This window comes from Variovorax sp. GW460-12-1-14-LB1 (genome assembly GCF_059423605.1).
In genome coordinates this window covers 1-41,759 of record NZ_JBWKYF010000062.1, presented here as the reverse complement: position 1 = coordinate 41,759, position 41,759 = coordinate 1, and the positions used below count along the sequence as shown (strand labels likewise).

At 70.9% G+C, this 41,759-nt stretch carries 31 protein-coding genes; 17 read left to right on the top strand and 14 right to left on the bottom strand.

Annotated elements, in window-relative coordinates; genetic code table 11:
* Positions 1-210: 210 nt before the first annotated feature.
* Entirely contained in the window at positions 211-1,671 is a 1,461-nt protein-coding gene (locus AC07Y4_RS25100) for an MFS transporter (RefSeq protein ID WP_495275266.1), read from the top strand.
* On the opposite strand, the gene AC07Y4_RS25095 is transcribed toward AC07Y4_RS25100, so the two are convergent.
* Together AC07Y4_RS25095 and AC07Y4_RS25090 are read right to left on the bottom strand one after the other, a co-directional pair.
* On the bottom strand, positions 1,668-3,380 hold the full coding sequence (locus AC07Y4_RS25095) for an FAD-dependent oxidoreductase (RefSeq protein WP_495275265.1): 1,713 nt from the start codon (positions 3,378-3,380) through the stop codon (positions 1,668-1,670). The genes AC07Y4_RS25100 and AC07Y4_RS25095 overlap by 4 nt on opposite strands.
* Positions 3,381-3,399: 19 nt before the next feature.
* On the bottom strand, positions 3,400-4,416 hold the full coding sequence (locus AC07Y4_RS25090) for a Bug family tripartite tricarboxylate transporter substrate binding protein (protein ID WP_495275264.1): 1,017 nt from the start codon (positions 4,414-4,416) through the stop codon (positions 3,400-3,402).
* Between the two features lie 99 nt (positions 4,417-4,515).
* Between AC07Y4_RS25090 and AC07Y4_RS25085 the strand changes: the two genes are divergently transcribed.
* Together AC07Y4_RS25085 and AC07Y4_RS25080 are read left to right on the top strand one after the other, a co-directional pair.
* The gene (locus AC07Y4_RS25085) at positions 4,516-5,415 is read left to right on the top strand and encodes a LysR family transcriptional regulator (RefSeq protein ID WP_095743373.1); all 900 of its coding nucleotides are present in this window, start codon (positions 4,516-4,518) and stop codon (positions 5,413-5,415) included.
* A gap of 123 nt (positions 5,416-5,538) precedes the next feature.
* Positions 5,539-6,204, top strand: a complete 666-nt coding sequence (locus tag AC07Y4_RS25080; protein ID WP_495275269.1) for a DUF3053 family protein — start codon at positions 5,539-5,541, stop codon at positions 6,202-6,204.
* Between the two features lie 9 nt (positions 6,205-6,213).
* Here the strand turns inward: AC07Y4_RS25080 and thiL are convergent, their stop codons facing one another.
* Entirely contained in the window at positions 6,214-7,170 is a 957-nt protein-coding gene (thiL, locus tag AC07Y4_RS25075; protein WP_495275263.1) for a thiamine-phosphate kinase, read from the bottom strand.
* A gap of 136 nt (positions 7,171-7,306) precedes the next feature.
* On the opposite strand from thiL, the gene AC07Y4_RS25070 reads away from it, so the two are divergent.
* Together AC07Y4_RS25070 and AC07Y4_RS25065 are read left to right on the top strand one after the other, a co-directional pair.
* Complete coding sequence (locus AC07Y4_RS25070; protein ID WP_495275262.1) at positions 7,307-8,446, top strand: helix-turn-helix transcriptional regulator; 1,140 nt, start codon at positions 7,307-7,309, stop codon at positions 8,444-8,446.
* Between the two features lie 82 nt (positions 8,447-8,528).
* The gene (locus AC07Y4_RS25065) at positions 8,529-9,314 is read left to right on the top strand and encodes an SGNH/GDSL hydrolase family protein (protein WP_062483039.1); all 786 of its coding nucleotides are present in this window, start codon (positions 8,529-8,531) and stop codon (positions 9,312-9,314) included.
* Positions 9,315-9,327: 13 nt separating this feature from the next.
* Here the strand turns inward: AC07Y4_RS25065 and AC07Y4_RS25060 are convergent, their stop codons facing one another.
* The gene (locus tag AC07Y4_RS25060; protein WP_495275261.1) at positions 9,328-9,957 is read right to left on the bottom strand and encodes an isochorismatase family protein; all 630 of its coding nucleotides are present in this window, start codon (positions 9,955-9,957) and stop codon (positions 9,328-9,330) included.
* A 101-nt stretch (positions 9,958-10,058) separates the two neighbouring features.
* On the opposite strand from AC07Y4_RS25060, the gene AC07Y4_RS25055 reads away from it, so the two are divergent.
* Positions 10,059-11,048 (top strand): GlxA family transcriptional regulator, encoded by a 990-nt coding sequence (locus AC07Y4_RS25055; protein ID WP_495275260.1) that lies wholly within the window; start codon positions 10,059-10,061, stop codon positions 11,046-11,048.
* A gap of 9 nt (positions 11,049-11,057) precedes the next feature.
* Here AC07Y4_RS25055 and AC07Y4_RS25050 read toward each other — a convergent pair whose 3' ends face one another.
* From AC07Y4_RS25050 to apaG, 4 genes are read right to left on the bottom strand one after another with little or no spacing between them, the layout of a single operon-like run.
* Positions 11,058-12,278 carry a YbdK family carboxylate-amine ligase gene (locus AC07Y4_RS25050; RefSeq protein ID WP_062480995.1) on the bottom strand — a complete coding sequence of 407 codons (1,221 nt, stop codon included), beginning with the start codon at positions 12,276-12,278 and terminating at the stop codon, positions 11,058-11,060.
* On the bottom strand, positions 12,275-13,546 hold the full coding sequence (locus AC07Y4_RS25045; protein ID WP_062480997.1) for a cation:proton antiporter: 1,272 nt from the start codon (positions 13,544-13,546) through the stop codon (positions 12,275-12,277). Before AC07Y4_RS25045 ends, AC07Y4_RS25050 begins: the two co-directional genes overlap by 4 nt.
* Positions 13,543-15,516 carry a transporter-like protein TlpB gene (gene tlpB, locus AC07Y4_RS25040; protein ID WP_354347960.1) on the bottom strand — a complete coding sequence of 658 codons (1,974 nt, stop codon included), beginning with the start codon at positions 15,514-15,516 and terminating at the stop codon, positions 13,543-13,545. The genes AC07Y4_RS25045 and tlpB overlap by 4 nt, the downstream gene beginning before the upstream one ends.
* Positions 15,517-15,560: 44 nt before the next feature.
* The gene (apaG, locus tag AC07Y4_RS25035; RefSeq protein WP_495262737.1) at positions 15,561-15,956 is read right to left on the bottom strand and encodes a Co2+/Mg2+ efflux facilitator ApaG/CorD; all 396 of its coding nucleotides are present in this window, start codon (positions 15,954-15,956) and stop codon (positions 15,561-15,563) included.
* Between the two features lie 60 nt (positions 15,957-16,016).
* Between apaG and rpe the strand changes: the two genes are divergently transcribed.
* Entirely contained in the window at positions 16,017-16,712 is a 696-nt protein-coding gene (gene rpe / locus AC07Y4_RS25030) for a ribulose-phosphate 3-epimerase (RefSeq protein ID WP_062480999.1), read from the top strand.
* Here rpe and AC07Y4_RS25025 read toward each other — a convergent pair.
* A complete protein-coding gene (locus AC07Y4_RS25025; protein ID WP_062481001.1) occupies positions 16,702-16,935 on the bottom strand; it encodes a hypothetical protein in 234 nt (77 codons plus the stop codon). The two genes, rpe and AC07Y4_RS25025, sit on opposite strands and share 11 nt — an antisense overlap.
* 163 nt (positions 16,936-17,098) lie before the next feature.
* Between AC07Y4_RS25025 and AC07Y4_RS25020 the strand changes: the two genes are divergently transcribed.
* From AC07Y4_RS25020 to AC07Y4_RS24995, 6 genes are all read left to right on the top strand, one after another.
* On the top strand, positions 17,099-18,091 hold the full coding sequence (locus AC07Y4_RS25020) for a succinylglutamate desuccinylase/aspartoacylase family protein (RefSeq protein WP_495275259.1): 993 nt from the start codon (positions 17,099-17,101) through the stop codon (positions 18,089-18,091).
* 157 nt (positions 18,092-18,248) lie between these two features.
* Complete coding sequence (locus AC07Y4_RS25015) at positions 18,249-18,407, top strand: hypothetical protein (protein ID WP_167394958.1); 159 nt, start codon at positions 18,249-18,251, stop codon at positions 18,405-18,407.
* A gap of 29 nt (positions 18,408-18,436) precedes the next feature.
* Complete coding sequence (locus AC07Y4_RS25010) at positions 18,437-20,626, top strand: catalase (protein ID WP_495275258.1); 2,190 nt, start codon at positions 18,437-18,439, stop codon at positions 20,624-20,626.
* A 226-nt stretch (positions 20,627-20,852) separates the two neighbouring features.
* On the top strand, positions 20,853-22,964 hold the full coding sequence (locus AC07Y4_RS25005) for a CHAT domain-containing protein (protein WP_495275257.1): 2,112 nt from the start codon (positions 20,853-20,855) through the stop codon (positions 22,962-22,964).
* 41 nt (positions 22,965-23,005) lie between these two features.
* The gene (locus AC07Y4_RS25000; RefSeq protein WP_495275256.1) at positions 23,006-24,727 is read left to right on the top strand and encodes a ShlB/FhaC/HecB family hemolysin secretion/activation protein; all 1,722 of its coding nucleotides are present in this window, start codon (positions 23,006-23,008) and stop codon (positions 24,725-24,727) included.
* Between the two features lie 2 nt (positions 24,728-24,729).
* Entirely contained in the window at positions 24,730-30,207 is a 5,478-nt protein-coding gene (locus tag AC07Y4_RS24995; RefSeq protein ID WP_495275255.1) for a two-partner secretion domain-containing protein, read from the top strand.
* Positions 30,208-30,217: 10 nt separating this feature from the next.
* Here AC07Y4_RS24995 and AC07Y4_RS24990 read toward each other — a convergent pair whose 3' ends face one another.
* Positions 30,218-31,084 carry a glycosyltransferase family 25 protein gene (locus AC07Y4_RS24990; RefSeq protein ID WP_495275254.1) on the bottom strand — a complete coding sequence of 289 codons (867 nt, stop codon included), beginning with the start codon at positions 31,082-31,084 and terminating at the stop codon, positions 30,218-30,220.
* Positions 31,085-31,131: 47 nt separating this feature from the next.
* On the opposite strand from AC07Y4_RS24990, the gene AC07Y4_RS24985 reads away from it, so the two are divergent.
* Positions 31,132-32,877, top strand: a complete 1,746-nt coding sequence (locus tag AC07Y4_RS24985) for a glycosyltransferase (RefSeq protein ID WP_495275268.1) — start codon at positions 31,132-31,134, stop codon at positions 32,875-32,877.
* Here AC07Y4_RS24985 and AC07Y4_RS24980 read toward each other — a convergent pair.
* The 4 genes from AC07Y4_RS24980 to AC07Y4_RS24965 all read right to left on the bottom strand — a co-directional run bounded on the left by AC07Y4_RS24980 (position 32,835) and on the right by AC07Y4_RS24965 (position 38,747).
* A complete protein-coding gene (locus AC07Y4_RS24980) occupies positions 32,835-33,614 on the bottom strand; it encodes a hypothetical protein (RefSeq protein ID WP_495275253.1) in 780 nt (259 codons plus the stop codon). The two genes, AC07Y4_RS24985 and AC07Y4_RS24980, sit on opposite strands and share 43 nt — an antisense overlap.
* Before the next feature lie 6 nt (positions 33,615-33,620).
* Positions 33,621-35,609: a hybrid sensor histidine kinase/response regulator gene (locus AC07Y4_RS24975; protein WP_495275252.1), complete on the bottom strand. Its 1,989-nt coding sequence runs from the start codon at positions 35,607-35,609 to the stop codon at positions 33,621-33,623.
* Positions 35,606-36,613, bottom strand: coding sequence for an ABC transporter substrate binding protein (locus tag AC07Y4_RS24970; RefSeq protein ID WP_495275251.1), 1,008 nt, complete (start codon positions 36,611-36,613; stop codon positions 35,606-35,608). Before AC07Y4_RS24970 ends, AC07Y4_RS24975 begins: the two co-directional genes overlap by 4 nt.
* Before the next feature lie 226 nt (positions 36,614-36,839).
* The gene (locus AC07Y4_RS24965) at positions 36,840-38,747 is read right to left on the bottom strand and encodes an ATP-binding response regulator (RefSeq protein WP_390346972.1); all 1,908 of its coding nucleotides are present in this window, start codon (positions 38,745-38,747) and stop codon (positions 36,840-36,842) included.
* A gap of 164 nt (positions 38,748-38,911) precedes the next feature.
* Between AC07Y4_RS24965 and phnD (AC07Y4_RS24960) the strand changes: the two genes are divergently transcribed.
* The 3 genes from phnD (AC07Y4_RS24960) to AC07Y4_RS24950 all read left to right on the top strand — a co-directional run bounded on the left by phnD (AC07Y4_RS24960) (position 38,912) and on the right by AC07Y4_RS24950 (position 41,639).
* Positions 38,912-39,961: a phosphate/phosphite/phosphonate ABC transporter substrate-binding protein gene (gene phnD, locus AC07Y4_RS24960; RefSeq protein ID WP_369631059.1), complete on the top strand. Its 1,050-nt coding sequence runs from the start codon at positions 38,912-38,914 to the stop codon at positions 39,959-39,961.
* Between the two features lie 11 nt (positions 39,962-39,972).
* Entirely contained in the window at positions 39,973-40,992 is a 1,020-nt protein-coding gene (phnD, locus tag AC07Y4_RS24955) for a phosphate/phosphite/phosphonate ABC transporter substrate-binding protein (RefSeq protein ID WP_495275267.1), read from the top strand.
* Between the two features lie 263 nt (positions 40,993-41,255).
* Entirely contained in the window at positions 41,256-41,639 is a 384-nt protein-coding gene (locus tag AC07Y4_RS24950; protein ID WP_495275250.1) for a DUF2628 domain-containing protein, read from the top strand.
* The last annotated feature ends 120 nt before the right edge of the window (positions 41,640-41,759 follow it).

Sequence of the window (41,759 nt, the reverse complement as noted above, 5' to 3'; positions counted from 1 at the left end):
CATCGGGGGACGGGGCAGGACGCCGGTGGTGGCGGAAGAGGAATCCATCGAGGAAGAAGGGGAAGAAGAAACGGCGTGCATCGGTTTCGAAGTGTCGCGCATCCTGTGCGACGGCTGCGCGCCGAAGTTTCTATTTATCAAAGCAATGACTTGTTTAATTGAGGGGCGCCGCCTAGTATCCAGGCTCCTTTGGTGTTCCCCTTCGTTCTCATGTCGTCCTCCTCCTCTTCCCTCGATGCCGCCGCCGTTGGCGCGCCGCCGCCCACCGCCGCGTGGCGCGAGCTGTTCAGCGGGCGCAACGGCTGGCGCGCGCTGGCGCTGACCGGCGGCGTCGCGTTGCACGCGGTCAACGTCCACATCGTGACCACCGTGCTGCCCTCGGTGGTGCGCGAGATCGGCGGGCTCGACTGGTACGCCTGGAGCACGACCTTGTTCGTGGTCGGCTCGATCCTCGGCGCCACGCTCTCGGTGCGGCTCTTGGCCGCGCGCGGGCCGCGCGGCGCCTGCCTCACGGCGCTGGCCGTGTTCACGGCCGGCTCGGTGGGCTGCGCGCTGGCGCCGGCCATGCCGTGGCTGCTCACGGGGCGCACGGTGCAGGGGCTGGGCGGCGGGTTGCTGGCGGCGCTGAGCTACGGGCTGATCCAGCGCGTGTTCGAACCCCGGCTGTGGCCGCGCGCGGTGGCGCTGGTGTCGGGCATGTGGGGCGTGGCCACGCTGTGCGGGCCGGCCGTGGGCGGGCTGTTCGCGCAGGCCGGCCACTGGCGCTGGGCCTTCTGGGCGCTGCTGCCGGTGGCGGCGGCGCAGGCCCTGCTGGTGGCGGTGCAGCTGCGGCCCGCGGCCGGCATCCGGCATGACCGCCCGGCGCAGATGCCGCGCGTGCCGGCGCCGCAGATCGCGCTGCTGGCGCTGTCGGTGCTGGTGATCGCGGCCAGCGGCTTCTGGCCCGGCCTCGCGGGGCAGGCCGTGGGCGTGGCGCTGGGCCTGGCCATCGGCTTCGCCGCCACCCGCATCGACCGCCGCGCCGGCGCCGTGCGCCTGCTGCCGACCGGCGCCTATGCACTCGGCACGCCGCTGGGCGCCATTTATGCAAGCGTGGCGCTGCTGCTGATCGGCACCACCACCGAGATCTTCGTGCCCTACTTCCTGCAGCTGCTGCACGGCCACACGCCGCTCGCGGCGGGCTACCTCACGGCGGCGATGGCGGGCGGCTGGAGCATCGGCTCGCTGACCTCGTCGGGCCGCACTGGCGCAGGCGCCGACCGCATGCTGCGCGCCGGGCCGGTGGTCTGCACCGCGGGCCTGCTGGCGCTTGCGTGGCTGCTGCCGACGCCGGGGGCGCTCGGGGCTAACGTCGAGACCACGTTCGTGGCCGTGGCGCTGGCGGCCGTCGGCTTCGGCGTGGGCATCGGCTGGCCGCACTTGCTGACGCGCGTGATGGCGCTCGCGCCGCGCGGCGAAGAAGGTTTGGCGTCCGCGTCGATCACGACCGTGCAGCTGTACGGCATGGCCGTCGGTGCGGCCGTGGCCGGGTTGGTGGCGAATGCGGCGGGGCTCACGGTGCCCGGTGGTGTGGACGGTGCGCGCTCGGCCGCGATCTGGCTGTTCACGGTCTTCGCGCTGGCGCCTGCCATCGCCGCGTGGCTGGCGTGGCGCGCGGTGGCGCGGCGCTAGGCCAGTACGCCTTCCCAGGCGAGGGCGCGCCGGCGTCCACGTTCGCGGCGCGTTTCGCCGCGCAAGGTGGCGACGAGGCCGTACACATCCGCCGGCAGGTGCGCGCCGCGCCATGCGATGTGCTGGTCGGCGCGGCACATCACGAGGCGGTGCGCATAGGCCTTGGGCAGGCTCGCGGTCTCGATGTCGAGCACCGTGAGCGGCATGCGGTACGCGGCGGCCGCGCGCTCCAGCGGCCGCACGTCCACGCTGCGGTCGAAGCGCAGCAGCGTGTAGCCCGGGCCGAAGGCGTCGTACAGCGAGCGCCCGTCGGCCAGCCAGAAGTGCGGCGCGCGGCAGCCGGGCACGGTGGAGGGCGTGAACTCGCCCATCGAGTACGGCGGCGCGCGGTGCTCGCCGTCGGGCACGATGATCGGCGAGCCGGTGTAGAAGTAGCCGAAGTTGAGCCCGCCACAGCAGAACTGCTGCACGTTGAGCGCATAGGCCTCGCGGCCGATCTCGGCGCGCTGCGCGTCGCCCGCGGGGCCGGGCGCCTCGATGTCGGGCGGCACGGCGCGGCGCGCGCGGATCATCTTCTGCGCATGGTCCATTGCGAACTGCGACACCTGCTCGGTGATCGGCAGCCGCTCGGCTTCGTAGGCGTCGAGGATGGCCTCGTCGGCCCAGCCCTGCACGCAGGCGCCCAGCAGCCACGAGAGGTTGAGCGCGTCGGCGATGCCGGCGTTCATGCCGTAGCCCGCGTAGGGCACCCACAGGTGCGCGGCGTCGCCCGCGAGGAACACGCGGCCGTCACGGAAGCGCGTGGCCACGAGACGCCGGCCGATCCAGTCTTCCTTGCTGATGATGTCGTAGTGGAAGTCGGACCCCACGCCCAGGATCTCGCGGATCGAGGTGTCGCGGTCGACCGAGTCGAACTCGGGCTCTTCGGCGTTCAGGTGGTTGTGCACCAGCCAGGTCTCGTGGCCGTCGATGGCGAACATCGTGCCGCAGCGGCGCGGGTTCATCGCGTAGTACGACCACGCGGGCTTGCCCGGAATCATGTCGCGCAGCTGCGGCGCGCGGATGAAGGTCGACTGCACGCGCTGGATCACGGCCGTGCCTTCGAGCTTCGCGCCGATCTGCTTGCGCACCGGCGAGCTGCCGCCGTCGCAGCCGACCATGTAGCGGCAGCGGATGCTGCGCGTGGCGCCGCTGTCCATGTCGGTGGCGATGGCGCTCACGCCGTCGGCATCCTGCGTGAAGCGCTCGAAGCGCGTGCGGTTGAGCAGCGTCACGCCCGGCAGCGCGGCCGTGTGCTTCAGCAGAATCGGCTCGAGGTAGATCTGGTTGATGCGGTGCGGCGGCTCCGGCGTGGGCCACCATGCGTCGGGGCCCTCGGTCTCGGTGTAGCGGTCGCGCCGGCACGGAATGGGGATGCGCGTGAGCTCGGTGCCCGTCACCGTGGTGCGGAACACCACGTCGTTCGGGTGGTCGGCCGGCAGCCCGGCATCGCGCAGTTGCTGCGCCACGCCCAGGCGGCGGAACTGCTCCATGGTGCGCGAGGCCACGTGGTTGCACTTCACGTTCGGCGGCTCGGCGAAGCGGCGCGTCTCGCACAGGATCACCGAGACGCCGCGCGAGGCCAGGTCCATCGCCAGCGTGAGGCCCACGGGGCCAGCGCCGACGATCAGCACGTCGGCTTGCATCGGGGTGTCGGCGGTCTTCGTCATGTCTCTATCGGCTTGTCGTTCAGTCGAGCTTGATGTGGGCGTCCTGGATCACCTGGGCCCACTTCTTCGTCTCGGCGCGGATGTAGCTGTCGAAGGATTCGACCGAGCCCGGCGCCGGCTCCACGCCGAGCGCGCGCATCGCGGTCTTCACCTGCTCGTCGCCGAGCGCGGCGTTGAGCTCGGCATTGAGCCGCGCCACCACGGGCGCCGGCGTGCCGGCCGGCGCGACCACGCCGAACCAGCCCGTCGAGTCGTAGCCCGGCAGGCCGGCCTCGGCCACCGTCGGCACCTCGGGCAGCATCGGCAGGCGCTGCGGGCTGGTCACGGCAAAGGCGATCAGCTTGCCGGCGCGGATCTGCTGCAGCGACGAGGGCAGGTCGACCACCGCCAGCGGAATCTGCCCGCCCAGCACGTCGAGCGCCGCCGGGCCCGAGCCGCGGTAGGGCACCTCGACCAGCCGCGTGCCCGCCATCTGGTTGAACAGCGCCGCTGACAGGTGCATGGCCGTGCCGTTGCCGCCGTGGCCGATCGACAGCGTGGCCGGCTTCGCCTTGGCCAGCGCGATGAGTTCGCGCTGCGTCTTCGCGGCCACCGACGGGTGGCCCACCAGCACGAAGGGAATGGCCGCCAGCATGCCCACCGGCTTGAGGTCTTTCTGCGGATCGAAGGGCATCTGCGGGTACAGGCTCACGTTGGCCGCCAGCGCGCCCGCCGCGCCCACGCCCAGCGTGTAGCCGTCGCCCGGCGCCTTGGCCACCAGCGTCAGCCCCACGTTGCCGCCTGCGCCGGGGCGGTTGTCGACCACCACCTGCTGGCCCAGCTTCTCGTTCAGGCGCGGCACCAGCATGCGCACCACGCCGTCGGCGCTGCCGCCAGGCGGGAAGGTCACGACCATGCGGATCGGCTTGGTGGGGAAATCGCCCGCCGGGGCTTGTGCCAGGGCGGTGCCGGCCACCAGCGCACCGGCCACGGCCCACAGCAGTTGCCTGCGTCGCCCACGAAATGCGTGCATGCCGCGGGCGATGGGTGCTGTCATTCGGGCCTCTCCTTGAATTCGGTGCTTTGATCGGAGATTGAACGATGGCAGCATTCATTCGTAAATCAAGAAATTCCGAATGATTTTTCAAATTTTCTGATGAATACGAACTTCAGTCCTACGATCCGCCAGCTGCGTGCGTTCCTCGCGGTCTACCAGCTGCGCAAGCTGGGCGCCGCGGCCACGCGGCTGTTCGTCACGCAGTCGGCCGTGAGCATGCTGATCCGCCAGCTCGAAGAGGGCCTGGGCACGCGCCTGTTCGACCGCACCACGCGCGCGCTCAAGCCCACGGCCGCAGCCGAACAGATGATTTCCACCGTCGAGCGCGTGCTGCGCGACGTCGATTCGCTCTCGGCCGATTTCCGCGAACTCGCCACGCTGGAACGCGGTCGCGTGACGCTGGCCATCACGCCCACGCTGGCCGGGTTTTTATTGCCCGATGCGCTGCGCGCCTTCGGTGAGCAGCACCCGAAAGTTCGCGTGCTGGTGAACGACTGCGCGCCCGACCAGTTCCTGTCACGCATCCTCGGCGAGCACGTCGACTTCGGCATCGGCACGCCCGAGCGGCCCGGTCCCGAGGTCGAGGTGCAGCGCCTCATGCGCGACCACCTCGCCGTGGTGTGCCGCACCGACCACCCGCTGGCCAAGGCGCGCGTGGTGCGCTGGTCGGACCTGGGCCGCCACCCGGTCATCACCGTGCGCCCCGGCTACGGCGTGCGCCCGCTGATCGACGGCACGGCGGCGGAGGCGGGCGTGACGCTCGACGTGGTGAACGAGGTGTCCTTCCTGTCCACCGCGCTGTGGATGACGGCGGCGGGCATGGGCGCGTCGATCATGCCGTCGGCCTTCGCGCGCGCCGAGAAGAACCCGGTGCTCGTGGTGAAGGTGCTCAGCGCGCCGCGCGTGGTGCGCGACATCTCCATCGTCACCAAGCGCGGCCATTCGCTGTCGGCGGCGGCGCGGGCGTTCATCGAGGCCTTGAAGCAGAGCCTGCAGTAGCCGCGGGGGCGGGCCGGTCGTATGCTGGCCGGTCTTTTTTCTTTGCGCGAAAGCAGGTGCCCCATGACAACAACCACACGGTCCCGTTTCTCTTCCGCATGGCTGGGCCTGGCATTCGGCCTGATGCTGTCGATGCTGCTCGTGGCCTGCGGCAACAAGGAGGCCGAGCAGCGCAGCGCCTTCATCGCCTACCTGCAGACCCGCGTGCTCGACAAGCCCGGCTTGCGCGTGCCCACGCCCACCGCCGAAGAAAAAGCCTCGTTCGGCGACTACGCGCAGCACTACGCGGTGATCACCGATTTCAACGAAGGCATGAACAAGTCGGTGAGCCAGCCGATGACGCAGGTCATGGCCAAGGGCGCGCTGCGCTCGCTGGCCGACCTGCCGGCGCGCCGTGACGATCTCAAGGCCGCCAAGGAAGGCCTGGGCGGCTTGCGCAGCGCGCTCGACCAGCAGCTGGCCAAGGCCGACGCGGCGCGCGCGCAACTCAAGCAGCCCGACGACCTGAAGCAGGTCTATGGCAAGGCCTACGAGAAGACGGTGACGACGCCCGCCGCCACCTTCAAGGAGGTGTTCCCCGCGCTCGACGCCGTGTTCGACAGTGCGCTGGCCATCGGCGATTTCATGGAGAAGAACAAGTCGAAGCTCCAGGTCTCGGGCGCTTCGCTCACCGTGACCGACCCCGCGGTGAGGGCCGAGCTCGACAAGATGGTGCAGCAGCTGGGCCGCCAGTCGGCCGCCATCAACACCGCGCAGGACAAGATGCGCGCGATGCTGCGCGGCTCTTGAACAGAGGCCCTAGACGAAGTGGTCGAACGAGCCGAAGCGCTGTGACACCGGCGCGCCGCTCGCATCGACGATGCGCAGGCCCGCGTCGGCCTCGATGCGGCCGATGCGCGTCACGCGCGTGGCGCTCGCTTGCCCGGCCTGCGCGACCGCCGCGCGTGCCGAGGCTGGCGCGGTGAACACCAGCTCGTAGTCGTCGCCGCCCGAGAGCGCGCAGGTGCGCAGCGCCTCGGTGGGCAGGCCGGCCGTGTCGACCGCGATCAGCGCGGAGGTGGCATCGGCATCGAGCGTGGCGCCCACGCCGCTGGCCGCGAGGATGTGGCCCAGGTCGCCGATCAGGCCGTCGCTCACGTCCACCGCCGACGTGGCGATGCCGCGCAGCGCCTGGCCCAGCGCCACGCGCGGCGTGGGTTGTTCCATGCGCGTGCGCGCTTGCGCGAAGGCGTCGGCGGGTAGGCTCAGCGTGCCGCGAAACACCTCGAGCGCCAGCCGCGCATCGCCGAGCGAGCCGCTCACCCACAGGTCGTCGCTCGCGCGCGCGCCCGAGCGCAGCAGCGCGGCACCGGCCGGCACTTCGCCGAACACGGTGATGCAGATATTGAGCGGGCCGCGCGTGGTGTCGCCGCCCACCAGCTCGCAGCCGTGGGTGTCGGCCAACGCGAACAGGCCGCGCGAAAAACCTTCGAGCCAGGGCTCGTCCACGCCGGGCAATGCCAGCGCGAGCGTGAAGGCCAGCGGCTTCGCGCCGCAGGCGGCCAGGTCGCTGAGGTTCACGGCCAGCGCCTTGTGGCCGAGCCGGGCCGGCTCCACGGTCGAGAGAAAGTGCCGCCCCTCCACCAGCATGTCGGAGGACACGGCGAGCTGCATGCCCGCGGCCGGCGCGAGCAAGGCGCAGTCGTCGCCCACGCCCAGCGGCGAGCGCGTGGCGGGACGTTTGAAATAGCGTGTGATCAGGTCGAATTCACCCATGGGTGCGAGAGCATAACGACCTGGCGCGGGGCCGCTCGCCGCGGCGCCCACGGGAAATGGGGGCTGACACTGGAAGCATTTTGTAATACCGTCATGCAAGCGGATACACCGAAAGTCCAAACAGGAGGAGGCCGCCATGACAGCCATCGTGCAGGGAGGCGTGTCCGCCGAGGCAGACACCGACCGGATCGTTGCCTTGCTGTACGACGGGATCACCTGTCCCGGCGACTGGTACGACGCGCTCGATGCTATGCGCGAGGTGCTCGGCGCCGCCTGCTTTCACACGCTCACGGTGCGCCGCACCGACTGCTCGGTGGTGGGCGCGGGGCTCGCCAACCTGGAGAGCCCGCCCGACAAGGTGCGCGAGTACGAGCAGCACCTGGCGCGCGACGACATCCGCATGCAGATGCCGGTGAACGCCCCGCTGGGCACGCCGGTGACCGACCACGCCTACTTCGGCGCGCGCACGCTGTCGCGCAGCGCGATCTACGTCGACTGGCTGGCGCCGCTCGGCCTGCGCCATACGCTGGCCATGGGGCTGCGCGCCGACGACGACACGCGCGAAGTGCTCGGCTTCATCCGCCCCCGGGCCGAAGCGCCCTATGGTCCTGAGAGCGAGGCCTTCTGCCGGCGCCTGTCGCCGCACCTGGTGCGCGCCAGCGAGCTGCGCGCCCGCATGATGCAGCTGGGCGAGCACGCGGCCACCGGGCTGTCGGCGCTCGACGCGCTGCCGCAGGGCATCGCCGTGGTCGACGAGGCCTGCCGCCTCGACCACCTGAACGCGCGCGCGGCGGCGTGCGCGGGCCGCGGCGGCCTGTTCGACAGCGCGCAGGGGCGATTGCGGCTCGCGTCGTCCGCGCTGCAGTCGGCCTTCGAGCAGCGGGTGCGCGAGGCCTGCGCCCCGGCCGGTGGCGCGCGGGCCGGCGTGCTGCACCTGCCCGTGGCCGGCAGCGTGGTCCGCATCACGGTGCTGCCGCTCAAGCCCTCGCACCCGCTGGCCGTGCTGCGCCAGCGCCACCGCGCGCTCGTGGTCTTCGCCCATCCGGCCGAGGCGGCGCCCGTGGAGCCGCGGCAGCTGGAAAGCCTGCTCGGCCTGAGCCCGACCGAAGCGCGGCTCGCGCTGCTCCTGGCGAGCGGCAAGACAGTGAAGGACTTCGCCGCCGCGCAGCACTGCTCCGAACACACGGCGCGCAGCCACCTGCGCAACGTGATGCGCAAGACCGACTGCCACCGGCAGGCGGAACTGGTGCTGCTGGTGCAGTCGCTGCGGGACTGAGCAGCAGGTTCTACTGCGAACGGGGGATGGCGCCGCGCGGCGGTTGCGAGAACCATGGCGCCCTCTACACGAGGAGTTCGCCATGGCTGTCTACTGGGACGAGACCAAGATGCAGATGGGCCCGCACGGCACCGCGACCATCCTCGCCTTCGGCGATTCGTGGTTCTGGTATCCGCTGCCGGGCGGCAGCCTGCTGAACTTCCTGGGCGACGTGGTCGGCGCGCGCGGCCACGTGATCCTGGCCAAGGGCATGAACGGCGCGGAAGCCCAGGACTATGTGGAGGGCAAGTACCGCAACGCCGTGCGCGAGTCGCTGCGCCTGTACGGGCCGACGCTGTCGGCGGTGTTCATCAGCGGCGGCGGTAACGACTTCGCGGGCTTCAACGACCTGCGCCCGCTGCTCAAGTCCGATTGCACGGGCGAGACGCAGGCCGCGCAGTGCTTTCGCAACGGCAAGGGCGGCTTCGACCAGTTCCTCGTCGACATGGACGAGCAGTACCGCGCGCTCATCGGTCTCATCTACACCCGCACCAGCGTGGACTGCCACATCGTCATGCACAGCTACGACTACGCGCCGCCCACGGGCAAGGCGCTGTTCGGGCGCGAAGGCTGGCTGCGCCCGGCGCTGGTCGACGCGGGCGTGGCGCCCGAGCTGTTCAAGCCCTGCGTCGACCACCTGATCGACGGCTTCCACGGCATGCTGCAGAACATCGCCGCGGGCGACCCGCAGCACCTGCACGTGGTGGACAGCCGGGGCACGCTGGGCCCGACCGACTGGGCCAACGAGCTGCATCCCAACGGCCGCGGCTTCAAGAAGATCGCGGTTCAGCGCTGGCAGCCTGTGCTGCAGCCGCTGAACCTGGCCTGAACTCTTGTGAAGTTCAGACGCCGCGCGCGCGGCGGTTGGACATGACCACGTTGTCCTTTTCGATCGCTGTACCGCTCTTCAGTGCAGCGACCCACACGTCGGTCGTCGCCACGGCCGCGAAGTTGCTGTGGAATACGACGCTGAAGACGCGGTGGATTTCCTCGGCGCTCACGCGGCCGGCCGCGTTCTCGTAAGGCAATGCGCCGGTCGCGTCCGACAGGAACTCCACGTTCAGCCCGCGGTGCATGGCTTCGAACACGGTGGAGGCGTCGCAGTTCTGCGTCATGTAGCCGGTCACGCTCAGCGTGTCGATCTCGTGGCGCGCGAGCCAGTCGGCGAAGTCGGTGCCGGTGAAGACGCTCGGGAAGGCCTTGGTGATGAGGTGGTCGCGCGGGCGCTTCGCAATCTCGGGGTGCAGCTGGCCGTAAAAGTTGTCGGCCTGGAAGACCGGCGCGCCCTTCGGCGCGTGGTGCTGCACCACCACCACCGGCACGCCGGCCGCGCGGGCCGCGTCCATGGCCTGCGCGATCTTCGGCAGCGAGCTCTCGACCGGCGGGTATTCGATGGGCAGGCCGCCGCCTTCGAAGTATTCGTTCTGCACGTCGATGACGACGAGGGCGCGGCGTGGTGCGGATTGGCTCATGGGGTATCTCCTTCGGTGGTGTGTTTGGAATGGCTCGATTCTTCGCGCACCACGGGTTTTGCGACAGTGGCCCGAAAGCCATTCATCGATAAGATCGGGCCATGCGCTCCTCTGCCGCCAAAACCATCGCCGAGACCATTGCCGTGGTCGCCTTCGATGGCATCAGCCCCTTCCACCTTTCCGTGCCCTGCATGGTGTTCGGCGAAGACCGCACCGACACTGGCGCGCCGCGCTTTCGCGTGCAGGTCTGTGCGCCCGAGCCCGGGCCGCTCGCCACCAACGCGGGCTTCACGCTCGTGGTGCCGCACGGCCTGGAGGCGATCCGCCGTGCACAGATCGTGGTGGTGCCGTCCTGGCGCGACGACGGCCGGCCCGCGCCGCCCGCGCTCATCCGTGCGCTGCAGGCGGCGCACCGGCGCGGTGCCACCGTGGTCGGGCTGTGCCTGGGCGCCTTCGTGCTGGCCGAGGCCGGCATGCTCGACGGGCGGCCGGCCACCACGCACTGGCACCTGGCCGCGGCCTTTGCCAAACAGTATCCGCAGGTCGTGCTGCAGCCCGAGGTGCTGTACGTGGACGACGGTGACGTGCTCACGTCGGCGGGAACGGCCGCCGGCATCGACTGCTGCCTGCACCTGCTGCGCGTGCGCTACGGCGCCGACACCGCGAACCGCGCCGCGCGGCGCATGGTCGTTGCGCCGCACCGGCAGGGCGGGCAGGCGCAGTACATCCAGCAGCCCGTGCCGGCGGCGGCCGAGCGCGACCGGCTCACGCCGCTGCTCGAATGGCTGGGGCGGCATCTGCAGACGCCGCATGAACTCGACGAACTCGCGCAGCGCGCGCTCATGAGCCGGCGCACCTTCACGCGGCGCTTTCGCGAATCGACGGGCACGACGGTCGGCCAGTGGTTGCAGAACCAGCGCCTGGCGCTGGCGCAGCGGCTGCTCGAAACGACCGATCGCTCGGTGGAGCGCGTGGCGGCCGATGCGGGCTTCGGCTCGGCGGTGCTGCTGCGCAAGCACTTCGCCACGGCGTTCAAGGTGTCGCCGACGGTGTACCGCCGGCAGTTCTCGCAGGAGGCCGTGGCGGCCTGACCCGCGAACTCAGGCCGCGCCGCGAAAACGCAGCGAGGCCTGGCGCACCACTTCCGCCAGCAGCCGTTCCTTGCCCTGCTTCTCGCGCAGCCAGCGCGCGTCGTTGCGGTTGGCCTCGACGCTGGTGCGCAGCTCGCCCAGCGCCTGCGTGGCGTTGAGCGCCTCGCTGTGCCATTCGAGCTGGGTCATGGTCATCAGGATGTGGTCGCGCAGCGGCATGTGCTGGCCGCTGGCCGGGTCGACGTACACCGCGTCCAGGCCGAAGCGGCAGGCCTGGAAGCGGTTGTAGGTGTAGACGAGGTAGTCGTCCTCGCTCGGCTCGAAGGGTTGCTCCTGCAGGAACCACGCGGCCAGCGACTGCACATAACCCGCGAGCGCGGCGGCGCGCTCGATGGTGAGCGGCGTGTCGAACACGCGGATCTCGATGGTGCCGAACTCGGGTTTGGGACGGATGTCCCAGTAGAAGTCTTTCATGCTGCGCACGACGCCGGTGCGGGTCATGCGCTCGAAGTAGGCCTCGAATTCCTTCCAGCTCGTGGTGAAGGGCGCGCGGCCCGAGAGCGGGAACGCGAACACGGAATTCAGCCGCGCTGAGTCGAACTGCGTGTCCTGCCCCTGCACGAACGGCGACGAGGCCGACAGCGCAATGAAGTGCGGGATGTAGCGCGACATGCGGTGCAGCATGAGCAGCGCCGAATCGGCGTCGGGGCAGCCGATGTGCACGTGCTGGCCGAAGATGGTGAACTGCTTGCTCAGGTAGCCGTACAGCTCCGACAGCTCGCGAAAGCGCGGCTTGTCGTAGATGCGCCGCTCGTGCCACTGCTGGAACGCATGCGTGCCGCCGCCGACCACCGCGATGTTGAGCTTGTCGGCGTTCTTGATCAGCGCCTCGCGGATCGGCGACAGCTGCGTGATCACGTCCTGCGCCGAGTGGCAGATGTCGGTCGAGATCTCGATCATGCTCGAGGTCATCTCGGGCACCACGCTGCCGGGCAGCGGCGTCTGCGCCATCAGGCGCAGCATGTCTTCGGCATACGGCGCGAGGTCGTAGTCGTGCGTGTTCACGAGCTGCAGCTCGAGCTCCACGCCGAGCGACAGCGCCTCCGACTTGTTGAAAGGCTCGAGCTTGACGGCGCGGCTCGCCGGATCGGCGGGCAGCGGCGCAGAGCGGACGTCGTCGCTGTCCGGATCGATCGGGAGGACGGAGGTGGGGTTGCTGTTGCTGCTCATCGCTGCGTGTCTTCCGTGGTGCTGAAGGCCTGCGGCGTCCAGGGGACCGAACTCTCGCCCACCGCGTGGATCGCCACGGTGGCGAGCACGGCGCCCATCACTTCCATCAGCAGGATCGAGGGCAGGGCGACCTGCGTGATCATGGTGCCCAGAAGCGGCGAGGCCGAGGCGAAATTGGAGGCGATCAGCAGGGCGATGGACGACAGCGGCGTCATCGCGCAGCCGACCCAGAAGGCCTGCTTCCAGCTGGCGCCGCTGCCCGGGTTGGCAATGGCCACGCCCGAGATCTTGGTGACCAGGCGCACGCCGATCACGGCCAGTACCACGCTGGCCACGGGCAGGGTCCAGTCGGCCTGCGCCGCCACCATCGACACCAGCACGAACATCAGCATGGTCAGCAGCGACGAGGCGGTGCCGAGTTGGCGCTGCCAGGCCCAGGGCTTGGGGTTGAGCGTCTTGAGCAGCACGCCGCCGATCAGCGCCGCCAGCGGTGCCGAGCCGCCGATGTGGGCCGTGAGCGCCGCGCCCGCCGCGATGATCGCCAGCAGCAGGATCGAGGTGTTCTCGCTGTTCGGGCTCATCACGCGCAGCGCCGAGCGCAGCGCCAGCGCCATGATCGCGCCGACCACGAACGACATGCCGAGCACCACCGCCACCGGGTAGAGCTTGAGCATCAGCGACTGCGGCGCGCGCTCGATCAGGCCGGCCTGCGCATAGCCCAGCGTGAGGGCGTAGAAGGTGTTGAGCGTGGCCAGCGTCATGGCGCGCTCGGTCACCGGGCCGGCGGCGCGGGTGTCCATGATCACGCGGCTGAGCACGGCCGGCGAGGCGACGATCGCCATCAGCGCGATGGGGTTGGCCACCGGCTCGGGCAGGCCCAGAAGAATCAATATCCAGTACACGCCGAAGTAGGTCAGCCCCGCCTCCAGCAGGCTCTGCACCAGCACCATCGGGTTGTGGCGGAACCAGCGCAGCGGCAGCCGCCCGCCCGCCTCGAACAGCACCACGGCCGCGCCCAGTTCCAGCAGGAACAGGCTGATGCCGCGCAGCGGCCAGATCGCGCCCTCGAAGCCCGCAAAGCCCACCACCGCGCCCACCACCGAATAGCCGATGACCTTCGGCATTCCCAGGTAGCGCTGCACCAGGTGGCCGGAGGCCGCGGCGGCGGCCACCAGCAGGGCCCAGAGCACGGTGGGCAGGCCGGCCGAGGGGCGCGCCCATTCGGCCCAGAAGCCCTGGAGTTCGGCGAGGAGTGCGGTCAGGTTCATGTAGGCAGGAAGAAGCTCACCGGCCGGCTGCGCCAGCGGGCCCAGATCGCGCTGCGGATGCGGGCGCGGTCACCGAGGCTCACGCTGTGCGCGCGCAGCGCCAGCCGGAAAGCGAAGTAGAAACTCACGCTCACATTGAGCGCGCCGATCACCGGGATCGCCGCAACCGCCCACCACAGGGCCGGCTGGTGCAGCGCCGGCAGCCCGATGGATGCCGCCGCGGCCGCGATCTGGCCGGCCGACAGCGTGACATGGCGCACATCCAGCCCGAGCCCGAAGAAGCCCGCGAACGCGGGCAGCAGTCCGAGCATGAGTCCCAGCGAGATGTTGGAGGCGAAGCCTGAGATGTGTGTGCGCATGAAGGCGGCCCAGCGACGGGCCCGGGCGGCACCGAGAAAGGCGCCGATGCGAGGGTTGTAACGCATGGCGGAGTCCAGGCGATGCAGGACAAAGGCGTTTTCTGTCCATCCGGCGATGATGCTGGACGAAAACAGCAGGATGCCGGTGATTGCCGCGAAAAGCACGGTCGGTCCGAGCAGCGACAGCGAATGCAGCGTCGAAGCCGCATGCGCCGCGTCCAGCAGCGGCCGGCCCAGCGCGGCCTGCCAGCCCAGCACCAGCAGGCCCACCGCCGGCACCACCAGGAGCACGTTGCCCAGCACGGCCGCCACCTGCGAGCGCACGAGGTTGGCCACCTCGTCGACGAACTGGTCCACGGCGTCGTCCGACTTGATGTCGCGCAGCCGCGCCGCCATCGCGGGCGCGGTCATGGCCGGCTGCTTGGTGGCCAGCGTGAGGTGCAGCAGCTGGATCGCCACGAAGCTGGCCGCGTACATGAGGCCCGCGGCCAGCCCGCTCCAGAAGGCCGACAGGGCCAGCGCGTAGATGCCGAACTTGGCCAGCACCGTCAGCGCCGTGAAGGCGCCGCCGCCGGCGGCCTTCTTCACCATCTGCAGGTAGCTGCGGCGGTCGCGGGTGATGTAGTGCTCGCCCGTCTCGGCGCTGCGCTCGGTCACCTTGGCCGCGAGCATCGACGAGTTGGAGGCGATCAGCGCGCGGATGCTGTTGCGCTCGCCGCCCGCCAGCACCAGCTTGCCGACCAGCCGCGCCATGCTGGGCCCCGGCACGGGCGACATCAGGCAGTCGAGCAGCTCGCGGATGCGCAGCACGCGCTCGCGCAGCTGGCGCAGCCGGAACACCAGGCCGACCGAGATGCCGTTGTCTTCCAGGTGCGTGTAGACCGACGAGGCGCTGGAGCGGCAGGCGTCGAGCCGGTCGCGGAAGGCCACGAAGGCGGCCTGCAGCGATTCTTCGTCGCGCGGCAGGGCGAACATCTGCTCGCGCAGCGCGTCCAGGTCGGCCATGAGGGCGTGGAAAGGGCGCGCCTCGCCCGCTTCGGGGCTGATGCGCAGCCGCAGCTCGGGCGAAAAGCCCGTCGCCACCACCTGGCTGCAGCAGTAGGTGACGGCGTCCATCACCGTGTGGCGCCAGCGCGCCGAGCCGTCGGGCATGGGCGCGGCGTCGGCCAGCAGCGCGCCGATGCGCGCGAGCTGGGTGTCGTCGAGCAGCGCGATCCAGCCGGCGTCGAACACGCCGGGCAGCACCAGCCGGAACAGGTCCGAGGCGTCGGTGGTCTCGGGCGTGCCCGGCAATATCTTGCGGCGCATGCGTTCGCCGAACTCGCTCAGGAAGGCGGTGCGCGGCGCAAAGCCGTAGTCGGCCAGCAGCGCCGTGAGGTCGACCGACTGCGTGAAGGCGCGCCACCAGGCGCGCAGCCGCTCGCACAGCTCGGGCCGTGCCTCGACGGCGTCGAGCAGCAACTGCACGCGGCCGATGGCGGCCTGCGGCGAGGCGCGGTCGCCGCGCAGCCAGTCGAAGAGGTTGATGAGCCAGATGTGGCGCTGCGCCACATCGGCCGTGGGGTCGAGGCCGGCAAGCAGCCCCTGCAGATCGCGCGATGCGGCAGCCATGGGGGAGCGGAAGAGAAAAGAAAGAAAAAGAGCGCGTCGCGCGCTCAGTGCAGCACCCGGGAGACCGGGGTTCCGCCTATGTCGGCTTCGAGCACGAACATGGGAACCGGCACGTCGAAACGCTCGCCTTCTTCGGTCACCACGAAGAAGCTGCCGTGCATGGTGCCGCTGGCCGCCTGCAGGCGGCAGCCGCTGGTGTAGCGGAACGATTCGCCGGGCGCCAGCAGCGGCTGCTGGCCGATCACGCCGAGGCCCTTGACCTCCTGCGCATGGCCCGAGGCGTCGTTGATGAGCCAGTGGCGCGCGATCAATTGCGCGCCCACCGTGCCCACGTTGGTGACGGTGATCGTGTAGGAGAAGGTGTAGACGTTGTCCTTGGGCGAGGACTGGTCGGCCAGGTAACGCGGTTCGACCTGTACGCTGAAGGGGCTGTGTGACATGGGGCGCATGGTAACGGAGGCCTTTCCTCGGATTTCCGTCGGCTGCGAGAATCCGGGGTTATGAGCAGCACCCCGTTTCGCATTGCGCCCTCCATTCTTTCCGCCGACTTCGCGCACCTCGGCCAGGAACTGACCGACGTGATCGCGGCCGGCGCCGACTGGATCCACTTCGACGTGATGGACAACCATTACGTGCCGAACCTGACCTTCGGCCCCATGATCTGCCAGGCCCTCAAGCCCTACGCCAAGACCGCCGACGGCACGCCCGTGCCCATCGACGTGCACCTGATGATCCAGCCGGTCGACGCGCTGGCCGCATCTTTTGCGCAAGCGGGCGCTGACTACATCAGCTTCCACCCCGACGCCTCGACCCATGTGCACCGCAGCATCCAGGCCATCAAGGCCGCCGGCTGCAAGCCCGGCCTGGTGTTCAACCCGGGCGCCGGCCTCGAGGCGCTGGACTGGGCCATCGACGACATCGACCTCATCCTCATCATGAGCGTCAACCCCGGCTTCGGCGGCCAGAGCTTCATCGACTCGGCGCTGCGCAAGATCGAGCAGGCGCGCAAGCGCATCGAGCAGAGCGGGCGCGACATCCGCCTCGAGGTGGACGGCGGCATCAAGGCCGACAACATCGCCCGCGTGGCCTCGGCCGGCGCCGACACCTTCGTGGCGGGCAGCGCGATCTTCAACGCCAAGGACTACGGCGCGGTGATCGGCGACATGCGCCAGCAGCTGGCCACCGTCAAGGCCTGACCTTGCCGTCGGCGGTGCGCTCGGGCGTGAGCCCGCGGTCGGTGTCGACCACGCCGCGCTCCACGTCCTCGTAGCCGCGCCGGCCCTTCTCAGGCGGCTGGCCGTCCTGCATCACCTGGCTGTCCGACGACTGGTCGCGCTCGTGCGGCAGGCGCGGCGCCGATTCGCCGTCCTTTTCGACGCGGGTGGTGTCCTTCTTGTCCTTGCGCGGCTGCTGGGCCATCGTGTGCTCCTTCAAAGTCCGGGTCTGGCGCCAGCTTGCGCGGCGCCCCGCCACGGGGCGGTAGGACAGGCGGGGGCGCGGCTGTAGGTTCGCGCTGCGCGCCCGCCAAGCCACAGGGTCTTGCCTTTTGCGTGGCCACAGTCGCCTCCGCATAATCGCCCGCATGTCCACCCCGCTTTTCGACGACGCTGCGACCGCCACCGACAGCCTGCGCCTGCACGCATTCGCGTCGCTGAACCCCGGCCCGCGCCTGCTCGTGATCGGCGGGGTGCATGGCGACGAGACCTGCGGCACCGAGGGCATCCAGCGCGTGCTGGCTGAGTTCGATGCCGGCGACTTGCGCCTGCTGCGCGGCGAACTCACGCTCGTGCCCGTGGCCAACCCGCTCGCGCGGCGCCGCCTGCAGCGCGAGGGCCAGCGCAACCTCAACCGCCTGTTCCGCCCGAGCGAGACGCCGGCCGACTACGAGGCCCGCATCACCAACCGGCTGGCGCCCGTCATCGCGCGCCACGACGTGCTGCTCGACCTGCATTCCTTCCAGAGCGAGGGCGAGGCCTTCGCCATGATCGGCCCGCGCGACAACAGCGGCAGCCTCGAACCCTTTGCGCGCGCGCAGGAAGAAGGCCGGCTCGCGCTGCACATCGGCACGCCCATCGTCGTCGAGGGCTGGCTCGACATCTACGCCGCCGGCCTCGCGCAGCGCGGCGCGGCGGTCGACGAGGCCTCCATCGACTTCGGCCGCGGCACCAACGAATACATCCGCAGCTGCGGCGGCTATGGCGTCACGCTCGAATGCGGTCAGCACCAGGACCCGCAGGCGCCGCAGGTGGCGTGGGCGGCCATCCGCCGCACGCTCGCGCTGCTGGGCATGGCGGCGCTGCCGCCGGGCCTGTCGGCCGCGCCCCCGCAGCCGCCCCAGCTGCTGCGCCTGGCGAGCGTGACCGACCGCCTGCACGAGGACGACAGCTTCGTGCGCGACTGGGCCACCTTCGACCCCGTGCAGCGCGGCGAACCCGTGGGCATGCGGCACGACGGCACGCTGGTCAGCGCGCCCGACGACGGCTTCATCGTGTTCCCGAACGCGATGGCGTTGCCGGGCGCCGAGTGGTTCTACTTCGCGCGGCCCAGCGAGCGCGTGCTCGACCCGGGCGCCTGAGGCTCGCGCCTGTCGGCGCCCTCCTACCGGTGACGCCCACCTTCTCCCACAGACGGGGAGGGGCGGCCACTACGGCCCGCGCACCGGGCCCCACCTAAGCTTCCTCTTTGCGGATTTGCCGGCTTGCGGCCCCGCTTCTCTCGGAGGGAAAAACATCATGGAAATCTCGGCACTGTTCGATTCGCTCATGGGCACCTGGGGCGACGACATCCTGATCTGGGCGGTGGCTGCCGTGACCGCCTGCATCGGCCTGATCGCCGTGGTGAACGTGCTCGACATCTTCATCGGCAGCGGCAACAGCAACGAGGCCGGCTGAGCCGACCCGCATCGATGCCCAGAACCCCGATGTCCCCCCAGAACAAGGCCGCCGCAGGCCGCCGCGCCAGCACCGCCAAGACCGGTGACGGCGCCAACGCCAAGCAGCTGCAGCTCGAGGGTTTCACCACCGAGCACCCCACGCACCTGACGACCAACCAGGGCCTGCAGGTTCCCGACAACCACAACTCGCTCAAGGCGGGCGTGCGCGGGCCGACGCTGCTCGAAGACTTCATCCTGCGCGAGAAGATCACGCACTTCGACCACGAGCGCATTCCCGAGCGCGCCGTGCACGCGCGCGGCTCGGCGGCGCATGGCTACTTCCAGGTCTACCAGTCGATGTCGCAGTACACCTGTGCCGACTTCCTGCAGGACCCCGATGCGAAGACGCCCGTGTTCGTGCGCTTTTCGACCGTGGCCGGCTCGCGCGGCTCGGCCGACACCGTGCGCGACGTGCGCGGCTTCGCCGTCAAGTTCTACACGCGCGAGGGCAACTACGACCTCGTGGGCAACAACATCCCCGTGTTCTTCATCCAGGACGCGATGAAGTTCCCCGACCTCATCCACGCCGTCAAACCCGAGCCGCACCACGAGATGCCGCAGGCCGCGAGCGCGCACGACACCTTCTGGGACTTCGCCTCGCTCATGCCCGAGAGCACCCACATGCTGATGTGGGCCATGAGCGACCGCGCCATTCCGCGCAGCCTTCGCATGATGGAAGGCTTCGGCGTTCACACCTTCCGCTTCGTCAATGCGCGCGGCGAGAGCCACTTCGTGAAGTTCCACTGGAAGCCCAAGCTCGGCGTGCACGGCCTCGTGTGGGACGAGGCACAGAAGATCGCCGGCAAGGACCCCGACTTCCACCGCCGCGACCTCTGGGAGGCCATCGAGCAGGGCCACTTTCCCGAGTGGGAACTGGGCGTGCAGCTCATCGCGCCCGACAAGGCCGAGTCGCTGGGCTTCGACCTGCTCGACCCGACCAAGCTGATCCCCGAAGAGATGGTGCCCGTGCAGCGCATCGGCAAGCTGGTGCTCAACCGCAACCCCGACAACTTCTTCGCAGAGACCGAGCAGGTGGCCTTCCACCCGGGCCACGTCGTGCCGGGCATCGACTTCAGCAACGACCCGCTGCTGCAGGGGCGCCTGTTCAGCTACACCGACACGCAGATCTCGCGGCTGGGCGGTGCCAACTTCCACGAGCTGCCGATCAACAAGGCCGTGTGCCCGTTCCACAACATGCAGCGCGACGGCATGCACCGCCAGACCATCGCGCGCGGCCAGGTCGCCTACGAGCCCAACACGCTGGGCAGCGGCACCGAGTTCCGCGTGGACGGCGGCAGCCACGGCTTCCAGTCATTCCCCGAAGAGATCGAGTCGCCGAAGGTGCGACGCCGCAGCCCGTCGTTCGACGACCACTTCACGCAGGCGCGCCTGTTCTTCAACAGCCAGAGCATGGCCGAGAAGGAGCACATCGTCGCGGCCTTTCGCTTCGAACTCTCGAAGCTCGAAGTGCCCGCGATCCGCCAGCGCATGGTCGACAACCTTGCGCACGTGGACGAGAAACTCGCGCGCCGCGTGGCCGAGCCGCTGGGCATCGGCGAGCCCGACGCGAAAGCGGCCGCAGGGTACTCGGGCTTCCGCGAGCATCGCATCGAGTTGCCCATCGACGAATCGCCCGCGCTTCGCATGAGCGACGGCAGCGCCGACGGCGTGGTGCGCACGCGCAAGGTCGCGATCCTCGTGGCCGACGGCGTCGACTCGGCCTCGCTCAAGCCGATCCGCGATGCACTCGAACAGGTGGGCGTGCTGTGCAAGGTGGTGGGCCCGAAGCTCGGCACCGTGGCCAGCGCGTCGAAGCGCCAGATCGACGTCGACATGACCTTCACCAACACCGCCTCGGTGCTGTTCGACGCCGTGCTCGTGCCCGCGGGTGCCGAGGGCGCCGCCGTGCTCGCGGCGCAAGGCGATGCCGTGCATTTCGTGCTCGAGGCCTATAAGCACTGCAAGGCGATCTGTGCGGTGGGCGAGGGCGTGCAACTGCTGGCCACGCTGGGCGTCACGCCCGAGGGCGAGGCACCGGCCGGCGTGGTGGTGGCCGAAACGCCGGTCACGAACCTGGGCGACGCCACGGCGGCGACGCAGATCGCGCACGACTTCATTGCGGCGATTGCGAAGCACCGGCATTGGGACCGACTCAACATCGACAGCGTGCCCGCCTAGCGTGAACCGGCTCTACGCCATTTGCGCTAGACCGTATTGCGAATAGGCGAGGTGAACACCCGCTCCTAGACTTTCCCACGAGGCCTGAACGGCGCGCACTCCCGCGGCGTCGAGCGTTCGCGGCAGCGAGTGCATGGGTCGAGGGGGTTCAATGGCGTGGTTTTCGAGATGGGGATGTGCGCATCCGGCGCGTCGCCGTGCCGGTCTTGCCGGTGCGGTCGGCCTGGTGGGTGTGCTGCTTCTGGGCCCCGGCGGCCCTTCGGCGCAGGCACAACGTCCGGCGCCACCACCTGCAACTCCCGCCGCTGCGGCGGGCGGCCCGAATGCCGAGGCCGCGGCCGACCGGATGGCGCAGGCGCGGCTGGCCGACACCGACACGCTGCTGGCCCTGACCAGCGAAGGCGCGGTGCTCTACGGGCAGGACGCGGTCAAGCTCTCGGGCTATCAGTACTGCAGCCAGGCGGTCGCATTGGCCGAGGCGGGCGAGTTCCGCCAGAGCGTGCGCGCCGCGAGCAAGGCGCTGCACCTGGCCAACGCCACCAGCGATCCGAACCTGCGCGCCGTGGCCAACCGCGACCTGGCGATCGTCTACAGCTACTCGGGCCAGCTCGAAAAAGCCGAGGAGTTCGCGCGCGAAGCGCTGCGCCATCCCGCGCGCGACCCGAAGCTGGTGGTCGGCCCGGTGCAGAAAGTGATCGGCGACGTGCGCACGCGGCGCGGCGATTTCGCCGGTGCGGTGCTCAGCTACGACGAGGCACTGGCCAACAGCTCGCCGCGCTACGCACCGTTGGTGCAGGCCTCGCTGGTCAACGCGCTCATCGAATCGGGTGACGCGGCACGCGCGCGCCAGGTGCTCGGCGAGATGGCCGAGCCGCGCGAGGCGCCCCTGGCCGCGCAGCTCGAACGCACGCGCGCCCGCCTGCTGCTCGCCGAGAACAAGCCGGCCGAGGCGCGCGACAAGTACCGCGCGCTCACCACGCGCCAGGTCGGCACCGACACCGCCTACTACCGGCTCTGGGCCTGGGACGGCGTGGCGCGCAGCGAACTCGCGCTGGGCCAGAAGCAGGCCGCGGCCGAGGCCGCGGGCCGCGCGCTGGCCGACGTCGACCAGGTGCGCGCGCGCTTTCGCAGCGAAGAAGTGAAGATGGGCCTGTTCTCCGACCTGCAGTCGGTGTTCGAGCGCGGCGTGGCGGTGTACAGCGAAGCGGGCGATCCGCAGCGCGCCTTCGAGGTCAGCGAGCACAGCCGCTCGCGCGCGCTGCTCGATGCGGTGCGCGGCCGCGCCAAGCTCAGCGAATCGTCGGCCGGCACGGTCGGCGTGGCGGCGCTGCAGCGCACGCTGGCGGCCGACGAGCGTGTGGTGCAGTACCACGCGCTGCCCGACCGCCTGATGGTCTGGGTCGTCGGCCCGGACAGCATTGTCGAAAAGCGCATCGCGGTGAAGCGCGAAGAACTCACCGAACTGGTCGAGACCTTCCGCAACTCGATCGTGCGCGGTCGCCGCGCCGCCATCACCAACGCCGACAAGCTCGGCGCCGCGCTGCTCGGCCCGCTGGGCCTGGCGCCGGGCCAGCGCGTGGTGGTGGTGCCGCACGGGCCGCTGCACTACCTGCCGTTCCAGGCGCTGCGCCTGGACGGGCGCTACCTCATCGAGACGCACCCGGTGTCGGTGGCGCCGTCGATCAGCATCGCGGTGCAGCTGGCGCAGCGCACGCCGCGCGTGAACGCGTCGCTCACGGCCTTCGGCAATCCGCGCATCGAGGACAAGTACGACCTGCCGGGCGCCGAGACAGAAGTGAAGCAGCTCGCGCAGCTGTTCCCGCGCAACACGGTGTACATGGGCGCGGCCGCCACCAAGACGCAGTTCCGCGACGTGGCCTCGCGCTCGCCGCTGATGCACGTGGCGGCGCACGCGGAGGCCGACGAGGTCGATCCGCTGTACTCGCGCATCCTGCTGGCCAACGAGGGCGGCAAGCAGAACTTTCTCGAGGCGCACGAGATCCTCGCGCTGCCGATGGACGGCACGGCGCTGGTCACGCTGTCGGCCTGCGAGTCGGGCCTGGGGCGCATCGCGCAGGGCGACGAGGTGCTGGGCTTCACGCGCTCGTTCCTCTCGGCCGGCAGCTCCAGCCTCATCGCCTCGCTGTGGCCCGTGTCGGACGACGCCACCGCCGTGCTCATGGGCACGCTCTATGGCGAGCTCGCCAAGGGGCGCGACATCCAGAAGGCCATGCAGGCCGGGCAGCTGGCCGTGCTGAAGGACCCCAAGATGTCTCACCCCTTCTTCTGGGCGCCGTTCAACCTGATCGGCAACTGGCGCCTCACCGTGGGAAGCTGACCATGTCTTCGCCACGCTCCCTCCTGCAAAGAAGCACTGCCATGGCCCCTGCGATCCGCCTTCGTCCACGGCCCACGCCGGTCGCTCTCGCCGCCATGGCACTCGTCGGCGCCACGCTGTGGGTCGCCATGCCCCGCGCCCATGCGCAGGAAGCCACAACGTTGCTCCCCACCAAGGACCCGTGCGGCAGCTGCGACCGCCCCGTGGCGCAGGCCACCGGCGCCGTCGCGCCGCAAACCCTGCCCGCGCCGCCCCGGCCTGCAGCAGGCGCGGGCAGCTTCAAGCTCACCGACCTGCGCCTGAACGGCGTGAAGGCGCTGAGCAACGAAGAGCTGCAGACCATCACCGCGCCCTACATCGGCCGCGACGTCACGCTCGGCGACCTCGAAGGCCTCGCGCAGGCCATCACCACGCGCTACAAGGAACGCGGCTACTTCCTCGCGCAGGCGGTGGTGCCGGTGCAGACCGTGCGTGACGGCATCGTCGAGATCAGCATCATCGAAGGCCGGCTCGGCAAGGTCGACGTGCTGGTCGCGCCCGAGGCGCCGATCAGCGAGGCGCGCGTGCGCGGCTTCCTGTCGGCGCTGCAGCCGGGCGAGGCGGTGAACGCGCCGGCCTACGAGCGCGCGATGCTGCTGCTGTCGGACCAACCGGGCCTCAAGGTGTCGTCCAGCCTGCAGGAAGGCGCGCAGGCCGGCACCACCGACCTGTCGGTCGAGGTCGAGGCCGGCGCGCGCTGGGCCTTCTCGGCCGAGGCCGACAACCACGGCACCAAGGAGGCGGGGCGCTACCGCGTGGGCGGCACGGCGCGCTGGCTCAGCCCCTTCGGCATCGGCGACAACCTCGATGCGCGCCTGCTGCTGTCCAACAGCAACGCGCTGCAGTACGGCCGCGTGGCCTATGAGGCGCCGCTGGGCACCAGCGGCCTGCGCGCGGGCATCGGCATCTCGCGCGTGAGCTACGACCTGGGCGGAAAGTTCGTCGACCTCGACGCGCGCGGGCGCGCCGACGTGCTCGACGTGTCGCTCAACTACCCGCTGATCCGCCAGCGCCAGCAGAACCTGTTCCTGCGCCTCACGGCCGACGTGAAGGACCTCACCGACGAACTGCGCGGCGTCGACTTCACGGCCAAGAAGCGCGTGCAGGGCTTCGGCATCGGCTGGGCCTGGGAGCGGCGCGACGAGGTGCTGGGCGGCGGCTACTGGGCCAGCTCGGGCACGCTGTACCACGGCGACCTGTCGATCCGCGACGCGCAGAGCTTCCAGTCCGACCAGCAGTTCGGCGGGCGCCACACCGAAGGCGGCTTCACCAAGCTGAGCTTCCAGGTGTCGCGGCTGCAGGCCATCGTGCCGCGCCACTCGCTGTACTTCTCGGTCGGCGGCCAGTGGGCCAGCAAGAACCTCGACGCCTCCGAAAAGCTCGCGCTCGGCGGCGCGCGCGCGGTGCGCGCCTACCCCTCGGGCGAACTGCTGGTGGACCAGGGCCTGATCGGCACCTTCGAATACCGCTGGGCCGCCACCGACGAGATCACGCCCTACCTGTTCTACGACGCGGCACGCGGAAAGATCGCGCGCCATCCCTCGCCCTTCGACGGCGAGAACACCCACAGCCTGCGCGGCTACGGCATCGGCCTGAGCTGGTCGCGCCCGGGCAACTTCTCGATCAACGCCACGCTCGCCTGGCGCGCCGGCACACCGCCCGCGCAGACCGACGGCGGCGGGCGCAACCCGCGGCTGTACGTGCAGCTGCAGAAGGCGTTCTGACCATGAAGCCCCGCACCACCTTCCAACCCCGGCATCCGCTGCGTCCGCTGGCGCTTTCGATTGCCTGCATGGGCCTGGCCCCGGCGCTGGCACAAACCATCCTGCCGAGCTTCGGCCCGAACGGCTACACCGCGCTGGGCGGCGTGACCGTGGGCACCACCACGTCGGCCACCAGTGTGGGCGGACAGGCGCTGGGCATCTCGCAGTCGTCGCTGCGCGCGATCATCAACTGGAACAGCTTCTCCATCGGTGCCAAGGACGCGGTCAACATCAGTCAGTCGATGGGCGCGTCCAGCATCCTGCTCAACCGCGTGACGGGCGGCGAGCTCTCGACCATCGCCGGCCAGCTCACGGCCAACGGGCGCGTGTTCCTCATCAACCCGAGCGGCGTGGTGTTCAGCCAGGGCGCGACGGTCAACGTGGGCGGTCTCGTGGCGTCCACGCTGGCACTGAACACCACCGACAACGACTTCCTCACTGCTGCCAGCACCAAGCTCGATTTCCTGCGCGACGACGCCAACGCCAAGGTGGTGAGCAACGCCGGTGTGCTCACCGCCGTGGGCGGCCCCGTGGTGCTGATGGGCGCCGAGGTGACCAACACCGGCAGCATCACCGCCAACCGTGGCACTGTCGCGCTGGCCTCGGGCCGCAGGATCAGCTTCGACCTGGGCAACGACGGACTCACCAACCTCGTGGTCGCGGCCGATGCCATGGCCACCAGCGCCAAGGTGGTCAATGCCGCGGGCGCCACCTTGCAGGCCGATGGCGGGCGCGTGATGCTCATCGGCAGTTCCACCACGGCGGGCGAGCTGGTGGTGAACCAGTCGGGCACGGTGCGCGCGCGCACGCTGGAGAACGTCAACGGCGAGATCGTGCTCGGCGCCGGCAGCAACAACCGCATCGAGATGAACGGCGGCACGCTCGACGCCACCGGCATGGGCGCGGGGCAGCACGGCGGCACCATCCGCATCGCGGCCGGGCAGGTGCGCATCGAAGGCACCGGCGCCGGCGACCAGCGCGCGGTGATCGACGCCAGCGGCCAGGCCGGCGGCGGCAGCGTGTCGGTGCATGGCTACGACGTGGCGCTGTCGTCCACCGCGGTGCTGCGCGCCGACGCCACCACGGGCGGCGCGGGCGGCACGATCACGACGGCCAGTGCCCAGGGCCATGCCCTGGTGGGCGAGGCCGACCCGGCACCCGAGCGCGAGTCGCGGCTGCAGGCCTACGGCGAGATGACCGCGCGCGGCGCGGGTGCCGGCAAGGGCGGTGCGATCTCCAACGAAGCCGATGCGGTGCGTGTACAGGCCGTGCGTGTGGACGCAGGCGGTGGCGCGCAGGGCGGCGCCAACGGCAGCTGGACGGTGACCGCGAAACAGTCGGACCTGGGCATCGTCGAGGCCGGCAACGTGCCGGTGTATGACAGCAAATTGCCGGCCTTCACCGGCGGCTCCGTGAGCGCCGGCAGTGTCGGCGACACGCTGGGCCGCGGCACCGACGTGACGCTGGCGAGCGGGCGCACCGGCCTCGGCGCGGGCGTGACCTTTGCGCCCGGCGTGCAGGTCGTCAAGAGCGAGGGCGGCACGGCGCGGCTGCGCGTCGATTCGGCCGGCAGCATCGTGATGAACGAGGGCTCGGCCATCACATCGCAGCAAGGCGCGCTGCACGTCGACTTCAACGCCGACGCGACCGGGCGCGTCGCCACCAACGCGAAGAACATCAACAACAGCAGCGGCAACCCTTCTGCGGAGACCGACTATGCCGGTGCCATCGTGCTGACCGGCGCGACCATCGCGGCCAACGGCGGCGACGTGCGCTTCTTCGGCCAGGGCGACGCGCAGAACGGCCGGGCCATCGGTGGCATCGTCCCGCTCGGTGGCGACACCGGCGATTTCGTGTGGCGCGACGGCGTGACGCTCGCCGGCAGCCAGGTCACCACCGGCGGCGAAGGCCGCATCGCGATGCGCGGCCAGGGCCGCACCTGGATCGACGACCAGAACAACAGCGACTTCATCTTCCGCGGCAGCAACGGCGTGTCGATCACGGGCGGGACGGTCGAAGCGGGCACCGGCGGCTTGCAGCTCGACGGCCTCGCGGGCTACGGGCGCAGCGGCGTGGCCATCGGCGGCGGCGCGGTGCTGAAGTCGGTGGGCGACATCGGCATCAAGGGCCAGGGCCCGACCTGGACTTCCAACATCGGCGGCGCCGCGGTGGGCGCCAGCACCGCGGTCGTCATCGACGACGCCACCGTGGCCGGCGAGCGCGACGTGCGCATCGAAGGCCAGGGCGCGAACCTCGACGGCCTGCGCACCGACACGGGCTTTGCGGCGGGGAACATGTCGGCCGGCGGCGGCAACGGCGTGGCCATCCGCGGCGCGGTCTCGGCCGGCGCGGGCCGGCGCATCGACGTGATCGGCCACGCGGGCAGCGAAGGCTTCAGCGCCACGCTCGGCAGCCCCGACATCATCATCACGCCGTCCACCACGCCCACCTACGGCGTGGCCGTCACGGCCGACGCCGACCATCCGACGGCGCTGCGCACCGACGGCGGCACCATCGCCATCGACGCCCAGGGCACCGACATCTCGATGCGCATGGTCACCTTCATCTCCGGCGTGGGCACCAGCGTCGGCACGCTGGCTTCGGTGGCCAGCGACAGCGGCAAGGGCGGCAGCATCTCGGTGCAGGGGCGCAACGTGCTCATCGACGGCGCCACGAACTCCGACGGCTCGCCGGCGGTGGCGCGCCTGGACGCCACCGGCGCGACCGGCGGCGGCAGCATCGACATCGCGGCCACCAACGCCATCGCCGTCGGCGGCAACACGCGCCTGGAAGCCAACGCGGGCACGGGCGTGGGCAACGGCGGCAGCATCAAGGTGGTGGCGACAGAGTCGCTGCGCGCGCACGGCCAGCTCTCGGCGCGCGGCGGCGCGGCCGGCGGCGACGGCGGGCGCATCGAGACCTCGGCCGGGCGCTTCGACCTGCGCGGCGCGCGCGTCGACGCGTCGGCACCGGTGGGCGCGGCGGGGCAGTGGTTCATCGACCCCTTCGACCTCACCATCGCCCACGGCACGGCCGCGGGCACGCTGCCGACCAACCCCTACGACGCGGTCGCCAACTCGACCATCCAGGACGGCGACATCAACACCGCGCTCAACGGCGGCACCAGCGTGAAGATCACGACGGGCACCGGCACGGGCGGTGGCGGCGTCATCACGCTCGATGCCGACGTCGACATCAACTACACCGGCTCCAAGGGCCCGCTCACGCTGCAGCTGGACGCCGCCAGCGGCATCCAGACGCGCACGCCCGGGACCACCATCCGCGCGACCGGCGGCGACGACCTGAACGTGGTGATGAACGCGGGCGTCAACCCCGACGGCACGCCCTCGGGCAACAGCGGCTTCATCGACTTCGGGGGCAACATCCTCACGCAGGGCGGCAGCGTGACGATGAACGCGCTGGGCACGGGCACGCCCGGCAGCGGCTTCATCCGCCTGAACGGCGGGCAGGTCATCACCGACGGCGGCAACGTGTCGCTGCTCAGCGGCCAGCCCGGCGCGCCCACCGGCACCGTGATCCTCACGCAGGACGTGCAGATCGACACGCGCGTCGGCCAGAGCAACGCGGGCGCGGGCGGCAACGTGCGCATCGAAGGCGGCGACGTGCTGCTGCAGGGCGCGCGCATCGCCAGCGCCACCGGCAACGTGGACATCCGCGGCACCTCGACCACGTGGGACAGCGGCGTGGTCATCACCAGCGGCCAGCTCGGGCCGAGCACCATCAGCACCACCAGTGGCAACGTCACGGTGCAGGGCGTGGCGCGGCGCCAGGCCTCGTCCACTTTCGCGGCGGCGCACGGCGTGCTCATCAACGGCGGCAGCTCCATCACCACCGGCAGCGGCAACATCGCGGTGCGCGGCTACAACTTCAACAACGACCCCTCGGCGCCGGGCGTGACCGAAGACAGCGGCGTGCGGCTGGAGAACGGCGCGCAGCTCGTCACCACGGGCGGCGGCAACATCGAGGTCACGGGCCGTTCGCAGAACGGCGGGCGCGGTGTCGTGCTGCAGGCCGGCGGCGCGCCGACCGCGCCGGGCGCGCTGCCCGGCATCCGCAGCAGCGGCAACGTGCTGCTGCGCGCCAGCAACGACGGCAGCGGCGATTCGATCGTGATCGAGGCGCCGGTGGTCGCGGCCGGCACCATCGACCTGCGCCCGGGCGGGGTCGATGCCAACATGGTCGCGTCGGACGACACGGCCACGCCCATCGTGCTGGGCGGCCCGACGGTCAACGGCTTCTCGGTGTCGGGCGCGGAGTTCGCGCAGCTGTCGGCGCCGACCATCGTCGCGGGCAGCACCACGCACGCGGGCGCCATCACGGTGGCCGGCGCGCTCACGACCTCGGGCGCGCTCACGCTGCAGAACGAAGGCGGTGGCGGCGGCATCGCGCTCAACGCGCCGGTCTCGGCCGCGACGCTGGGGCTGCTGTCGGGCGGCAACGTGAGCCAGTCGGGCGCGGGCACGATCACGGCGGGCACGCTGCTCGCGCGCTCGCGCAACGGCAGCGTAGACCTGCGCAACCCGGGCAACGACGTGGCCACGGTCGGCGGCGGCGCGGCGGGCGGCTTTGCCTACGTGGATGCGAACGCGGTCACCATCGGGCCGGTGTCGGTCACGGGCTTCGATGCGGCCGGCAACCTGTCGCAGGTCACGTCGGCCGATTCGATGGCCGCCAACACCGTGTTCGTGCGCACGCTGAGCGGCGACCTCACGCTGGGCGCGCCGGTCAGCAGCACCAGCGGCACCGACCTCGTGGCGGCAGCGCGCTTCCAGAACCCGGGCGGCCATGGCATCTCGGGTGCGCTGTGGCGCGTGTGGGCCGACACCTGGGTGGGCGAAACGCGCGGCGGCCTGGCCGGCTCGGGCCCGCTGCCGAACTTCTATCACTGCGCCTACCTGGGCCTGTGCACCGTGACCGTGACGCCGGGCGACAACCACTTCATCTACGCGCAGCAACCGACCGCGACCATCGTGATCGCCGACGCGTCGCGCACCGTGGGCGCGCCCAACCCCTTCTTCATCTACAGCCTCACGGGGCTGATCCTGGGCGACACCGGGGCGGGCTTCAGCGGCTCGATGTTCTCGCCGGCGCTGCCGGGCAGCCCGACGGGCCTGTACCCGATCAACGGCACCTTCACCTCGGCCGAGGGCTACGCCGTGCGCGTGGTGCCGGGCCAGCTGCGCGTGAGCGGCCTGCCGCTCTTGCCTTCGGTGGACGTGGTGCGCGAGCCGCTGACCTCGTACCTGTACGACCGGAACATCGGCCAGGCGCCGATCTGCCTGGCCACGGGTCCGCTGGACGGCGACCGCGCGCAGCAGGGCGCCGACGTGCTGGCGCGCGAATGGTCGCGCGTGCGCTCGCGGCCCAACCTGCTGAGCTGCGTGAACACCGAGCGGCGCAACGGCTGTTCGGATTTCTGAGAAAGAAGTGTCAGCGCGGCGTGTGATCGCGGGCCGTGAGCACGAAGAGCTGTGCCATCAGGTCCGCGAGCAGGCGCAACTGCGGGTCGTCGGTGAGCGGGGCGTGGCGCCACGGCGCGACATGGGCCTCGAGGCCTTCGAGCGGGCCGGCGAAGAACAGGCGCCGCAACGCACCGCCGAGCACATCGTGCGCCGCCGATTCCGCAGGGCTGCCGAGGGTGCTGTCGGCATGGCTGCCGGATGCGGGCGTGGCGAGGAAGGGCGAGAGCACCACGCCTTGCAGGCGGCCGTCGCGCAGGAAGCTGCCCAGCGTCAGGTCGTAGGGTTGCAGTGGGCCGCTCGCGAGCGCCTCCTGCAGCAGTACGGGCAGCACGCGCAGGCCCTTCGGCGTGACGACGTAGGCGACCGCGCCCCAGTTGTAGAGCGTGCGTGCGTCGAGGAAGTCGATGCCCGACAGCGCGTGACGCGGCGCGCTACTTCCTTGCGGCGGCAGGCGCCGTTGCAGGCTGTGCCAGAGCGCGAGCAGGTGCTGTGTCGAAGTCACGGGCTGGCATTCGAGGAACGCGATGTCGCAGCCTTCGGCTTCCAGTTGCGCGAGCGCGCCGCTGCGCAGCACGGCCGGCAGGGCCTCGCTGAGTTGCGCGTCGTCTTCGAGCACCAGCAGCGACTCGTCGGGGTTCGCGCGGGTGAGGGCTTCGGCGTGCGAGAGGAAGCAGGCGCGCTCGCCCGGCGTGATCGCCGTGTTGCCTGGCGCGAGCGTCTGCGCTTCGATGGCGGCCAGGCGGTGCACCTGCGTCAGCCCGAGCCGCTGCAGCTGCGCGTCCATCGCGGCGCGGCGCTCGGTGCTTCGCTCGAGATTGATGTAGCAGCCTTGCATGGGCATCTCCGGTGCGTCATCGCTGAAGGAGCGATGCAGTGAACATCATGGCGTCGGACGGTCGAGAGGCTGACACGAACCGTCCGTGGCTCAGCGTCGTGCTGCCTTTCTACCGCAAGCTCGCCGAGTTCGAGCGCGTGCTGCCGATGAATGCGGGGTATTGGGCACGACCCGGCATCGAGGTCGTGCTCGCGCTCGACGAGCCCGGCGAGGAGGCGGGCGTGCTGGCGCTGGTCGAACGCTTTCCGCAGATCCGCTGGAAGGTGCTCGTCAACGACGTCGCGCATGCATGGCGCCCGCCGTGCAAGGCCATCAACGCCGGCGTGCGCCGCAGCGCGGGGCGCTTCGTGCTGGTCCATTCCCCCGAGTCCGCTTACGTGGGCGATGCGCCGGCCCTGCTGCTGCAGGCGGCGATGGGGCACGCGCACGGCGTCGCGGTCGGCCGCGTCGGCTTCGCGCGCTTCGACGAACTCACCGACACGCTCGACGCCGTCTTCGCGCGCCAGGTGCCGCCCGAGCTGCTGCTGCAGACCTTCTACGGCTCGCTGTGCTGCGCGCGCGAAGCCTTCGATGAGGTGCACGGCTACGACGAATCCTTCGAAGAATGGGGCGGCGACGACGACAACCTGCGCGTGCGCCTGGAAATGGCGGGCTGGCAGCTGCTGGCCTGTTCGGACGCGCACCTGCTGCACCTGTCGGCCGAGACGCGCACGGGCGGCGAGCAGTTCGACCGCGACCTCGACTGGATCAAATGCACGCCGCACGAGGCGCGCGCGGGCGATGCCGGCTGGGGCCGCGACTTCGGGCGCATCGCACGCGACGACAGCGCCCGCGCATGGCCCGCCGAAGCGCCGGCCTGGCCGGCCGCCGCACCGGTGGTGCCGATGGGCTCGCGCCGCCAGTGCGAGGTCTGCGCGCGCCTGCTGCACCACGAGCCCAGCGCCTTTCGTTGCCCGCGGTGCGCGCGCCCGCCGATCGCACAGCGTCTCACCTCGCGGCTGCGCATCGTCTGCGTGCTGCAGCTGCGCAACGAAGCGCGCTGTCTGCCGGGTTGCCTCGACCACCTGCGCGGCCATGTGGACGGCATCGTCGCGCTCGACGACGGCTCGACCGACGGCACCGCCGACATCCTGCGGCGCGAACCCATGTTGCTGGAGCTGCTGTCGAACCCGCCGCGCGACGACGGCACGCATGTGTGGCGCGAGAACGAGAACAAGCGCCGCCTGCTCGAGGCCGCGCGCCGCCACGGCGCGGGCTGGGTGCTGGTGTGCGATGCCGACGAGCGCTACGAGCAGCTGTTCCTGCGTCACCTGCACGCGACCGTCGATTCGCTGCCCGACCACCAGCTTGCGAGCCTGTCACTCGTGTCCTGCGAACTCTGGAATTCGCCCGACGCCTGGCGCAGCGACGGCCCGTGGGGGCGCAAGTCGCGCGCGCGGCTGTTCCGGTTGCCGCAGCAGATCTCGTTTGAATCGAGCTCGGAACTGCACGGCCCGTGGCTGCCCGACGACGCGCAGCGCCACGGCCCGATGTTCTACAGCCGCTACCGGCTCTACCACCTGAAGAGCATCCGTCACGCCGACCGCGTGGCGCGGCGCGACCTCTACACGCGGCTCGATCCGGCGCGGCAGTTCCAGGCCATCGGCTACGACTACCTCGCACAAGAAGGCCCGGGGCTGCAACTGATGCGCATCGAGCCCGACCGCGACTACGACCGCAACACCCTGCCGCCGGACTTGCAAGAGCCGGCTCAGCCGCTCAATCCCAACGTCCTCGCGAAGTCGCCGCGGTAAGTGCGCAGGCCCTGGTGCGACAGCCGCGAGCGCGTGTCGACGTGCACGCGCCCGCCGATCGATTGCCAGCGGCGGCAGAAGCCGTAGTCCTCGCTGAGGTAGCGCCCGTTGCCCGGTTCGGCGAACACGTCGAAGAAGCGGTAGTGCGGCCGCGCCGCGGCGACCGGGTCGTCCATGCGGTCGGGCGTGTAGCGCAGTTCGGGCAGCGCCTGCGCCATCTGCTCGAGCACGCGGCGCGCGATCAGCATGAAGCCGGTGGGCGCGTCCAGCACTTCGAGAAAACCGTCGGCGTCCACGCGCGCACCCGCGTCGTTCACGTTGACCGGAAATGCCGCATGCAGCGCCTCGAAGTCGGCGCGCGTGGTGCCGGCCGGCAGCGGCGCGCGCAGGCCGCCCTCGGGCCAGCCGTCGCTCTTGTGCGGGTACACGCCGGCCACCACGTCGCGCCCCGCGCCCAGCAGCCGCAGCGCGGCCTCGGGCTCGAAGCCGATGTCGGCGTCGATCCAGAACAGGTGCGTCCAGCGCGTGTCGGCCAGGAACTCGGCGGCCAGCCGATTGCGCGCGCGCGTGACGAGGCTGTCGCCGTCGAGAAACCGCGTCTGCATCGCGAAGCCGTGGGTCCACGCGAGGTTCACCAGGCCGAGCAGGCTGCGCGCGCACTCGGTGCCGACCGCGCCGCCGTGGCAGGGCGTGGCGACAAAGGGGCGGACGTCTTTCAGGTCGATGGCGGTGGGCATGCGGGGTCAGGCGCCGGGCGCGTGGCGCCGCGTGGTGAGCAGTGCGCGCAGCTTGGCCGGCGCCACCGGTTTGGTCAACAGCGTCACGCCGCCGTGGCGCAGCCGCTGCAGCACCTCGGGCCCGGTGGCGCCCGACACCAGCACGGCGAGCGCGCCGGGCTGCAGGCGGCGGGCGGCGTCGATCACTTCCACGCCGTCGGCATCGCCGGCCAGTTGCAGGTCGCACAGCACGGCGTCGTAGACGATGTCGCCGGTGCCCAGCCGCGCCAGCGCCTCGGCGCCGGTGGTGACGCATTCGACCTCGCAGCCCCATTGCGTGAGCAGCGCGTGCGTGCCGTCGAGGATGGCGGGGTCGTCGTCCACCACCAGGCAGCGCAGGCCCGCCAGCGGCGCCGGTGCCACCGGGGCGGGCTCGGGCGGCGCGACGTCGGCCTTGCGCGCGGGCGGCAGCGTGAACGCGAAGGTGCTGCCGGCCTGCAGCGCCGAGCGCACGGTGATGCGGGTGCCCAGCAAAGTGGCGATGCGCGCGCAGATCGCCAGGCCCAGGCCGAAGCCGCGGCGGCGGTCGCGCTCGGTGTTGGCCACCTGGTAGAACTCTTCGAAGATGCGGCCCTGGTGGATGGGCGCGATGCCCACGCCGTTGTCGCGCACCTCGATGCGCACGCCGGCCCGGCTGCGCCGCGCGGCCACCAGCACGGTGCCGCCCTCGGGCGCGTGGCGCAGCGCGTTGGCCACCAGGTTGCCGACGATGCGCTGCACCATCGCCGCGTCGCTGCGCACCGCCAGGCCGCGGTCGCGCCAGTGCAGCCGCACCTGCGCGGCGCTGGCGGCGGGGGCGTGCTGCGCGTCGAGCTGGTCGAACAGTGCGGCCAGCGAGACGCGCGTGATGGCGGGCGTGAGCACCTGCGCGTCCAGGCGCGAGATTTCCAGCAGGTCGTCCAGCAGCACGCCCATGAAGCCGGTGCTCTCCTGCAGCCGCAGCACGGCCGGGCGCTGGGCCTCGGTGGCGCTGGGCAGCAGGCCGTCGATGAACAGGCCCATCGCATGCAGCGGCTGGCGCAGGTCATGGCTCGCGGCGGCCAGGAAGCGCGCGCGCGACAGGGCGGCCTGCTCGGCCTCGGCCATGCGCTGCAGCGCGACGGCGGTGGCTTCGCGCACGCGCTCCTCGCTCACCTGGCGGTTGTATTGCAGGCGTTCGGCGAGGCGGTCGATGTCGTGCGCGAGCACGGCCAGCTCGTGCGTGCCGCGCGTGCCGCCTTCGACCACGTCGCAGCGCACCTCGAAGTGGCCGGCCTCCAGCGCCGCCACCGTGCGCGACACGCGCCGCAGCGGCCGCGCCACCGTGCGCGCCATGTGACGCACCGAAGCCCACGCCGCCAGCAGCGCGACCAGCGCGATGCCGATGCCGGCGATGAGCGAGCGGCTGCGCTCGTGCGTGTAGGCGGTGGTGTCGCGGAAGGTCTGCACCAGGCCGATGGGCGTGTCGCCCGCCGCGGTGGAGCCGGCCGGCGCGAAGGCGCTGGCGCGCGAGGCCTCGCGCAAGGTGACCGGCGCGCTGAACATGCGCAGCTGCGCGAGCGATTCGTTCTTGGGCCCGGCCGTGACGTACACGCCGGCGCTGTTGCTGATCTCCACGCGTGTCACCTGTCCACCGCGCAACGCCGCCGAGGCCACGTTCTGCAGCGCCGGCAGGTCGCCCGCGTACAGGCTCAAGTCGGACATGGCCGCCACCTGCCGGGCGACGGCCTGGCCTTCTGCGTCGAAGGCGGCTTCCAGCGTCTGCAGCCGGTTGTGCGTGAACCAGCCGGTGAGCGCCAGCGCCACCGCCGCGCAGGGCACGACGCCCAGGCGGAACAGGTCGCGCTGCAGGTTGCCGCGCACGACGAGCGAAGCGGCGGCCGGCGGGGGAGGGGGCGATGGCGATTCGGTCGCCGTGGCCGCTCCCGCCGCCGTCGGGCGGGACAGCGGGCCTGGAGGGACCGGCGTGGTGCTCATCGCGGGGCTGCGAGTCGTTCGGTGAGCTCCCGTTCCTCCGGCGGACGCAGGCCGAGCCCGCGTGCCACGGTCGCGTTGATCCGCACGGTGGCCGGCGTGGCCGCCTCCACCAGCGGGCTGTTGTTGCCGGTGCTGCCTGCGCTGGCCACCTTCTGTCCGAGCTGGCGCGCCTGTTGCGCGAGCTGGCCGGGCGTGGAGACCGCCGCCGCCAGGCCGCCCGAGCGCACCAGGCCTTCGCTGGCGCCGAACACCGGCAGGCCCGCGCCGGCGCCGGCATGCAGCACCGAGAGCGTGGCGGCCTGGCTGTCGCCGATGAGGTCGGGCAGCACCATGAGGGCGTCGCTGCGCGGCACCAGGGCGCGCAGCGCGGCGGCGAGCGAACGCGCGTCGGGCGCGATCTCGACCTGCAGGTCCCAGGCCGGATTGGCGTTCTGCGCGGCGCGCTGCAGCTCGCGCACCAGCGGCTCGGATTCGGGCGTGGCGATGACGCCCAGGCGGCGCTTCTGCGGCAGCACGGCGTTCACCAGCGCGAGCTGGTCGGCCATGGCCGGGTCGCGCAACAGCACGCCCACGCGCCGGTCGCCGCGCCGCAGGGCGGCGGGGCTGGCGGCCTTGAGGGTCTCGTAGTCGAGGCGGCTCAGCATGGCCAGCACCAACGGCTCGGCGCCGGGCCGCTCGAGGGCGGCGCGCGCGGCGGCGGTGCCCACCGCCACGGTGAGGCCCGCGTCGCTCGCGGTGCGCAGGCTGCGCGTGCGCACGCCGGTGTTGGCGGGCTCGGTGTCGGCGCTGGCCGGCTCCGCGGCCGGGGCGCCCGGTCCGATGCGCACGAGTTCGAACTTGCCGGAGGCCGACTGGCCGGTGCGCAATTGCTGCACGAACTCGGCCGACGCGGCCTGGTCGTCGCCGACGAGCACCGTCAGCGTGGCCGCCGATGCCACGCGCGGCGCGGCGGCCAGGCACAGCACGAGGCCGAAGGCCAGCAGCGCGTGGACAGCACGGTGCACTCTTCCGGAGAAAAGCGGAATGGGGAGGGTCACAGCGACGGACATGGACTGCTTTGTGCAGCGAGAGGCAATGGTCCAATGTAAGGACGCGCCCTGTTTCCCGCGATAAGGCGGAGGGCTTATGCCCGCATGCGCGAGGGCCTGCGCGTGTGAGGAAGATCACACCGCGGCGGCTGCTTGGTCTATGTCCGACGGACTACCCGGCGCCTACCGGGAAGGTACCGTGTCAGAGGCCCGCGGCCACCATCAGCGCGGCCGCGCGCTGCGCCTGGATCGCCTGGCGCAGCACACGCGGCGACACCGGCTTGTAGAGCACGGCGATGCCGGCGGCGGCCACTTCGCGCAGCCGGTCGGGCTTGGTCTCGCCGGTGACCAGCAGGCGCGCGGTGCCGGCGCCGATGCCGTTGGGGTGGCGCTCGAGCGCGGCGATCACATCGAGGCCGTTGTCGCCGCCTTGCAGCAGCAGGTCGCTCACCACCACGTCGGGCGGCGTGTCCCAGTGGTCGGCCAGCGCCAGCGCCTCGGCGCGCGTCTGCGCGGCCAGCACGGTGGCGCCCCAGTTGGACAGCACCACGCTCAGGCCTTCGAGGATCGTGCGTTCGTCGTCGATGACGAGGATGCGCAGGTCCGCCAGGCTGTCGCCGTTGCTCTCGTCGTCGGCGCTGGCCGCCGCGGGGGCCGGTGCCACCGGTGCCGGCAGCGCGGCGGGCGCGGCGCGCACCTGCACGCGCACGCAGGTGCCCTTGTTCAGGCGCGAGCTGAGCTCGACGCGCGTGTTCAGCAGCTCGGCCAGCCGCTGCACCGTGGCCAGCCCCAGGCCCATGCCGCGCGCGCCACCGGGCGCGTTGCTGCGGCTGGCCGGCTCGACCTGGTAGAACTCCTCGAACACCCGCGCCTGGTGGTGCGCGGCAATGCCCACGCCGGTGTCGACCACGTCGATGCGCACGCCCTTGCCACGGGCGCGCGCGCCGATCAGCACGCCGCCCTCGACCGTGTGGCGCAGCGAGTTCGACACCAGGTTGTTGAGGATGCGCGAGAGCATCACGTAGTCGCAGCGCACCCACAGCTCGGTCTTGCGCACCACCAGCCGCAGGCCCTGCTGCTCGGCCACGGGCCGGAAGTTGCGGCTGATCTCGTCGAACAGACGGTCGAGAGGAAAGTCGGCCCACTGCGGCTGCAGCACGCCGGCGTCGAGCTGCGACAGGTTCAGCAGCTCCGAGAACAGCCGGTCGAGCGAATCCACGCATTCGCGGATGTGGCCGATGCGCTGCAGCTTCACCGGGTCGGTCTCGCCGTTGGCCAGCCCGTCGGAGAACAGCGTGAGCGCATGCAGCGGCTGGCGCAGGTCGTGGCTGGCGGCGGCCAGCAGCCGCGTCTTGGCCTGGCTGGCCACCTCGAGCAGCTGGTTCTTGCGCGCCAGCTCGGCCGTGGCCTCGTTGATGCGGCTTTGCAGCAGCCGGTGGCTTTCGGCGAGCGCGCGTGCCGCCTGGTTGAAGCCGTGCTGCAGGTGGCGCACCTCGGAGGTGCCTTCGATCGCCACGCTGGCGGCCTCGCCCGCGCCGAGCCGGTCGACCGCCTCGCCCAGTGCGCGGATCGGCTCGCTGATGCGGCGCGCCGCCCACCAGCCCGCCAGCCCCACGCCCAGCAGGCTCATGGCCAGCACCAGCGCCACGTTGAGCCAGACCGAGCGGCGCGCGCTCTGCACCGCGTCCAGCCCGATCTCGACCATCACCTTGCCGTTGTGGCGGCCGTCGTCGCTGACGATCGGCACCACCACCTGCAGGCCCTCGCCGCGGCGGCGGTCGACGGTCTCGGAGTTGGCGACGATCTCGCCGTCTTCCGTCCAGATCTGCACCTGCTGCACGTGCGGCTGGTAGGTGCCGGTCTGCGCGGTGCGCGCCAGCGCGCGGCGGTCCATGCGTGCGAGCGGCGCCTGCGCCACCGTGGCCACCTGCAGCGCCACCGTCTGCGCGTTGGCGCGCATCAGCTCGGTGAGGTTGCCCAGGTGCTGGCGCGTGAGCACCGCAATGGCCACCAGCGTGGCCGCCGTGGCCGGCACCAGCGCCAGCAGGATCAGCTGCTGGGCGAAGGTGAGGCGGGCCAGCCCGCGCAGGAGGCGGAAGTTCCAGTTCATGAAGGCCTTGAACGCATGGGGCGCGAGCTTAGGGCCACGGCCCCGAACAGGGAAGACCGGAAAAACATCACGAGAAAGACTCGCATTTGGGATGTAATGGCGTCCGCGTCGCCCATGTTAGACCCCGCCGGCTCGCCGCGGGCCCCGTGTCTTCCGCTCCTTCCATGCACGCCTTCTTGCGTCGTTTCGGCAGTTTCCCCGGCACCGGCCGCCGTGCGGCCCTGGCGCTGGCCATGGGGCTTTTGCTGTTGCCGCTGCCGGCGGCGGCGCAGGCTGCGGCGCCCGCCGCGGATGCGCCGGTGCGCTTCGGCATCCTGCCGTTGGGCGGTGCCTTCGAGTCGCGCAGCGACTGGGACCCGCTGTTGGCCGAACTCAGCCGCGCCATCCAGCGGCCGGTGAGCGTGCTCTCGGTCAACTCGTACGAGGCGCTGGAGCAGGCCATCCAGCGCGGCGAAGTCGACATGGCGTTCCTGTCGGGAAAGATGGCGCTCGACGCCGTGAGCCAGAAGCGCATGAAGGTCGTGGCCCAGGTCGTGCGGCACGACGGCCTGCCCGGCTACCGCGGCCTGCTGCTCACGCGCAAGGCGCCGCCCTTCAACACGCTGAAAAACCTCGTCGACCAGCCCGAGCGCTGGCGGCTGGCGCGCGGCGAGCGGCAGTCGGTGTCGGGCTTCATCGTGCCGCAGCTGCAGTTCTTTCTGCCGAACCACATCGTCATGGAGACGCGCTTCCTGAGCGAGGTCGTCGGCACGCACCAGGCCAACGCGCTGGCCGTGGCCAACAACGAGGCCGACGTGGCGACCAACAACTCGGCCGACTTCGAGCGCTTCAAGCTGCGCTTTCCGGCCGAGGCGCAGCGGCTGCAGGTGCTGTGGGAGTCGGAGCTGATCCCGCACGCGCAGATCGTCGTGCGCCGCGAGTACCCGCCCGAACTGCGCCTGCGCGTGCAGGCCTTCCTGGTTGCCTACGGCCGCGGCAAGGGAGCGCGCGGCGACGCCGAGCGCGTGGTGCTCAAGTCGCTGCACGACCTGGCGGGCTTCGTGGCGGCCGACAACAGCTCGCTGCTGCCCGCCGCCAAGCTGGCCTATCAGCTCGCCATGCAGAACGCGAAGACCGCGCAGTGGGTCAACGATGCGGCGCGCCAGGCGCGGCTGCAGCGCCTGGAGAGCGGCTACGCCGAGCAGTTGGCTGTCTTGAAGGATGTGAGCCCTTGAACCGTCGCACGATGCTCGCGCTGGCCGTGTCGTCGCTGATGGCGCCATGGTCGGCGGGCGCGCAGCCCGCGCCAACGCCCTCCGCGAAGGGGCCGCTGGTGATCAAGGAGGTGCGCTTCGGCGTGCTGCCGCTGGGCGGCACCGTCGAGTCGCGCGCGTTGTGGACGCCGCTCATGGCTGACATGAGCCGTGCGCTGGGCCTGCCCGTCAGCGCGTATTCGGTGCCGTCGTACGAAGAGCTCGACCGCGCCATCGGCCGCGACGAGATCGACATGGCCTTTCTCTCGGCCAAGATGGCGCTCGACGCCGTCATGCAGCGGCGCATGAAAGTGGTGGCGCAGATCGCGCGGCGCGACGGCATGCCCGAGCACCGCGCCGTGCTGCTCGCGCGCAAGACCGGGCCGCTCAACACGCTCGAAGGCCTGCTGGCCCAGCCCGAGCGCTGGCGGCTCGCGCGCGGCGACAGCCGCTCGGTCACCGGCTTCATCGTGCCGCAGAGCCAGCTCTTCCTGCCGAACCAGATCGAGATGGAAACCCGCTTTCGCAGCGAGTTCGTCGGCACCCACCAGGCCACCGCGCTGGCCGTGGCCAACGGCGACGCCGACGTGGCCACCAACAACACCACCGACTTCGAGCGCTTCCGCCAGCAGTTCCCGGTCGAGGCCGCACGGCTGCAGGTGATCTGGGAGTCCGAACCACCGCCCGGCGCGCCGATGGTGGTGCGCCGCGACTACCCGCCGGAGTTCCAGGCGAAGCTGCAGGCCTTCCTCGTCGGCTACGGCAAGGGCAAGGGCCCACGGGCCGACGCCGAGCGCGAGGTGCTGAAGAACCTGCGCGCGGCGTACGGCTACGTCGCGGCGGACGACAGCGCGTTGCTGCCGGAGGCCAAGCTGGAATACCAGCTGGGGCGCCAGCGCGCGTTGTCGGCGGCGTGGGTCAACGATGCGGCGCGGGAGCAGCGGCTGCAGCGCATCGAGAAGGCGTATGCGGCGCAGGTGGAGGCGCTGAAGGCGTCGAGCGCTTCCCGCTGAGGCACGGCCCGCGCAGGCCGTGCCCATGACAAATCACGCGCTTTGCGCGGGTATCTGAAGCCACGTCGCGGCGGGCGACCATTGTTGTCAATGCAAACGCGTGGTGGCTTCCACACTGCGCGACCTCTTTCCGGGTGAAGGCTGTTGTCGTCGAAGGCGTTCTTGCGAACGGCTTTGTGCGGTGTGCGTTGCGCGTCGGAGAGAGGACGGGGCGAGAGCCCGCATCCGACAACAACGATCTCTATCGGGAAGGCAGTCACGCAATGAAGACCTACAAGATATTCAAGGACCCCCTCGGCAGTGTGCAGGCCATCAAGGACGGCTGGAGCTGGCCGGGGTTTTTCTTCGGGGCGTTCTGGGCCCTGTTCCATCGCATGTGGTGGGTGGGGCTGGGCCTTATGGGCTTGGCGATGCTCATCATCCTTGGAGAAGACACCATCGGAACGGCGGTCGCGGACGGGTTGCTCAACGTGCTTTCTGTCATCGTGTCAGTGGGGTTCGGTATGGGTGGGAACGCCTTGCGCGTGGGACAACAGATTCGCAGGGGCTATGAGGAGATCGCGGTGGTGCAAGCCGCCAATGTGGAGATGGCGCTGATTCAGGGGCATGCGGCAGCGGCAGCGGCAGCGAAGCCCGGGACGCTCTGAGAAAAATCCCACGCACGGTGAGAGAGGTGCGTGGAGTTTGACCATTGTTATCAGTGTGATCGCGAGGCGACTCGCAAACTGCGCGACCTGTTTTCCTCCCAAGGAAGTCGTCGATGCCGC

What these genes read in the sequence shown, in the direction of transcription:
- AC07Y4_RS25100 (WP_495275266.1), top strand. Translation starts at nt 211, where the DNA reads ATGTCGTCCTCCTCCTCTTCCCTCGATGCCGCCGCCGTTGGCGCGCCG.
- AC07Y4_RS25095 (WP_495275265.1), bottom strand. Translation starts at nt 3,380, where the DNA reads ATGACGAAGACCGCCGACACCCCGATGCAAGCCGACGTGCTGATCGTC.
- AC07Y4_RS25090 (WP_495275264.1), bottom strand. Translation starts at nt 4,416, where the DNA reads ATGACAGCACCCATCGCCCGCGGCATGCACGCATTTCGTGGGCGACGC.
- AC07Y4_RS25085 (WP_095743373.1), top strand. Translation starts at nt 4,516, where the DNA reads ATGAATACGAACTTCAGTCCTACGATCCGCCAGCTGCGTGCGTTCCTC.
- AC07Y4_RS25080 (WP_495275269.1), top strand. Translation starts at nt 5,539, where the DNA reads ATGCTGTCGATGCTGCTCGTGGCCTGCGGCAACAAGGAGGCCGAGCAG.
- thiL (WP_495275263.1), bottom strand. Translation starts at nt 7,170, where the DNA reads ATGGGTGAATTCGACCTGATCACACGCTATTTCAAACGTCCCGCCACG.
- AC07Y4_RS25070 (WP_495275262.1), top strand. Translation starts at nt 7,307, where the DNA reads ATGACAGCCATCGTGCAGGGAGGCGTGTCCGCCGAGGCAGACACCGAC.
- AC07Y4_RS25065 (WP_062483039.1), top strand. Translation starts at nt 8,529, where the DNA reads ATGGCTGTCTACTGGGACGAGACCAAGATGCAGATGGGCCCGCACGGC.
- AC07Y4_RS25060 (WP_495275261.1), bottom strand. Translation starts at nt 9,957, where the DNA reads ATGAGCCAATCCGCACCACGCCGCGCCCTCGTCGTCATCGACGTGCAG.
- AC07Y4_RS25055 (WP_495275260.1), top strand. Translation starts at nt 10,059, where the DNA reads ATGCGCTCCTCTGCCGCCAAAACCATCGCCGAGACCATTGCCGTGGTC.
- AC07Y4_RS25050 (WP_062480995.1), bottom strand. Translation starts at nt 12,278, where the DNA reads ATGAGCAGCAACAGCAACCCCACCTCCGTCCTCCCGATCGATCCGGAC.
- AC07Y4_RS25045 (WP_062480997.1), bottom strand. Translation starts at nt 13,546, where the DNA reads ATGAACCTGACCGCACTCCTCGCCGAACTCCAGGGCTTCTGGGCCGAA.
- tlpB (WP_354347960.1), bottom strand. Translation starts at nt 15,516, where the DNA reads ATGGCTGCCGCATCGCGCGATCTGCAGGGGCTGCTTGCCGGCCTCGAC.
- apaG (WP_495262737.1), bottom strand. Translation starts at nt 15,956, where the DNA reads ATGTCACACAGCCCCTTCAGCGTACAGGTCGAACCGCGTTACCTGGCC.
- rpe (WP_062480999.1), top strand. Translation starts at nt 16,017, where the DNA reads ATGAGCAGCACCCCGTTTCGCATTGCGCCCTCCATTCTTTCCGCCGAC.
- AC07Y4_RS25025 (WP_062481001.1), bottom strand. Translation starts at nt 16,935, where the DNA reads ATGGCCCAGCAGCCGCGCAAGGACAAGAAGGACACCACCCGCGTCGAA.
- AC07Y4_RS25020 (WP_495275259.1), top strand. Translation starts at nt 17,099, where the DNA reads ATGTCCACCCCGCTTTTCGACGACGCTGCGACCGCCACCGACAGCCTG.
- AC07Y4_RS25015 (WP_167394958.1), top strand. Translation starts at nt 18,249, where the DNA reads ATGGAAATCTCGGCACTGTTCGATTCGCTCATGGGCACCTGGGGCGAC.
- AC07Y4_RS25010 (WP_495275258.1), top strand. Translation starts at nt 18,437, where the DNA reads ATGTCCCCCCAGAACAAGGCCGCCGCAGGCCGCCGCGCCAGCACCGCC.
- AC07Y4_RS25000 (WP_495275256.1), top strand. Translation starts at nt 23,006, where the DNA reads ATGGCCCCTGCGATCCGCCTTCGTCCACGGCCCACGCCGGTCGCTCTC.
- AC07Y4_RS24995 (WP_495275255.1), top strand. Translation starts at nt 24,730, where the DNA reads ATGAAGCCCCGCACCACCTTCCAACCCCGGCATCCGCTGCGTCCGCTG.
- AC07Y4_RS24990 (WP_495275254.1), bottom strand. Translation starts at nt 31,084, where the DNA reads ATGCAAGGCTGCTACATCAATCTCGAGCGAAGCACCGAGCGCCGCGCC.
- AC07Y4_RS24985 (WP_495275268.1), top strand. Translation starts at nt 31,132, where the DNA reads ATGGCGTCGGACGGTCGAGAGGCTGACACGAACCGTCCGTGGCTCAGC.
- AC07Y4_RS24980 (WP_495275253.1), bottom strand. Translation starts at nt 33,614, where the DNA reads ATGCCCACCGCCATCGACCTGAAAGACGTCCGCCCCTTTGTCGCCACG.
- AC07Y4_RS24975 (WP_495275252.1), bottom strand. Translation starts at nt 35,609, where the DNA reads ATGAGCACCACGCCGGTCCCTCCAGGCCCGCTGTCCCGCCCGACGGCG.
- AC07Y4_RS24965 (WP_390346972.1), bottom strand. Translation starts at nt 38,747, where the DNA reads ATGAACTGGAACTTCCGCCTCCTGCGCGGGCTGGCCCGCCTCACCTTC.
- phnD (WP_369631059.1), top strand. Translation starts at nt 38,912, where the DNA reads ATGCACGCCTTCTTGCGTCGTTTCGGCAGTTTCCCCGGCACCGGCCGC.
- phnD (WP_495275267.1), top strand. Translation starts at nt 39,973, where the DNA reads ATGCTCGCGCTGGCCGTGTCGTCGCTGATGGCGCCATGGTCGGCGGGC.
- AC07Y4_RS24950 (WP_495275250.1), top strand. Translation starts at nt 41,256, where the DNA reads ATGAAGACCTACAAGATATTCAAGGACCCCCTCGGCAGTGTGCAGGCC.